The following is a 57671-nucleotide window of genomic DNA, read 5'->3' on the forward strand; positions in this document are numbered from 1 at the left end:
ACTCAGAAGTGAAACGCAACATCGCCGATGGTAGTGTGGGGCTTCCCCATGTGAGAGTAGGTCATCGTCAGGCTTCTAATCCGAAAGGGCCACCCAATGGGTGGCCCTTTTTTTATGTGTAAAAAAATATCCGTGAAGAGCCGTAAAGAAGAAAAGCAAAAACTTGGAAGTTAATGATAAAAAGAAGTTAGAAATAAAAAAAGCAAAGATGAAACAAAGAAAAATTAAAAAAGAAAAGCTAAAAATAAAAACTAAGAAAATAATGTGACAAAGAAACCCTGAAAAGTAATGAATAACCCAGTCAGGTTTTACTCTCAAAATCCTGCTGAAAAATTTACTCAGGAAAAACCCCGGTAAAAAGTCGAGCACGTTTACGCGACTGTAAATAAAGAGTTCTCCTCGCGGCTTTCTCTCCTGAAAAAAAATTGAGCGCCCAGCTATTTTTTACTGCAATCTTCCCTGGAAGGGCATTCCCAAATAATTTACCGCAGTACTACTAGTAGTCTTCCCGGAAAAAATCTTCCCAATAAAGAAATTATCTCCGCTGTAAAAAAGGGTCTGACAGGGATAAAAGTGACACAAAAATACCAACGAAAAAGCCGGTGATTTTTTGTGCGCTCGCGCAATGTCACACAACTGTAAGGCTGGCAGCGGATATACCACAGTTATACACAAGTCTATCCAGCCATTCTGTTAATAACGGCCGACCTGTGGAAATCACCCTAGAATCAGTGGTGTTTTTTTACCCATTAAAAGACCCCCTATGGAAACAGAGGCCTGAAAGTGGATATCCCGGAGTTATGCACAGGTCTATCCATGGATTCTGTTAGTAACCGTCTCTTCATCCGCTTGTCATCAGTTATAAACAACTACCTGTTTAGACAGAGATGTCAGTTTTATTAAAGGTGGCACGGAAGTCTTTGTGATCGAAAGTTTGGGTTAGGTGGAATAAGAGGGAAATAAAAAAGCCCCTCTGAGTGGGGCTTTTTAAAATAACTGGAGTATTTATAGATTACTCAGATTTAGTGGGAATACGCCCGAGGTCACCTTCCATTTCGGTGGCAAGGAAAGACATCACCACCCAGGCAGCGACATTTTGGCGCAGGTTCTCAGGGTCGATCTTGTCCAGGGTATCGTTGGGAGTATGGTGGTAGTCGAAGTAATCAGTACCATCCTGGTAAAGGCCAAAGGCTGGCACACCCTGGGCGACGAAAACACTGCTATCGGGGCCGCCATAGGATTCGTTATTACCACGCTCAATGCCTAGCGGCGCCAATAATTGCATCATCTGGTCGGCGATATCGAATTTACTCTCCGGCAGCCTAGTATCAAAGCGCCAGACTTTTCCTGCGCCAAAGTCAGATTCTGAAATGGCGATAATGTTGTCGAGTTCATGGCGGTGGGCATCGACATATTGCTTAGCACCGACCAAGCCAATTTCTTCTGCACCGAACAGGACTACACGCAGGGTGCGACGTGGACGCTCGGGTAACTCACCAATCAGGCGTGCAGTCTCCAAAACAATGGCGACACCAGCACCATCGTCAAGGGCACCTGTGGCTTCGTCCCAGGAGTCCAGATGGGCCCCAATGATCATGACTTCTTCCGGTTTTTCGCGACCAGTAATTTCCCCAATCACATTAAAAGAGGGGCCATCGGCAAGGCGCTCATTATTCACATTGAGCTTAACTTCTACAGGTGCACCGCGTTTGAGCATGGCTTCAAGCAGGTTGGCATCGGGTGCTGAGAGCGCCAGGGCGGGGACCGGATTTTTAATACCGTCGATAGACATCATACCGGTGTGAGCGAAACGGTCTGAGTCTGTGCCGACGGAGCGCAGGAGCAGGGCAGCTGCACCTTTCTCTGAAGCTGCGCGCATACCGCGACTGCGCCCCTGAACTGCAGGGCCATAGCCTTCACCGGTGCGGGCCTTTTCCATGCGTTTGTTGATAAACGCTATTTTACCCTTAACCTGTTTTGGCGATGCTTTAATTAAAGCCTCTACATCGACGAACTCGACAATCTCGGCGGTGAGACCGCCATCGGGTGTTGCAACACTGTAGCCCAGGGAGCTGACAACCAGGGGTTGCGGATAAGGAGAAACAACTTCTGCGTGGGCATGGCCACGAGCCCAGCGCGGTACGTCTATCTGTTCCGTATAGACCCGGTCAAAACCCAGGTCTTTCATCTTTTTTTGAGCCCAGGCCACTGCACGCCGGTCTCCCTCGGTACCTGCGCGGCGAGGCCCAACTTCCACTGTCAATGATTCCACGATGCTGTATGCATCTGAGGACTCCAGGGCGCGGTCGCGTAGTACCTCGGCAACTGAGAGGTCCTCCTGAGGCAGCGGTTTTGCCTGGGCGATACCAATCGCCATGGTTGCTATAAGACCCCCGGTAAGGGATAACAGTGGTTTAAACATATGTTTATCCTTGATTAACACTCGTTGGCTCAAGATTTTGACTGTTTGTCTGATGTATTAATAAGTAGTTTGCTGCGAATTTGGCGCAGCTGTTCCAGTCCCCTTTCGGTAAATAAATAGGGTGGGCTATCACTGGACTCGTACTCTTCTATTTCCAGGCACTTGAGACGCATTTTCTCCAGCTCTGGGTCATGGCGCATCGGAATCGCCACCAAAGCACGCCACTCACTCTCGCTGGCCTGACCGGTAATGGCGTCTTCCAGGCCTTTAATAAAACTGGCTCTATCCATGCGAAAACGCGGGGTACGCAGGTGCATAAAAGTCCAGATTACAATGACGAATGCACAGAAGGACAGCAGCAAGGTGAGAAACAGGGTCACTTTTCTACGGCTCCAATAGTAATTTTATCGCGATAGCCAGGGTGGCAAGAATAATCACAGGCTTAATTAGCTTGGCTCCATGTGTGATAACCAGGTTGGACCCAAGTCTTGCACCAATTATCTGGGCGGCAGCCATAGTAATACCCAGCATTAGAGAGAGGTGGCCACCTAGTATAAATATAACTAGAGAAGTGATATTTGTGGCCAAAACCAATGGTTTGGTCGACGCAGTAGCTTTACGCATGTTGTAGCCGAGTAGCGCCGCAAATGCCAAGGCATAAAAGGCTCCCATACCGGGGCCAAAAAAACCTCCGTAAAAACCTATCCCGCCACCGACAAAAAGATGAAAGAGCCTCGAGTCCATTCTGGGTTTGGAGTCGATGTCTGAAATTCTCGGTGAAAAACTGAAGTAGAGAGCAATGGCGATAATCAGTAAAGGCAGTAATGTATCCAGTGTTTCAACGCCGAGCTTTGTGACAGCCCAGGTCCCCATGGATGAACCGATCATTGCTGTGACCAGGCCGGGCCACAGGGGTCTCAGTTGCAAGTGCCCCTTTTGAAAATAGTTAAAACTGGATGAGAGAGTGCCGAAAACCGCTTGGAATTTATTGGTGCCGAGGGCATCGAGCGGGGGAAGGCCAGCCCATAAAAGTGTGGGCAGGGTGATCAGGCCTCCACCACCGGAGATGGCGTTGATAAAGCCCGCGGTGAAGGCCACCGCGGTGAGTATCAGGAGTGTGGTTAAGGTTAAATCGCTACTAAGTTCTATCACGGGAGGATTCGTTACCCTCCAAGGTGCCAGTCTGCATTTTGCGGTGGAACCCCTGGTATTTACTGAAGCGGTGCTGGATCTCTCTCATATCCTCGTCCAGGTTTCCGGTGGGATGGTAGAGGGAGTCAAGGCAGAAGCGTTTACGTGAAAAATCCCAGGCAACCAATAAGATTGGTACATTGGCTGCGTAAGCAATTCGCAGGAAACCACTTTTCCACTTGGTAACTTTCTTACGAGTTCCTTCGGGAGTAATACCGACCCACATTTTTTCGTTATTGCGGTACTGCGTGGCTACCTGTTTTGCGATACCCCCTGCGGAGCCGCGATTGGTAGGGACACCGCCGAGCCACATAAAGAGATTTTTAAAGGGGAAGAAAAAAGCTTCCCGTTTCATCAGCCAGGAAATTTTTACCCTGTAGGCCATGATAAAAGGCATGGCTACGACAAAATCCCAGTTGGATGTGTGTGGGGCCAGGGCCACCATCACTTTCTTCTCAGGGGGGAAGGTGCCCTCCAGGCGCCAGCCCATCAGCCTGATCAGCAGCCTGCCAATAGCAGCGGTGACGCTGTTGCCAAGGCGGGGTATCTCTGCCGGTAATTCTTTCTGCTGACTCATTATGGATCTCTCAGTCTACTGCTTAAACGCCCTGGAACTGGCAAATGGTCTCAGGAAAAGCCCGCATAAATTAATGCTCACGGGTAGCGTAGAAGCGAATATCCGGATAACGCTCCTCTGCCAACTGCAAATTCACTCGGGTTGGTGCCAGATAGGTTAGGTGGCCGCTACCGTCAATGGCGAGATTGGTACTTGCTTTGCGTTTGAAGTTCTCCAGTTCTTTGACGATTTCACTTTCCACCCAACGGGCTGTATTCACATTTACATTTTCGTAAATGGCTTCTACTTTGTATTCGTCCTTAAGGCGATAGGCAACCACTTCAAACTGCAGTACACCAACGGCACCGACAATAATGTCGTTGTTATCCAGCGGGAAAAATACCTGGGTAGAGCCTTCTTCAGAAAGCTGTTGTAAACCTTTTTGTAACTGTTTCAGTTTCAACGGATCTTTGAGGCGAATCCGGCGGAACAACTCTGGAGCAAAATTGGGGATACCAGTAAATTTAAGAGCCTCACCTTCGGTAAATGTATCGCCAATCTGGATAGTACCGTGGTTGTGTAAGCCGATAATGTCACCGGCAATGGCCTCTTCTACATGGGTGCGGTCGCCGGCCATAAACGTCACGGCGTCGGCAATTTTTACATCCTTGCCAATGCGCACATGCTTCATTTTCATTCCGCGGGAGTAGGTACCGGAACAAACGCGCATAAAGGCGATACGATCCCGGTGTTTGGGGTCCATGTTGGCCTGGATCTTAAACACAAAACCGGAAAACTTTTCTTCGCTCGGTTCAACCTGGCGCTCTTGGGTAGCGCGGGACTGGGGACCCGGAGCCCACTCCACAAACCCATCGAGCATTTCACGAACGCCAAAGTTACCAAGGGCAGTACCAAAAAATACTGGGGTAAGTTCACCCGCAAGGTAAGCTTCCAGATTGAACTCATGGGTGGCACCGCGCACCAGCTCGATCTCCTCGCGGATATCCTCTGCGTACTCCCCGAGCAATTCGTCAGCCTCTGCTGAATCAAGTCCCTTAATCTGGATATCATCCGGGATGGTGTGGCCTTGGCCTTGGGTAAATACGTGAATCGTATCGGTGTAGAGGTTGTAAACCCCTTTAAAGCTTTTGCCGGAACTGAGCGGCCAATTGATAGGAGCGGCCTGGATGTTGAGGACCTCCTCAATTTCATCCATCACTTCGATGGGGTCTCGAATGTCCCGATCGAGTTTGTTGATAAAAGATAGAATGGGAGTGGTACGCAGGCGGCACACATTCATTAGTTTTATTGTACGGTCTTCGACCCCCTTGGCCCCATCGATCACCATCAGTGCCGAGTCCACTGCGGTGAGTACCCGGTAAGTATCCTCGGAGAAGTCCTCGTGTCCAGGAGTATCGAGCAGGTTAACCGTGCGCTCTTTGTAGGGAAACTGCATGACCGATGAGGTGACAGAGATGCCCCTTTCTTGTTCCATGGTCATCCAGTCAGAGCGCGCATGGGGCCCCTTCTTACCTTTGACAGAGCCTGCCATCTGGATTGCGTTTCCGAACAAAAGTAACTTTTCGGTCACGGTTGTTTTACCGGCATCTGGGTGGGAAATGATGGCGAAAGTTCTACGTCTTTGAAATCGTTGAGAAAAATCTTGGTTCACTTAGATTTAACCTTATCTGTGTACGCCCTGTGTACACATATAGAAATATACTCCAAGGCCGAATCCGAAAGGACGCATTATATCAAATTGGCCTTTGGTTTTGCTCTTGGCTGGTGACCAATGAATACTATCCGGTCAGGCTGGTCGATGCTAATAGGGTGGCAGGGTAGGCTCTTGGCTGTATACATTTACTGTTGCTGGAGTTGACTCTTTCCAACGTTCCTGGGTTAGCTTCACTGATTAGTTTTTGCGGCCCATGTTTTGTATTGATGTGACAATATTGACATTTGATGACAGGCTGGGTTGAAATGACTATGGACTTGCTGAAAGTCTTCACACGTCATTTTCAAGGAGCACTGAAATGGAAGTTAAACGAAAATTTTTTCTAACAGCAGCATTACTTGTATCAGTAGCGCACTCTGTACCGGCACTGGCATCTACATTATCAACAAGCATAGAACTCAAAAATAACACTTCTTCTGATAATGTGCTCATTAATGGAACAAATTCAACCGGGATTATTTCTCCATTATTTCCAAGCCCAGCAGTTGCAAACAATTCGACTTTCCACACCTCTATCACTAATGGTGTGGCGGATGCTGGGGTATTAACCTATCAATCATGTAGGTTCAATTGGTCAGTTATCCAGATGAATGGCTACTATCAATTTTCAATAGGAGCAACCCCTTCATCTAAGTGCAGTTCAGATGTATTGGTTCAAAATGTGTTTACTGGGGAATACAAAATAAGATTCAACATCGACGCCTAAATAAGTAAGTAATCCTTAGCGAAGGCGATGAGGTGCCTGCCATCGCTAAGGATGGACTGGAAAACAACTGTGTATTTTTTAGGCGTAAAATTTGAACCTCCCACTGCTCATCACCTTTGATCGACTAATATCCATTTAAAATCTTTTTGCCTTCGATATCGAAAATCCTTTAGAGATACACAAAATGTAATACCCGCTCAATTTTAACGCAGAAGAAATAATTATTTTCTATTAATTGATTATGGGTAATGGAGATAGATTTATTGAGAAATGCAATAAAAGACGCCGTGTAATTGTGTGTGATAAATAATGAACTTCGAAGCGTAACAACTTACCCCTTAGTGCCGACAAATAATCTCAAGTCAGATTTTTTACTTGAACTTAGTGGATAAATTTATTTGCGACGGTTATGTAAGGAGAATGATGATGTGTAATAGTTGTTATAGTTCTGGGGCAACTTATACCTTAATAAATAAAATTGAACTGTGGGCCAATAATGGTCTTACCTATACCGATTTAGAGTGTTTGGTTCGTTCATCTGCTGTGACTTATCCAAATACTTATGTTTTTGTTTTTAAAAATGCAATTATATTTAACGGTACTGCTCGAAAGGTATACGTCGACGTACATTATGTTGGCAACAAAATAATTCCGGGTTCGCCGCGACAAGCATTTGGAGGGCTTTGGGTGAGCGGAGTTGGAAATCAAGCGATGAAACCAGAACAGCACGGTGGTGTGCTACTAAGACAATTAAAATTGGAGCTTCCCAGTCATGCGCCAAAAGGTGGAGTAAAAGCTGTATTTGGTGACCGACATGGCAATCGGCCATTACCAAATGGGATAATTCAATCGAATAAGTTAATATAAGGTGCCCTTTTCGGGTTGATATCCTTCCCGCCCGATAAAATACAAGCTTTCCTCTTCGGGTGGGGAAGTATTGGTCTCAAGCTGCTTCTGGATGTGAAACTTGAGGCTCCCACTTTTCAATATCATCGATAGCCCAATGTTTGTGACTGTCAGATGCTTTGATGTGTGGCTATGGAAAAGGGTTTGTGTCTCGTTTTATCCATCTAAAAAATGTACGGCTTGAGCAGCGGTAGTGTTGGTATAAATCCTTGGTTGACCAATATCCTTTAATCATATTTTTTCTGTTTCTTAATATCTAGACATTTTGCTCTACACAAAGGCAAATCCCTGGCCGTTGTGTGTGAGTTCACCTGCTTGCTACACGGAGTCGTAAACGGGATTAACCGTTGCGTGTCCGAAGAAAATATCTTTGATAATATTGCGTATCATTAGGTGATGTGATCGCCGAAGTTACCATTACCGCTATACAGACTCCATACATCACCGGTGATTCGTAGGTAGATTTTCGGCAGGTCAGAAAGTCCATTATTGGGTCGTAATTGCCAGGTGAGGGGAAACTATACAAACGATCGAAAGACTCAATTTAAAGCCTGGCTAGGGAACCCTTTATCTGGGGGCTGTAGGTCCCCAAAAGAAATGGAAGATACAGGAGGCTTATATATCTCCTGCCTATACCATTAGGTGGGGACTTGCCAAGGGTGATGACTTGAGTAGTTAGTGGAAGCTGTACCTTAGGAGTGGGATTTGCTGAGGGTGGCAACTTGAGTGGCTTGCAGAAATTTTACCCTTAGAAAATTAACATTTAAATCAGGTAGTGTTCCACTTCATATTCTTTGTGCCATCTCAGCCACTGTATTCTGCCAAGTGTCCGACAGTGCTCTGTACGAATACATTTTCACGGTTAACAACAAGTCGATTTGTGAACATGCCTATATACAGATTTTCTTGTGGCTGAGGTTGGTTTTGTATACGCCGGTACTGTTTAGAGGGTGGGGTATACTGCGAATTAGGCAATATGTGAGCTTGATCAGCGAAGACCAAGCTCCAATGGGCTGAGTTGCTGTCAGGGCTGGCGCTTCTGGACATCTTTCGAATAAAGTTGGCCTTTCAGCCAAATCAATGTTGGGCGGATTGCACAGTGGGACCAGTCAAGGCTGGTGAACGGGTTTGCAGTTCTCGTAAGCTAAGGGGGATCTATGAGTCAGGACAGGTTGCAGGCGTTGCGTGGTGAGCTCAAGCGGCAGGGGGTGGAGGCCTTCCTGGTTCCCCGCGCTGATGAATATCAGAATGAGTATGTACCCGCGGCCGATGAACGACTGTCCTGGATAACTGGGTTTACCGGGTCCGCCGGCATGGCAGTAATCAGTCAGAGGGAAGCAGCGCTGTTTGTCGATGGGCGTTATACATTGCAGGGAGAGCAGCAGATAGGGGATCAACCCATTGAGTTGGAAAACCTTGATGGTCTGGCTATTGCTGCTTGGGTTTGCGATCAATTACGTGAAGGACAGTCGCTTGGCTTTGACCCACGTCTACATACCGAACCTGGACTGGCACTGCTGAAAAAGCGTCTCGCCGAGAGGGATATCTCTCTCCGGCCACTGGAACAAAATCCAATAGATGCGGTTTGGCGGGATCGGCCCCACCCTCCCTGTGGAGCCGCGCGTCCACATCCATTGGTATTTACCGGGGAGCACTCTAGAGAAAAGCGCCAGCGTATTGCTGGATTACTGGCGGAAAAACGTGTAGATGCCCTTTGGCTGCCCAACCCCGAAAGCTGCGCTTGGCTTTTTAATATCCGCGGTGATGATATTCCCCACCTCCCCGTTGCCCTGGCTAATGCGGTGTTGTACCGGGATGGCAGTGCCACACTGTACCTGGCCGAGCAGGCTATTGGTGAAGGGGTGCTGGAGCATCTGGATCACGAAGTGACACTGGTGTCAGAAAAAGGGCAGTTATTCGAAGACTTGCGCCGTCGCCATGCCAATAAGATCTGGGTAGATGCCTCAATAAGCAATTGCTGGACCCTGCAGCAGCTGCGCGAACTGGATTTACAGTTGCTACTTGAGCGCGATCCCGTGATTGAGGCGAAGGCTTGTAAAAATTCTGTGGAGCTGGCCGGCTCCAGGGCCGCCCATGAGCGCGATGGCGCGGCACTGTGTGAGTTTCTGTGCGAGTTACCCAGCGCGGTTCAAAATGGCCTCGACGAACTGTCGGCGGTGCAACTGCTGTATAGCAAGCGCGAGGAGCGCGAGGGTTTTCGCGGAAATAGTTTTGAAACTATCTCGGGCTACGGACCTAACGGTGCCATTGTGCACTACCGGGTGAGTGATCAATCCAGCTTGGCGATGAAAGCGGAAAGCATTTACCTGTGTGATTCCGGGGCTCAATACCCGGATGGCACCACCGATGTCACTCGCACAGTGGCCCTGGGGAAATTTCCGGCACCTGCAAAGGAGCACTTTACCAGAGTACTGAAGGGCCACATTGCAATAGCCACCCTGCGCTTCCCACTAGGCACCTGCGGAGAGCAGATAGATGCTATCGCAAGGCGCTCACTGTGGGAGGCGGGTCTGGATTATGCTCATGGTACAGGCCATGGGGTTGGCAGTTTCTTAAGTGTGCATGAAGGACCACAGAGAATTGGCAAGGTAGCCACTGGTGTGGCATTGCAGCCAGGCATGATTCTTTCCAATGAGCCCGGCTTTTACCTTACCGGCCAATATGGAATTCGAATAGAAAATCTGGTTTTCGTTAAAGAGAGTGCGGATTACATCGGTTTTCTGGAGTTTGAGGAGCTGACATTGGCGCCGATCGATCACCGTTTAATTGATGTGGAGCTGCTGACAAAAAAGGAGTTGGACTGGCTCAATCGCTATCACCAGCGCGTACGCGATACTATTACGCCGCTGGTCAATGAGAAGACTGCCGAGTGGCTGCAAAAGGCGACCGAAGCCCTGTAATTTTTTAGCTGGGGCTTGCCCCCAGCAGTTGTTATAAGCACCAAAATTTGCCTATGAAAAACAAGGCTATTATTGCATCTCGAATTTATATCCCGCCCCATACACCGATTGAATAAGCTCTGTGTCTGGTAGTACAGCGGTTATTTTCTTGCGTACTTTTTTGATATGGCTGTCGATAGTGCGGTCGCTGATTACCCGGTAATCTGAATAGATGCGATCCATGATTTGCTCTCGGGAAAAAATGCGGCCGGGTTCACTGTAGAGCAGCTCAAACAAGTGAAACTCCAGGGAGGTCAAACCAACATCGCGGCCGCCAATACGCAGCTGCCTGGTTTTGGGTTCCAGTTGTATCGTGCCCAGGTCTGGTTGCCCGGTGGCAGTGGTACGACGTAATACTGCCTTTACCCTTGCTACCAGCTCCCTGGGACTGTACGGCTTGCACACATAGTCGTCCGCACCAATTTCCAGCCCTCGCAGGCGGTCTGCTTCCTCTATTCTGGCGGTCATCATAATAATCGGTACATTACTGGTGCGACGGATTTCCTCGCAGATTTCCAGTCCGCCTTTTCCGGGGAGCATCAGGTCCAGCAAAATTAAATCTGGCGATTGGGACTTCACATAGGGCACAACCTGATTGCCATCAGAAAGGATATCGGCTTGATATTCAGCTGCGCGTAAATAGTCCAGCAGCAGGTTGGCCAGCTCGGTTTCATCTTCAACTATAAGGATTTTTGCGGTCATTATTCCTACCATTTGATCCGCTGAATAAGGGGGAGAAAAATACTGATTTCCAGGCCTCCTAAGCGCGAAGAGGTGGCTGAGATACTGCCCTCATGGGCTTTGACAATATTTTGACAGATTGACAAACCCAGGCCAGCCCCACCGGTCTCGCGGCTACGTGAACTTTCAGTACGGTATAGGCGGTCGAAAAGGTGGGGTATATCCCCATTGGTGACTCCAGGGGCTGAATCCTCGAAAGTGAGGATAACGGTTTGTGCTTTGGCACGGGCTGAAACTCGTAATTGGCCGCCACTATCGGTATAGCGCAAACTGTTAGTGAGCAGGTTGCCGAATAGCTGCTGTAGGCGCGCCGCATCGGCATAGATGAGCCTGTCTGCACTTAGTTTATTGGTCAATTTCAAGGCTATATTTTTCTGCGCAAAGGCACTGCGAAAATCATCGACGATATCATTTAGTAATGGAGCTAGGGGAATATCGGTTTTGCAATAACTAAGAGCTCCCACGTCAGATAGGGAGAGTTCGTAGAGGTCGTTGATCAGGCGATTTAACTGGTGAATTTTATCATGGAGTATATCGAGGTTTTTTGGGGAAGCGGTGCGTACACCATCCTGTAACGCCTCAATTTGTCCCTTCAACACTGCCAGTGGAGTGCGCAATTCATGGGATATATCTGCCATCCAGCGATTGCGTGCGTGCTCATTGGCCTCAAGGGTTGCAGCCAGCCGGTTGAAATCCGCACTTAGCTGGCCCAGCTCATCGCTGCGTTCAATATCGATACGGGTTTTGTAATTGCCGGAGGTAAGGCGATGGGTAGCTTCAGCTAGGCGGCGGATGGGGCGAACCAGCTGCCAGGCCAGGGGCAGGGCGATACCAAGGGTCAGGATGAAGGTGACAATAGAGATCAGTGCAAAAGTACGTGACTGTTCCCGTATAAAGCCCTGCTCATAATTATTGGACAGGGATGCCGGTGGGTTGATAGTGAGAAACCCCACTGTCTTGCCTTCAATGGTCAAGGGTTGGTAGAGCAATTTCTCTGCTGGTGCGGGGCGTCCAATCACCAGGCGCTTTTCGCTATCGAGCAGGCTTAGGCGTGGGCCGAGACGGTCACCAGCGGGTGGAGGCATTCCTGGTCTGCCACCTTCTGGACCCATGCCCCTTGGAGGCCTGCCGGGGCCGCCAGGGGGCGGTGGTGGTAATTGTCCCAGTTGGCGAAAGATGGTTTGATGGTGTAGGTCCAGCCATTCATGGCCGTTGCCTTCCAGGGACTGCCAGCTCCCTTTATGTGCATAATAGTCTTCCAGCGCTTGAACAAGGTCTTCAACATCGCGTAGTTCCTGTGCACGCATGTAGGCGAGAAAACCGTGGCTAAAACTCCACTGGAAAAATACAAACATACCACCGACGGTAATTGCGGTGGTCAGTAAAAATGCCAAGCTGAGTTTGTAGCGAATATTTAACGACATATCGTATCCGGTTCGTCCTTCAGGCTGTAAACGCGGCGAATCCTCCCGTTCCGTTGATCCTGGGTCGTGCCTGTGCTGGTAGGTTGTAACACAAGCGTACACGTACAGTAATTATGCAGTAAATACGCAGGTGATTTTCTTTCCCATGGCGGGTGAGTAGCTTTTGCTGTGCAGAACAAAAGCTCAATTATTTGCAAGGGCGGCTCCCAGTGTTGGAGCCTGATTTTTAACGGAAGCTCCGAGAGAAATTGGCGAAGTGGAAAACCGGTGTAAGACGAAGTTTTCCCGGTCGCACTGTATAAAGAGGGTTGCCAGTATCCGTTTACCTCCACGGCTCCAGGTGCTGTGATCGTGTGCATTTAGGGTTACAGTGATTTGGTTAAATCCGGGCCGTAATAGCTTTTCTGGCAGGTGCACATCGGCGGCATAGAGGCGCTGTACTTTTTTGCCATTAATATAAAGATGTGCGTGGCCCTCAAGAAATCTTTGTGGGGTATCACTGGCATCGCGAGGTGATTCGAGTTCGAAGCGGTCAAAGTCGATGTGTAAATTGAATCCGGACATCGTATCCCGGCTGATGTTCAGCTCAATTCTCGGTGTGGCAATATGCATTGGTATTTCCACAATGGGGTGCTGATCACCACCGTGTCCTGTATGCGGATTGGCTTGGGCTATCACTGTGAGGGTGCCGATCACTGCATATACCAGGAACCCGGCAATTAAATACTTGTGTAATTTCATAAGCTGCTCGCTTCCAAGTATGATTAAACTTTAACGACCAACAGTAGTGGAGCATCGATTCACGATAGTTTGGTCGTCCAGTTTTCCGTAAAAGCGCGGCCCAAAAGTAAATGGGAATGCCGGTATCAGCTGGGCATCATCACTGAGCGTAACCGTTAGGTGGTAGTGATAGCCGCGCTCGCTATCGCTGTGCCCGTTGTACTGATCAAGGTAGGCTCCGCCCAGAGCGGTTAATTCGGAATCCCAGTAGTAATCTTCGTAAAAGAAACCAGAGGTTGTATCGAATTCATTACCCGATAGTGAGGTATAGCTGCCGCTGGTAGTGGGACCGGTATTATTGGTGGTTTGGGTCCCCTGGTTGATGTTGTATTCATCTACCAAGAGACAGCTCCGCTCTCCGGCATCGCCACAGCCGGTTTTCGAGTTGGGATCGTTATAGTTGCGCACCGCCCAACTACTCAGTGCCAGTTGGTCGTCGTCTTCCCAGGGGCCGTGAATGGCATAGCCATCGGCAGTGTAGCCGTAGATTGGTGAGTGGCTATCACCCACATCACCCACCAGGTCAGCGAGGCAGTTGCTGTAGAAGTGATGGTGGTAGTCGCCATTGGCGGCATGGCCTCCACAGACATCCACATCGTAGACCTCTGCGAAAGGTGCGAGAGTGTGCCAGGTGTTGTTAACTGACTGGCCATCACTCCATTGGTAAATTGAGGTGCCGTTCACCCAGTAGCCCTGGACGCCGAGGCCGGTCTCGCAATCCTCGGTAGCAACTTCTGGCGTTTTGGGAATATAGCCTTCATGGGAAACGTTTTCTGGGCAAACGGGCCCCGGTGGCCAAAAACCATATCCAGCTTCAGCGCCGCAAGAGGAATTACTGCGGTAACCAATATCCTGACCAAAACTGATAATATCCCCTGGCTGCACTGTAGGGCTGCCACTGAGGAAGTCTGTGCTGACTTTGGGGCGGCTGAGAAGCGCGTTGAGGATATTGTCAGTGATAAGAATTTCGTAGTCGGGGATGCCTGTAGCAGTTACCCGTGTATAGTCTCTGCCATTCACCGTTACTGACTCGACACTTTGTACGTTTACCAGAATCTGTTCATTACTGTTATTCTCATAGATGTAAGGAGCGCGCTCATCGGTGGTGTTGATGATCCAAACACCGGCATCCCCCGAGCCGCCATCATTGCTGCTGTTATCCCCAGAGTCACTATCGCCATCACTGCCACTGCTGCTCACATCACTGCTTGTTTCTGTTTCAGAGGAAAAGTTTCCACCACCTCCACAGCCATGCAGTACACCAGCGAGTAATGTGAGGGTGAGGACATAGGACAGTAGCGAGTACCCGTCGTGATTTAAGAGTGCTTTTATTTTCATAATCCACCGAGGCATCAAAGGATAAGTACTTTGAAACTACCCGAGAAAAGTGGACAAAATATGGATGTTTGCTGTGCATTTTGATACTGGATGCAGTACAAGAATTATACTGAGAAGCGGTTTCTAAACTGGAAATTCCCCCCGACAACCTAAACTGAAAAGCTGTCCTATGTCTTTGCCGCTAAGTAATTCAGTCATTTTTTAGAGAGAGCAAATCCCTCCTGTACCTATGATTATTTATCGCCGGGCATTGTGTACAGTGCACCTGGGGTAATGGTGTTAATTTTTGCAAAGCCCAATATTTTTATGGACAGAGTTCCAGCGCACAGGCTGTGCGCTGGAGTCCCGTCCAGTCACGGAGGGAATCAGGGGCGTGGAGGTGGTCTGGGTGGCAGTCCGCCGCCGACTTCACCGGAGCAGACATTTACCAGGGTTTGATCGTCCAGCTTGCCGAAGAAGCGTGGGCCAAAGGTATAGGGGAAGGCTGGAATTAACTGCGTATTGTCACTCAGGGTCACGGTCAGGTGGTAATGGTAGCCACGCTCGCCCCATTCTATTGGTCCAGATAAGCGCCGCCTTGTGCGGTTAGATGCGGGTCCCAGTAGTAATCCCTATAAAAGAAGCCGGCAGAAGTTTTGAAGATATTGCCGGACAGAGCGGTAAAAGTATCGCTGGTACTGGGACCAGGTTTATTCAGCACTTCATAACCCTGTGCCAGGCTTTATTCGTCGACCAGCCGGCGGTTCCTCTCTCCGGGAGAACCACACCCGCTGATTGAGTTGGATCGTCGTAATTTTCGGATAGCTCAGCTACTTTTGGCCAGCACACCATCTTCTTCCGAGGACCCATAAACTGCATAGCCGTCGGCAGTAAAGCCGTAAATGGGTGGGTGGTTGTTACCTATGTCGGCTACAAGCTCTGCAAGGCAGTCGCTATAGGAATGGTGGTGGTAATCGCCACGTGCGGCGTGCCCACCGCAAATATCCACATCCTACATTTCTGCCACTGGCGCCAGAGTGTGCAAGGTTCCATCCAAAACCTGGCCGTCGCTCCACTGATAGATAGAGGTACCGTTAACCCAGTACTCTTGGACACCCAGGCCAGTTTCACACGCCTCCCCAGACTCTTCCGGCACCAGCGGAAAATACCCCTCGTGGGAGATATTTTCCGGGCAGACCGGGCCTGATGGCCAGTAATCATAGCCAGCATTCACGCCACAGGAAGAGTTACTGCGATAGCCGATGTCCTGGCCAAATCTGATGAGATCGCCAACCTGTAGGAGTGGATTGCCGCTGACGAAACCGGTATCCATCCTGGGTCGACTTAGGAGCCATTCGTACAGGTCTTTAGTAATTTTGGTTTCATAGTCGGGGATACCGGTGGCCGTTACACTCGAATAATCTTTTCCACTCACCGTTACCGAATCGACACTCTGTACATTCACCAGAACCTGTTCATGACTGTTGGCTTCGTAAATATAGGGCGCGCGTTTATTGTCGATATTTATTATCCAGGGGGAATTATCCAAGTTTTCAGTGAAGTTATTTAAATTCTCACTCGAGTCAGAGCTTTCTTGGGTTGGGTTATCCCGATCGCATCCGCCTAACAAGCCAATGAATATGATTAACAGGATTTTCTCAGGCAGCAGGCGCTGCATTGAGCGGGGGTATTCCATTGCTTCCATGGGTCACCGACCATGTTGGGAATTGGTCGATTTCTAAGTGATCCTTCACCGGAAATGCCGGATTTGAGGTGAGGCTTGCCGGTGGTGTCTGAAGCGATTGAGGAAAAGTGGAAGTAATGTGCATGAAGAGAAAAGTGGCGGTCGCTTCCTTGACTGGTACTGACGTTTGAGTGAGTGGAGTGCCTGAGGTGGGGAGTAAGCCCCGGTGTGCCCGGGGCTGCTGTTTAGCTGGCTGGCAGCTGCTCCGGGGTGGCTACTTCGGCCGTACGCTGTCGGGTATCGTGGCGTAGCCACCACCATGAAAGGATACCCAGGAGGATATTGGATGTGGCTGTCGCAACAAACAAACCGGTCATTCCCCATAGCTGATTTCCCAGCCAAGCCAGGGGCAGGTAGATACCGAGCACCCTCAAGAAGGAAATCATGGTAGCGGGCAGGGGGCGTCCAAGGCCGTTAAAGGCGGCATTGGCTGACATTACAAAGCCGTAACCGGCATAACTGATGGGCACCAGGGTGAGGTAGGCGACTGCCACGGCGATAACTTCTGGGGACTCACTAAACAGGCGCGCGATAGGTTCGCCAATAAAATATAAAAGTACTGCCAGGCTACTGCCCAGTATGAGGCAGAAACGTGCCAGTACGCTGACAGTTTCCCGCAGCCGATCGATTTTTCCAGCTCCAGCATTCTGTCCCATAAAAGGACCAACTACCGCTGAAAGCGCATAGAAGATAATCAGAGCCATCGGCTCAATACGCATCGCTACCCCCAGGCCGGCAACGGCATCATCACCATGCACAGCAACCAGTGCTACAACGACACCGCCAGACATGGGGATGATCACATTGGTCAGTATCGCCGGCAGTCCTACGGCCAGTATCTTGCGCCAGGATTCAATCAGGGTGCCCAGGTGCCATTGGGGTGGGGCCATCAAGTGTTCGCGGCGAATCAGGAAATAAAGAGCTGCAAAGAAACTCAGTGCGCGCACGATGACCGTCGCGATTGCCGCACCCTGTAATTCCAGGCGGGGGAAGCCAAACAGCCCAAAGATCAGGATGGGATCGAGAATAAGGTTAAACAGGGCCACACCCACCATAATACGCCCGGTCAAGGCGCTGTTGCCGATGGCGCGTAAGGCGGACATGGCGATCGTGGGGACAATCACGAAGATAGTGCCGAGGTACCAGGGCACCATATAGTCGGCAATGAGTGGCAGTAGCTCAGGGCTCGCACCAAGCAGTGAGAATAGTGGTCGGATCGTGAGCAGGCCGGCAACTGAGATTACCAGGGAGATCAGTAACGCCAAAATCGAAGTATCGGTAACCAGTCTGCGTACATCCTGTACTTCTCCGGCACCAAAGGCACGGGCGACTGCCGATGAGGTGCCGGCGCCCAGGCCGATAGCAAAGCTGTTGATTACCATCACTACGGGAAAGGTAAAACTCATGGCCGCCAGTGGCGCACTGCCCAATTGGGAGACAAAGAAAGTGTCCACAATATTGAAGGACATTACGGCGAGAATGCCCCATACCATAGGAAGGGCCAGCCTCTGCAGGTGAGCGGGCACCGAGCCTTCGAGGAGTGATGGGCTGCTGTTCGATAGCGTCATTCAATAACTCTTTTTACGCGGTCGGATCAGTGGGAACCTCGGTGATGCTGCCGCAAAAACTGATGGGTGGTGACGCTGTTTGGCAGGGCGCCCCCCTTGAAAGTCGCCCTCTAGGCGCAGTGAGAAAACGGTCCTTTCTGTCGTCAGTGGGTATTTTACGACCCGCTATCGTCCAGGGCGAGGCTCATGAGTACAGCATTCTCTCTGCTACCGTTTTCTGCGGGATAGTAATTCTTACGCAAGCCGTCTTCAGAAAAACCTAGTTTGCGGTAGAGCGAGAGTGCGGCGAGATTTGAACTGCGCACCTCAAGCAGTAGCCGCCGGATGTCATCGGGTAGCTCTGTGATTAACCCCTTGAGCAATCTCTCGGCGATGCCGTGCCGGCGCCAATTAGGAGCGACGGCTACATCGAGGATTTCCACCTCGTCGAATAGATGGCTGATGACACAGCAGGCGATCATTTCCCCTTCATTCTCAAGTAGCCAGCCTTGGTGTCCAGACTCAAGACTTTGTCGGTATTGGGTTTCATTCCACGGGTGGCTGTGAGCACTGCGTGCAAGCGCAGCGAGAGCTGCACAATCAGTTACTCCTGCCAGGCGTTTTCGTAACCCAACAGCTACCGGCAAACTCATTTTGCCTCTGTCTCTGCCGGGTAAGTTACACGCAGTAATTGCCAGAGGTCGCGTTTGCGCTCAGGTTCCTGTAACAACAGGGACAGGCTTGGCATGCCGATGACACGGATCCCTTGCCAATTATTGACAGTTTCATCGAGTGGAATGGGAGTACAAAACTTCTGTGCTTCATCGCCCATCAGCCAAATAGACTTTACCGGGTGGCGGGCACAGGAAGCTTCTAGCCAGCTGGAAAAAGTATCTCGAGCTTCAGAGGCATCGGCTATCGGGCCAAAGCGGTTTTGTGCCAGAGGCCAGTGCAAGCGCTCCTGCTGACGCGATAACTGATGCCAGTTCATCGCTTGTACAATATTGCCAAACAGGGCATCCAGCGGTAGGGCGGCTCCGGGTTCATGGCTGTCCACAGCGAGAAGCTCTTCCCCGAGTCGCCAGCAATTGAGGACAAATGGCCGAACCTCCTGTCGGGGCGGCGCAACCTGCGTAATGACCGCAGGTTGCACTTGGGGTACGCCACCGGTAAGCGTTGCAATATCCGGCGGGCTAACAGCTGTGTCAGCCTGCTCTGGGGTAGAGACAATGTGCGCTACCGATTGAGGCAGAGGGTTGGCAGCGGGCTCTGCCTGTCGCAGTGGGGGTGGGGCAGCCTCTACAGCCGGTGGCAGCAGGGCTTGGCGAGGCTCCGGTGCGAGCGGCAATACGAAGCGCGGCGCATAGCTGGCGACACCAAGTACTGACAAATATTCCGCTCGCTGCAGTTCGTTCACTTACACGCCCTGTTTTTTACTCTCACTACTGGCGAGCAAGTTTAACGCATCCATATAGGCTTGTGCGGAGGCAATTAGAATATCGGTATCTGCCCCTACCCCGTTAACCAAACGGCCATCTTTTTCCAGGCGTACAGTCACTGATCCCTGGGAATCGGTTCCCTGGGTAACAGCATTCACGGAATAGAGTTTCAGGTCTGCACCGCTATCGACGATATACTCAATGGCTTTAAACGTGGCATCTACGGGGCCGTCACCCTTAGCTTCTGTCTCGTGAGCTTTGCCATCAATTGACAGGCTGATAAAAGCCTGGGGGGCGCTGCCAATTTTACTGCGTACATCCAGGTCGTTGAGCTGAAAGCGCTCCACAGGAGCTTCACTTTCAGCAACCAGGGAGTGTAAGTCTTCGTCGAAAATTTCGTGTTTCTTGTCAGCCAGTTCTTTAAAGCGCAGGAATACCTGATGGAATTCTTCGCTGTCTGAGAAATTGATGCCCAGTTCTTCGTAGCGGGCGCGCACGGCAGCACGACCGGAGTGTTTACCTAAAACTAGGCGGTTCTGGCCCCAGCCCACATCCTCAGCACGCATGATTTCATAGGTTTCACGATGCTTGAGTACACCGTCCTGGTGAATGCCGGATTCGTGCGCGAAGGCATTGGCGCCGACGATAGCTTTGTTTGGCTGCACCGGGAAGCCGGTTACTGAGGAAACCATGCGTGAAGTGGGTACAATATGGCTGGTATCGATACCGGTTTCTACTGGGTAGAGATCCTGGCGGGTCTGCACAGCCATAACAATTTCTTCCAGGGAAGCATTGCCTGCGCGCTCTCCCAGACCGTTGATAGTGCACTCTACTTGACGTACCCCATTCATCACGGCGGATAGGGAGTTGGCTACTGCCAGGCCCAAGTCGTTGTGGCAATGGGTGGAGAAGATGGCTTTATCGGAATTGGGGACACTCTCGATAACCCGGCGGAACATGGCACCGTATTCTTCTGGTTCGCCGTAGCCGACAGTATCGGGAATATTGATGGTGCCAGCCCCGGCAGTGATTACCGCTTCAATAATGCGGTACATAAAATCGGGCTCGGAACGGCTACCGTCCTCCAGGGAGAATTCCACATCATCGGTAAACTGGCGTGCGGTTTTAACTGCGTTTACCGCTTGCTGCAACACGTCTTCCGGATCCATCTGTAGCTTGTACTTCATATGGATCGGAGAGGTGGCGATAAATGTGTGGATGCGGGAGGCGTTGGCTTTCTTTAAGGCTTCACCGGCACGCAGAATATCGGCGTTAACCGCGCGGGCCAAGCTACAAATCCGGGATTCGGTCACTGCTTCAGCGACTGCCTGCACGGCTTCGAAGTCCCCGGGGCTAGCGATTGCAAAACCGGCTTCTATAACGTCCACCCGCATGCGCTCCAGCATACGGGCAATACGTACCTTTTCCTCTTTGGTCATAGAGGCGCCGGGGCTCTGCTCACCATCGCGCAGAGTCGTATCAAAAATGACTAACTTATCTTTCTTTGTGCTCATTTTCGCTTGTTCTCCTTATTTGTTCCGAGGCTAAACAAGCGGCTCTGCTGCTGTCTATGCGCCGTCCAAATAAAGTTGGGAATTCTGTTGGGGGTGGGGGAGAGAAAAATTATATGCCGCGTAGCGGCACTCGTAGCGAGGAAGCTAGGGCGAGATGATGCTGGCTAAATGTACAGATGTCAGTCTTCATGTCTGGCGATATCCGCGTCGGACTGGATTTCACACATTATGTATATTTTTCAACCTTGCAGTCAATGGTTATCCTAAATTTGCACTTTATTCTTTTTTTTGTAGTTTTTTCATCCTATTTTATATCGGTTTTCAATGAATTTTATTTAATAAATACATGTCCCCTCAAACTGTGAGGCCAATGAGGGGGCATAAATGGAGCAGTAGAGTCTATTTAGTAGGTGAACTGGCAGTCTCACTTCCCAGCTTATTCAGGAATTGCCAAAGGTCTCCGTGCAATTGCTCCACTTCAGACCTAGTGATTGAAGACTGGTCAATGCGTTGTTGTACCCAGGCGCGGGCCCGGGGCTTAAGATCCAGAGCTACTTCGGTAGCCGACAGTAGGGTGACACGTTCATCCCAGGAGGCGCGGTATCTTTGGACCAGACCGCGCTGCTCCATGCGCTTTAATAGGGGGGTGAGTGTGCCCGAATCGAGCATGAGGCGCTGGCCAAGAGCTCCAAGGCTCCGATCTTTGTGGCTTTGATCCCCCTCCGCGGCCCACTCCCACAGAACCATCAATACCAGGTACTGGGGGTAGGTGATATCCAGGTCCTTCAGCATGGGCTGATATGCCCGGGTCATAGCTCGGGAGGCGGCGTAAAGGGCAAAGCAGAGCTGGCGATTGAGAGCCAGCTCTATGGAATCATCATCACAGACCACAGTCACAGCATCCGCTCAATTTCCGCCTGGAGGGATTCGGGAGTGTCCTTGGGAGCGTAGCGCTTTACCTGTTCGCCGTCCTTACTAATCAGAAACTTGGTGAAATTCCACTTGATTCCTTCGGTGCCAAGCAGCCCCGGTGCACGCTTTTTCAATTCTACAAACAGTGGATGTGCAGAGGGGCCATTTACGTCCAGCTTGGCGTAAACAGGGAAACTGACTCCAAAATTCAGCTCACAAAACTCCTGAATCTCTTCATCACTGCCTGGTTCCTGCTTGCCGAATTGGTTGCAAGGAAAACCGAGAACAGTCAGGCCGCGATCCTTGTACTCTTTGTAGAGGTTTTCCAGCCCACTGTACTGTTTGGTAAAGCCGCATTTACTAGCGGTATTGACTATCAGGATCACCTTGCCCTTAAAGTCTTCGAGAGTTGCAGTCTCACCAGCGGCAGTCTTGACGGGAATCGAGTAGAGGTCAGTCATGATCATCTCCTGTAATTTATATTGTACGCAATGTAATTGTGTGCAATATAAATTACAAGCTTATCTCTGAAGCAGTTAGTGTTCATGCGGACTTTGTTGTGAGAATGGTTATCAATTATATTATGCGCCATATTCTCAACATTGTTTGCAGCAACAGAAAAGGACTCTCCATGCGCCTTTCCCAATACCTGGCCCGCCTGTTTGTGGCGTTGTTGGCGATTACGATAATCCCCACCCAGGCCCAGCAGGCAGGCCTTTCCGAGCAGCAGCTGCGCCAGCTTATGCAGATGGCGGAATATATAGGTGTGGATTACCCGGAGGCGGTGGCCGACGGTGAGATCATTAACACGGATGAATATGCTGAGATGGAGGAGTTTGCCCAGTTGTTGATCGACCGTGGGCAACAGCTCGCGGATTCCGCAGAGGCTGTGACAATCCGCGCCGAAGCCAGGGCTTTACAGGAGGCGATTCAGCGCAAAGCAGCTATTGCCGAGGTCCAGGTGCACACGGCTAAATTGCGACAGGGATTACTGTCTATTGCGCCGGCGCTTTCTCTGCCTACCACGCTGCTCGATCTTAATGAAAGTCGTGCCCTCTATCAGGCTCAGTGTATCGCTTGCCACGGTGTGGAAGGTAAAGGGGATGGCCCTCTGGCGGCCCAGCTGGAACCTGCACCGACCGATTTCCACGAGCGCGAGCGGGCTGAGAATCGCTCGCTGCTTGGGCTCTATGATGCCATTAGCAATGGTATCGACGGTACTGCCATGACAGCATTCAAGAACCTCAACGAACAGCAGCGCTGGTCACTGGCTTTTTTCGTGGGGAGCCTGGCTTTTACAGGAGAAAGCGCTGACGCTGCAGAACCGAAGCTGAGCTTGCAGGATCTAGTGATGTACAGCCCACAGGTACTGCGAAGCGACCGTCCGGATTTTTCCCCCCAGTCAGTAGCGGCTCTGCGTGGAAATCCCAGCGCGCTGTTTAGCACTGCAATGGAAGAGGGGGACACCCCAATTGATGTCGCGCGTGTACAGTTGCAAAAATCCCTGCAAGCCTACCAGCAGGGCGACTTTGTCAGTGCCCGTACTCTGGCTATCAGCGCTTACCTGGATGGCTTTGAGATGGCTGAGAACTCGCTGGATTCACTGGATGTGCATCTGCGCCAGGCCACTGAGCGTGAACTGCTGGGTTTGCGTGCACAACTGAACGCAGACAGCGACCCACAACAGGTTGAAGATCAGGTTGAGGCGATTCTGCAGCAACTGGCTCAGGCGGAAGCACTGATGGAGGATAGCAATCTGTCCGGCGCCGCCTTGTTTATTGCCAGCTTGGTAATCCTACTGCGTGAAGGGCTGGAGGCCCTGCTGGTGGTAATTGCGCTGACAACAATTCTGGTGAAGACTGGACGCCGCGATGCCCTCAAATTTGTGCACTTGGGTTGGATTGGTGCATTTGCAGCTGGCTTTGCCACCTGGGTTGCGGCCCAAAGCGTTATCACCATCAGCGGTGCCAGCCGTGAGGTCATGGAAGGTGTCGCTGCGCTGTTGGCCGCAATGGTGCTCTTCTATGTAGGTTTCTGGATGCATAGTAAGACACAGGCGTCAGAGTGGCAGAAATATATTCAAGATAGTATCAATCGCAGCTTGAGTACTGGCGCCCTGTGGGGGATTGCCGGCCTAGCCTTCATTGCGGTTTATCGTGAAATTTTTGAAACTATTCTGTTCTATCAGTCGCTGTTGGCGCAGACTTCAGAAAGTCAGTACAACACACTCTGGGGAGGTATTGTCGCTGGTGTGGCCCTGCTCGCAGTAGTTGGCTTTGCCCTGATGCGTTACTCAGTGAGCCTGCCGATTGGCAAGTTCTTCTCTGCGACCACTTATGTACTGCTGGCCCTGTCATTCGTGCTCGCAGGAAAAGCGGTGGCGGCGCTACAGGAAGCGGCCTGGATTGCTATTTCACCCCTTCCAGTACAATTCAGTATTGACTGGTTGGGAATTTACTCCACTTGGCAGGGGCTAGGTCTGCAGGCCACTATTCTTGTGGCCGCGTTATGGCTGATGAGAAAAGGCGGTGCTACTGCTGAAGCTGCGGGCAAAGCGGCTTAGATGTCAACGAGATACCCGTTCTTGTGGACGGGTATCACCTCCCCCTACTCCTCCTTCAAGTTTGCATTTGCTCTTGCAGAGTTTCCGCGTCAATTTTAAAAGCGGTCAAAGTCTTACCTGTCACGGCCAGAGTTCTGGGAAAGCTGGTTTTTTTCTTGTCTCTGGTTGTCGGGCCAGTGAGTTTGCAATATGGCTTTTGGGGAGCTAGGGGCATTACTGGCGCCGACGAACAATTGCTCAAGTACCCTTTGGAGATCATTGGTGAAAGGTTTTCGTATCTTCAGGAGTAATTGCTGCTCCAGCGGTGATATGAACTTTGGACAGAAGTTTCTGCCGCTTTTTACTCTTATTATTTCTGTGCGTATTGAGCCCCTGTAAAAAGATAGGAAAAAGGGGAGTAGTTATGCCGGACAGAACTCTGTCGATAGAGACCCGGTTATCTTGGGTATGATCTTTATTCGTTCCAGTACTGGGGAATAAGCAAACCAGATCACCATTACCTAGCGCATTTTGGATGTCTCCAGATACTTTCTCTTCACCTTCGGTTATGTCATGGATGATGGGATTGGTGCCGTAATTCTTGAATATAAAGTGCAATACCGGTGCTTCATAGATAGACCTGGGCAACACAAAACGAATAGGGCGTGAAAACGTGTCCATTAATAGTAGAGGGGCAAGTTTCCCGTCAGGAGAGCAAGCCAATAGAGCCGCGCCCTTTTTGGGTATTTGATTGAGGTTTCCGTGTGTTGTGCGGACCAAAAGGCGAGATGAAAACCAGATTATCAGGTGCACAATAAATTCGGGTAATTTGCAAAAGAGGAAGGTTATGACTGCAATATTTAAAAGAGCGATGAGAATAAACAACTGTGGAATGGTGATTTTCAACACGTCCAAAAATACGATATTCAGCAGTGAGATAGCTACAATAAAGAAAGCGTTAAGTACGTTATTGAGAGATAAAACCTGAGCGCGAACCGTTTTTTCTGTTCGGTCCTGAATAATGGTATAGAGTGGAACGATAAAAATACCTCCAAAAATTCCCAGTAAAGCGGTGTATATCAGGATTGCATAGGCGCCATCGCTGCGGAGGTACTCTGCTACCGATGCCCCGGATAGTGTTTCAAACTGGGCGGCACTCCAACCCAACCCAAGACCGGCCAGTGTTATACCTAACGCACCGACAGGCACGATACCGAAGGTAATTCGTCCCCTGGAGAGACTCTCACACATCAGTGAGCCTACCGCGACCCCAATAGATAAACAGCATAAGATGAGGGTGATAACAGGTTCACTGGCGCCCAGTATATTTCTAGTGAAGCTGGGAATCTGGGCCAAATAGGCTGAGCTCACCAGCCAAAACCAGGAACAGGCAATAATTGCATAAAAAACAGATGGTGTTTTTATGGTTAGCCGTAAGATGCGCCAAGCCTGTGACAGGGGGTTCCAGCCGATATGTAGCTTGGGAGCCGATGATGGTGCTGTCGGGATCCAGCGACTAGTTAAGTAGCCAAATATTGCGACGATGACCATGATCCAGCCTATATCGAATAGACCAGGCTGTCCCGGTTTGGTATAGCCAGCCAGTAGAGAGCCGGCAATGGTACCGATAAGTACCCCGGCAAAGGAGCCCATTTGTGCAAGCCCGTTACCGCCCATTAACTCCTGGCGCTGCAAGTGCTGGGGTAAAATGGCATATTGCACTGGGCTGAAGATCGCTGTGTGTGCTGCCAGCAGGAAGAGCACAAGAAAGTCCAAGGTACGGCTGTTGTAAATCAGGGCATAGGCCCCGAGTATCACAATAAAAATCTCAGCCAGCTTCAATATTCTGATGATTACGCTTTTGTCATACTTGTCGGCCAACTGCCCGGCGGTAATGGAAAATAAGAAGTAGGGCAATATATAGAAGCCGGTAGCCAGGTTGATCAGTGCGTTGGCCTGACCTTCTGATAGGCGGAATGCCAACATTACCAGGAGCGCATTTTTGAATATATTGTCATTGAATGCCGCGGTAGTCAGCGACAGAAATAATGGCAGGAATCGGCGTCTACATAGCAGTTTGAATTGATTGTGCTGAGCCATTGATGCTCGCTTCATAGAATTATTAGCGCTGGATATTGCCGAGAGGCTCTAAGTATCTAGGGCATCAGTAAACGCAGCCTCGCCGCCCAATAGTGTGGAAATATCAAGATGCTAGTTATAAGAATGCTAGCAGGTTGTGGCAGTCATATTTGCCTGGCTTGTTTCAAGCTAGAAATACTTTTTCCATAGATAAGAAAACTGTCGCTCAATACTCGCTTTATTTACACTGGCGCCATTAATAGGCTTATCAGCGAGGAGATAAAGCCGTCTAAATAGATGATGATGTTCATTATTGCCCTGTGTATCTTGAATTGAACCCGATTGCGTCTTTCCTGTTAAAAGTAGCGGAATGACTGGAAGTTCACTGTGCGCAAGGATTTTCCCTATCCGTCTATCCCAAGTACGTTCACCAACTTCTAACTCAGGAAAAATACACAGTAGCTCGCCCTGACCGATGGCCCGCTCCAGTTCGGCACGAGTGGTCTTTGTGAAGTCCCCTGTGGGTAAGTCATACCAAATAGGAGAGGGGCCGCCATGTTTCAGTGTGAATCGCAGAAGTGCCGATACTTCTTGGCAGTATAAAGCGGACTTGTCGAGGCACCGTGTCATAAATAATCAGTGGAGCCAGTTAATCAAATGGGCTGCAGAATTTTACTGCCAATAAAGAGGGCGGCCGCACCCAGTAGAACTATAGGAATCTCTATCAGTTTGATGATTCGCAGCATACGGCTTTTATCTACCCTATCTGCCAATTGCCCTGCGGTAACTAAAAATAGGAAGAACGGGAGTAAGTAAAAACCGGTGGCGAAGTTGATCAGGGCATTGGCTTCTGACTTTGCCAGCTGGAATGCCAGTATGACCAGTAGAGCATTCCGGAATAAATCATCGTTGAAAAAGGTGGTGACGAGAGATAAAAAGAGTGGCAGAAAGCGACGTTTGCCCAGCAGTTTAAATTGATTTTCTCTGGCCATCGCCGCTTATTCTGGGAATAGGATTGTGCAGAGTCGTATAAATAACTGACAGCCATACTCTAGGCACATTCTGTACAATAAGTGGAGCGTCAGAGCGGAGCTAGGTGGGGAAAGGTTAGCGTTTGGGAGACTGTGGCTCAGTATCGTAACAATGAACTGGGGCTGAGCATGCAGGTCAGCCCCGGGAATAAGGGCTTTTAGCGCTGTTCGCCGCGCAATTCTAAAACTTCATCGTGGAGTATTTCTGCCTTGGCCTCGGGGGGCTCAATTGGACTACCGGCAACTACGCTCACTTTGGACCAGAAGCGCCGAGGCCAGGTAGAAAAAGCGTGCCCATCCTTGTGGCTGAAAAAACTGCCCCACAAGCCCCTTAGCGCCATAGGAATTACCGGCACCGGGGTTCGCGCCAATATTTTTTCAATACCGGCTTTAAACGGTTGTATTTCTCCATCCTTTGTCAGTTGTCCCTCGGGGAAAATACATAGTAGATCGCCATTCTTCAGCCCCTGTTCAATTTCCTGGAAAGCTTTTTCGTAACCCTCTGGGTCCTTCGCCTTGGAGCAGATGGGAATGGCGCGCCCGGTTCGGAAAATAAAATGCAAGACCGGAATTTGGTAAATGGGCTTGTACATGATGAAGCGAATCGGGCGTCGCACGGCGCCGGCCAATAGTAAAGCATCGACATAACTGACATGGTTGCACACAATTAGTGCCGGACCATTTGCGGGTATCTGTTCCAGCCCTTCGTGCTTTACCCGGTACATCGTATGGGAAAGCATCCAGATCAGTAAGCGCATGGCAAACTCGGGCACCTTGGTAAATACGAAGGTGGCCACAGCCGCATTCATCAAGGCAATTACCAGAAAGAACTGTGGAATGGTGACTTCCAGGATATTCAGGAAGAACAGGCCGAGCAAGGCGGAGACCACCATAAACAGCGCGTTGAGGATATTGTTGACGGAGATAATTTGTGCGCGAATTTTTGCGGCTGAACGATCTTGCATCATCGCGTAAAGAGGTACTATGTAGAGTCCCCCGCAGATACCGATCAGAACCAGACAGGTGAGGATTGGGTAAGCTCCGTCACTGCTGAGGAAAGCGCCCAGGCTTGCCTGCTGTAATTCGACAAAATTGCTGCCGAAAACAGATAGGGCAATACCGGTAACAGTAAGGCCGGCGGCCCCAAGGGGAACCAGGCCCAGTTCAATATTTCCATCCGACAAGCGCTCACATAGCAGTGAACCCAGGGCTATGCCAATGGTAAAGGTACATAGCAGCAGGGTGACGAGGGATTCGTCACCGCCGAGAACATTTTTGGTAAAGCTGGGAATCTGTGTCAAGTAGGCTGCACCCATTAACCAGAACCAGGAAATACCAATAATTGCGTAGAAAATGGATGGGGTTTTGGAAGTCTGAACCAGGATGTTTTCTGTTTGGGTAAAAGGGTTTGGGTTGACGCGTAGGTTTGGCGCTGGTGCTGGAGCCAGTGGAATACTGCGACTAGTCAGGTATCCCAGGACTGCCGCCCCCATAATCACCAGGCTTAGGTAGAAGAGGCCGTTTTCTCCCTGGCCGGTTATCCCTGCCAGCAGGCCGCCGACGATGGTCCCGGTAAGGATGCCGACAAAGGTTCCCATCTCTACCAATGCATTGCCGCCAACCAGCTCAGAGCGCTTCAGGTGTTGCGGCAGGATGGCATATTTAACTGGGCCGAAGAAAGCGGACTGTATACCAAGCAAGAAGAGCACGGCGAGACAGAATACATTATTTCCACTGTAAAGTGCGGTGACGCCAAGTGCCCCAATACAGATTTCCCCGAGCTTGATAAGCCTGATCAGACGGCTTTTATCGTACTTGTCGGCCAGTTGCCCGGCGGAGGCGGAAAAGAGAAAGAAAGGCAGGATGAACAGGCCCGCAGCCACATTAATCAGGGCATTGGCCTCGCTCTCTACCAAGCGGAAAGCAATCATCACGATCAGTGCATTTTTATAAACATTATCGTTAAAGGCACCGAGAAACTGGGTGAGGAAGAAAGGCAGAAAACGGCGGCTGCTTAGCAGCTGGAATTGGGTGCGATGGGCCATAAATAATCTCTTTCCAGTAAGCACCTTACCTATGTTACGCCATAGCGGCTACAAGTTGTCTAGGCTGTAGTGGCAATGAAATATGCGAAATTGGCGCGGGGCAGTGAATAGTGCAGAGAGGGGCGGGAGGAGAGATATCGCAGGGATAAGGATGACCGGCCGCTGGCGGCGGCCGGTCTTGAGAGGAAAGTCCGTTACCAGATTTTCACCCGCTCTTCCTCAGGCAGATACATGCCGTCACCCTCTTTTACATCGAACGCCTCGTAGAAAGCTTCAATGTTGGGCAATACGCCTTGGACCCGGTATTCGGCGGGAGAATGGGTATCTGTTTTCATACGACCGCTAAGCGCTTTATCGCGCATTTTACTGCGCCAAACCTGGGCCCAGCCCATAAATACACGCTGATCGCCAGTGAAGCCATCAATCACCGCAGCCTCTTTGCCATTGAGGGACATTTTGTAGGCTTTGTAAGCGATGCCCAGACCGGAAAGATCACCGATATTCTCACCCAGGGTCAGCTCGCCATTGATATGTTCGCCTTCCAGCGGTTCGAAAGCGTTGTATTGGGAGACCAGCTTGCTGGTGAGGCTTTCAAAGTTGCTTCGGTCTGAGTCTGTCCACCAGTTGTTCAGATAGCCCTTGCCATCGAACTTGCTGCCTTTGTCGTCGAAGCCGTGACCAATTTCATGGCCGATCACTCCACCAATACCACCATAATTCACCGCGTCGTCCGCATTTACATTGAAGAAAGGTGGTTGCAGGATAGCGGCCGGGAAAACAATCTCGTTCATCGCCGGGTTGTAGTAGGCATTAACGGTCTGTGGGCTCATGCCCCATTCGCTGCGATCGATAGGTTTACCCAGCTTGTCACGCTCGAAGCTGGCTTCAAACAAGTTGGCGGCCAGCACGTTACCTACCAGGTTATTGGCATCCACCTGAAGGGCGGAGTAGTCGCGCCACTTATCGGGATAGCCGATTTTTGTGGTGAAGTTATCCAGCTTAAACAGCGCCTGCTTGCGGGTATCCTCCCCCATCCACTCCAGAGACTGGATGGATTCACGGTAGGCCGCTTTCAGGTTATCCACCAGAACGACCATGCGCTCCTTGGCCTCTGGCGGGAAGTGCTTTTCTACGTAGCGCTTGCCGACAAGCTCACCCACCGCGCCGTTGACGAACTGTACTCCGCGCTTCCAGCGGGGTTCCATTTGCTCTACACCGTGAATAGTGGTGCTATAAAAGTCAAAATGGGCCTGTGCCAGTTCACTGTGCATATAGGGCGCCATAGCGGATAGGACTTTGACCTTTAGATAGCGCTTCCAGGTGGCCATATCGGTATCGGTGATAATCTGGTTGGCCGCTTCCAGGTATTCGGGCTGGCCGACGATGAAGCTGTCAGCCTTACCCAGCTTGGCCTTGGCCAGATAGCTGTCCCAGTCTACCGCCGGCATCAGCTTCTTTAGCTCCGCAACAGATTTTTTGTTGTAGTACTTCTCGGGGTCTCGGTTATCCAGACGGCTGCGCTGGTGCTTAGCTAAGCTCTCTTCCAGTTTGAAGATCTTGTCAGAGAAAGCTTTGGCATTGTCGAGCCCAGCCAACTCCTGGATTTGTGCCAAGTACTCTTTATATGCTTTGCGCAGTTTCTTGCTCTTCTCGGTATCCTCGAAATAGTAATCTCGATCCGGCAGTCCCAGACCCGCCTGCCAGAGGAAAGTTATGTAATTTTCAACCTGCTTCAGGTCCTGATAGATAGTACCGCCGAAAGGAACGTTGTAGCCGGCGATATCTGCATAAGCGAAGAAGTCAGTTAGGTCTTTACGGGACTTGATAGCGTCTACCTTGGTGAGTTCACCGGAAACGGCAGACAAGCCCTTTTTCTCAATCAGCTTCTCATTCATAAAGCTGTTGTAGAGGTCACCAATTTGTTTAGCGCCATCGCTTTTGGCGCCCTTGCCCGCTTCCATAATGAGGGCTTTTACCTGCTCGGTGCTCTGGTCCCGCAGGATTGAGAAGCCACCCCAGCGGGATTTGTCAGCGGGGATTTCGGTGTTTTCCAGCCAGGTACCGTTTACATAGGCAAAGAAGTCATCCTGTGGACGTACGTTAGTATCCATGGCGCTGAGATCAATGCCTGAGGAGAGCTGCTCCTGCTGGCTAGCGGCTTTATGATGGCCAGAATTGCCGTGATCGTGTGCCTGGGCTGTTATTGATAGTTGGGTGCCGGTAAGGATGCCCGCGATAGCGACTGGTAGTAATAATTTTTTCATTTTTGCTCTATTGGCTAAATTTTCATCGGTCAAAACAGCCGCATATGGTAAGAGGTGACCTCAGGCCAGGACAAGGGGAACTGCGTTCAGAGGGAGATTGGTCGCGATAGACTGCGGAGGGAGCAAGTAAAAAGAATGGGATGAGGGCGGTAAAAGTATCAGTTTGAGCCAGTAATAAGGCCCCATAAGCTGGGACCTTATTGGGATGGGACTTAGTCTGGTAAGTTAAAGGTAATTGGCAGTGAGAAGCTAAAGCCCTCGCTCCCGAGCTGTGCGGGCACAGAGGGGTAGGGGGCTGCCCGCTCAACAGCAGCACGGGCTTCGCGATTGAGAATACTGTAGCGAGAATCCTGTACAGTCTGAATTTCCTGGATATCACCAGCAGAATCAATTACCACATGCAAGCGTACACTGCCTTCCTGGCCGCGTTCCTGGGCGCGTTTGGGGTAACGAATATGGCTGAAAGTATGGCGCAATAGGGTGGAATGGAATATCTGACGGGCGAGAATCATATCTGCGGTGAGAGGGGCTTCTTCTTCCTCCTCAAGCATTTCCGCAGTGTCGGCGGAGGACTCCATGGCGTCAGTGGCAGCCAGTTGGTTGGCCTCTGCGCTGTCTACACCTGCGAGTTGGCGCGGTTCACCTGCTGACTGCAGGAGTTGGTCTGTTGTCTCAGCTCCGGCCGCGCTCTCTACCAAGTCTATGACCTCAATAGTCTCGGCAGCCGCGGGTGTTAGGGTCATTGTTGGGGGGGCGAGTTCGACTGCGGCCAGAGTCGGTTTGGGTAATACCTCCTCTTTTTCCGGCTCCTGGGCAGCCGCTAGGGCTTCTTCCTGGCTGATTTGCTTCAGCTGCAATTCGGCGATGCGTTCACTGCTGGGCTCGAGTGCTTCAAAGGAAGTGAGTAGGCCACTGGGAATATTTCCCGCAGCGAGCAGACCATCGCGGAAATCTGTGGATGGCGGTACAGGACCAACCCAGGCACGCATCAGGGTATCAAAGAAATCGGGATCATTGATCTCGCCCAGAGTAATGCCGTTTAAGGCTACGGTGGTGATGCCGGTATCTGCGGCAAAATCAATGGTCAACTGGTCCCCGCGTAAAAAGCGCCCCTTAAACAGATTGGCAAATGTCACCATGGTTTCAGCCTGGCTGCTCAAGGTATCGCCGCGGTTGTTAATGGCGATGCCTTCCATCCACTGGTTGCGGAATCGGCGTGCGGGCAGGCTACTGGCTAGTACACGCACCTCGAGCCGTCGTGGCAATTCACTATTAAGTAGCCCGGCGGAGTCACCGCTGAGGTTTTCAGAATAGATGGCGGCGATGTAGAGCTCTTTGTTGAATTGCTTTTCGAGCGCGAGGCCGTTTAGGAGTGGTGCAGCTTTTGCAGATACAGCAAGTGTAAACACCAAAAGTGAGAAGACAATTTTTATCGATTTCATTGTTCTACGGTGTCTGATTACCCGGATTAAGAGGTTCCGGTAATTAAGAAGTTGGGGCCCCTCCCCAGTGCACACAAGTCAGATGAAAAAGTGCGCATTCAAAGTGTGAGCGAGCACACTGTACTCACCACTTCGTCTAACTCTACTGCAACTGCAATGGAGTTCAAGCCTAGAGCGGTTAGAATGTCCTCCTACAGGTGATTGGGCGATCACAGCGGGAAACGATTGTCACAAGTCAGGATGGGTGTTGCAGACTGTTATCGTTTAGAATCGCGCTTTATAAAGTCGCTTTGGCCACAGTTTCCAAAAAAATGGAATAGTTTTCACTAATTTGTCGTACGCATGGAAATTAAACCTCTTATCGATTACCCGCGGGATGCCGTGGATCGGCTGCTCAATGTCATTCATCTCTTTCGTGATATTCGCGCAGCCAGTGAATGGCAGTACGATGTACTGTTGAAGCGATCCAGGCTGGTAAGCCTGGAGCCGGGAGAGCAACTGTTGCGCGCCGGTGATGTGGATCAATGGGTCTATTTCCTGTTGCGTGGTGAGTTGCAGGTACAGATGGAAAATACCGGTAATGGTTTGGGGGTGTCCCCGGAGCGTACCTTGGCAGTTATTCGGCCGGGAGAATTATTTGGCGATTTGTCGATGTTGCTGGCGGAGCCGCGCAGTGCCAATGTATTTGCCGCGCGTCATAGCCGTGAGACTCAGGTACTAGGCCTCGATTGTACTTTGTTTGGTGATCTGGAAGACCTCTCCCTATTGCAGTTACCGGCTAAGCTGATTTTTTATCGCAACATGGTGCATTCACTGCGTTGGAAACTAGAGGTTTACCGCTCCAAGTATCCGGGCCACCAGTTGGCGGATAGCCACCGCAGGCTGAAACTTTATACTGGTCCCAAGAATAGTCGCGAGGAACTCCTTGCCCTTGCGGAGCAGGCTCGTGCATTGGCGCAAATACTGCTCGATTGGAATGCGGAGTTTGGTTCTGGCGAGTTGGTCGATGATGAATCTGATATGCTCGGCTTCCTCGAATCCATGCTCTCATGAGTATCAAACCAATTTAATCTTTAAGAGGGTTGAGCTGCTGTCGTGGCCCTAGGTAGTTAGTCAGAATTTGGCAGTGGCCAGCCTTCCCTCCTCTTTAGGTTAAATTCCCGGTTAAAACCAACGCTGTGATTAGGCTCCCCATATACTCAGAGTCTCTCAGACCTCTGTGGATGTAATCGGCCCTGTCGTCACGTCAGTTGGTCTATTTCCAGCAAAATTCAATTTTGGAATATGGCCGTGCTGTGTAAAATTTGGCCTGCTTAAGCCCCTGCTCCATTGAAGCGGGGCCTGTTTACCTTTGTTCAACAGGTTTTTATAGCTATGAGTTTATTGGCATCCATCTGGTCTAACCGCAATTACCGCATGGCAATGTTCATCAGCCTGTTGGCATTTGCCTGGCTGTTCAGCGGCGAATTGCGTTCGGGTGATCCTGTTGAGGAAGAGGAGAAAGCGGCGGCAGGTATAAAGCCCGAGGCGACTATGCGCGTCCAGGCCCAGCGTATCGAGGCACAGTCCTATGCAACCCAGGCACTGGTAAATGGGCACACAGAAGCTAACCGCAGTGTACGCCTGCGTGCGGAACTGGATGGGATCATTACCAATCTGCCTGTGCCCGAGGGCAGTTCTGTGCAACGCGGAGAGGTGATCTGCGAAATTGAAGCGGAGGATCGTCTGGATAAATTGGTGCTAGCGGAGGCAGCCCAGCGCAAGGCTGAGTTGGATTATGCCGGTGCCTTGCGCTTGAAAAAGAAGGGGTTGCAATCGGATACCGCCATGGCTGCTCAGCAGGTGGCATTGGCCCAGGCGCAAGCGGACTACATCCAAGCCAAGGTTATGGTTGATAACTTAAAAATCCGTGCCCCTTTTGACGGCGTTGTTAACAGCCGGGCTGTAGAGTTGGGAGACTTTATTCGCCGCGGTGAAGAGTGTGCCACTCTGTTGGATCTGGACCCGCTCCTGATAGTCGGAGAAGTATCGGAAAACCAAGTAGGCCACCTAATTCCAGGGGGACCAGCCAGCGCGCAATTACAGCGTGGAATACCGGTGCAAGGTAAGGTCCGTTATATCAGCCAACAGGCCCAGGAGATTACCCGTGCCTACCGGGTCGAGGTTGCAGTTAATAATCCTGATAATGCTCTACGGGGTGGCTTGAGTGGTCGCCTGGCCCTGCCTACCGGTGAAATCCTGGCACATCATATCAATTCCTCGCTATTGACCCTGGATGATCGGGGTGAACTGGGGGTGCGTATCCTCGATGAAAATAATCAGGTCAACTTTATTAATGTCACCCTGGTGGGCGATGGGGATGGTGGTGTCTGGGTTAGTGGTCTACCGGACAAGGTCACATTAATTACTGTAGGCCAGGAATATGTCAGTACTGGGGATATTGTCCGTGTGGAAATGATTGCACCCGAGCGGACTTTTGAAAGTCTTTCCCAGCCTGTAAATACTAACTCCGAGCCTATTTTAATACCTGCCTCGGACCAGCGCCCAATAGTAGAAGGTGACCAGCAATGAAGTTGTTGGAAGGCGCGATTGAGAGAAACCGCAGTACGCTTTGCTTGATGCTGCTGATTGTCCTGGTGGGGCTGGTGGCACGCGGAGCAATGACGATCGAATCCAGCCCCGAAGTAAATCCACCCTTTGTTATGGTGCAGGTAACCCATGAGGGAATCTCGCCGGAGGATGGAGTTCGACTGTTAGTGCGCCCAATGGAGCAGGAAATCCGTGCAGTCGAGGGCGTTGTCGAAGTGATTGCCGTCGCGCGGGAATCGCTCGCCTATATAGTGGTGGAATTTGATTCCGCAATCGACGTCGATGATGCCGTGGACGATATCCGCAATGCTGTTGAGAGAGCCAGGGCCGAATTACCCAGGGATGCGGAGGAGCCGACAGTTGAAGAGGCTTCAGCACAGCCATTCCCCACAATAGTAGTTACTCTTTCTGGAGAAAAGGTCAGTGAGCGGGTTTTACTCGACAGTGCACAACGGCTAAAACGCAAAATTGAAAATCTCAGTGATGTGCTGAGTGCAGACCTGCATGGAAACCGTGAAGAAGTTGTTGAAGCAATTATCGACCCGGTGCGCCTGGAGCATTACCAGGTAACCAGTAACCAGCTGATTAATGCGGTACTGGGTAATAATCTGCTGATTCCCGCCGGCGAACTGGATACCAAGCGCGGTCGTTTTTCAGTAAAAGTTCCAGGTTTGATAGAAACTGCCCAGGATGTTTATGAGATCCCCTTAAAAAACTCCCCCGATGGGGTCATTACCCTGGGAGACGTTACCGATATCCGCCGTACCTTCAAAGATGCCGTTAGTTATACAAGCATTAATGGCCGCCCCGGTCTCGCAATTAATGTCGAGAAACGTAACGATGCCAGCTCCGTAAATGTGGCTGACAGTGTCAGGCAGGTTGTACAGGAAGAGCTGGATATGCTGCCCAGGGGGGTGGAAGTGGAATTTGTCTTCGACCAGTCCAACTTTGCGCGGGATATGGTCAGTGAAATGCAGGGCAATATTCTCACAGCCATGCTGCTGGTGATGATTATTGTGGTCGCCGCACTTGGTTTCCGCTCGGGTATCCTCGTGGGTCTGGGCGTACCTTTTTCATTGCTATTTGGTTCCATTGTTACCTGGTATTTGGGTTACTCCTTCAACTTTATGGTGATGTTCGGCATGTTGCTGGCGCTCGGGATGTTGATTGATGGTTCCATTGTGATCACCGAGTTTGCCGATCGCAAAATGGCTGAGGGGTTGAGCGCACGCAATGCCTATATCGCCTCAGTCAGCCGCATGTTTTGGCCGGTGGTCGCCTCTACCGCGACAACGCTCGCCGCTTTTTTGCCGATTATGCTTTGGCCTGGAGTTGTCGGGGAGTTTATGCGTTATTTGCCGGTGACTGTATTTGCAGTTCTGGCGGGTTCGCTGTTGTACGCGCTCTTTTTTGCCCCGGTGCTGGGCTCCCTGTTTGGCAAGAGTAATCTGACTGCATCCACTCGAAATCACCTCAAGCAACTGGAAGAGGGAGAGCCGACCCTGCTGCCGGGCATTACCGGATATTACACACGCCTGCTGGCGTTTGTACTGCGTCGCCCCGCCGCAGCATTTGCAACCACGATAGTGATACTTGTGGCGATCTTTATGGCCTTTGGCCGTTACGGTGCTGGGGTGGAGTTTTTTACGGAAACTGAAGAGCAATATGGCAATGTAGAAATTCGGGCTCAGGGCAACTTATCTATGGCGGAAAAGAAAGTACTTGTAGCCCAGGTAGAAAAGGCTGTGTTAGGCGTACCGGAAGTTCGCGTTGCTCACAGTACTATTGGCTCTGGAGGAATATCCGGTAATTCCGATAGGGCACCGGATCAAATAGCCAATATGCTGGTAGAGCTATTACCGGCAGAAGAGCGGGCAAGGCGCAGCCGGGAAGTATTTGAAGATATTCGTGCACGCACTGCCAACTTTGCCGGAATTAAGGTGACGGCCAATGTTATGGAGGGAGGGCCGCCGGTTGGTAAGGATATTGTCTTGGAGTTACGAGGGCAGGATTATGAAAAACTCCTGGCGGAGACTTGGCGATTGCACCGGGCGATGGAGGATGAATTCACAGGCCTGCGGGATGTTGTGAATACAGCCCCACTTCCCGGTATTCAGTGGGAGGTGCAAGTGGACCGAGCCAAAGCTGCCCTGTATGGAGCGGATCTCACTGAAGTAGGGCGCGCAGTACAATTGGTGACAAATGGTGTGCGCGTGGCCGAATACCGTCCCGATGACACTGATGAAGAGGTGGATATTCGTATTCGCTACCCAAGGAGCGCCCGTGGAATTACCGCATTGGAGCAGCTGAAGGTAAATACGGCCCGAGGTACAGTGCCGATCAGTAGCTTTGTACACACAGAGGCCATGCCCAAGGTTGATAAAATAGAGAGGATTGATGGAATAACCCGTATGCAGATTAAGGCGGACGCCCAGGAGGGAGTATTACCGGATGATAAGGTAAAAGAAATCCGGGCCTGGCTGGAAAAAAATCCGGTGGATCCGAGTATTGAATTACTGTTTCGTGGTGCAGATGAAGAGCAGAGTGAGTCTTTCCAGTTTTTAGGCGTTGCTTTCCTACTTTCACTATTCCTCATGTTTATCTTATTGGTGACCCAGTTCAACAGCTTTTATCAGTCATTGCTGATTCTATCCTCGGTAATTATGTCTACCATTGGCGTCATGCTCGGCCTGCTGGTAACCCAAAGTACTTTTAGCGTCATTATGACTGGAGTTGGCATCGTTGCTCTGGCGGGAATTGTGGTCAACAACAATATCGTACTTATTGATACTTACAATTTTGTGCGTAAGAGTGAACCGGGACTCACACCAGCCCAGGCTGCGCTAAAGGCCTCTACCCAGAGGCTGCGCCCGGTGTTTCTTACTACGGCCACAACTATTCTTGGGTTATTACCACTGGCTTTGGGGGTGAGTGTGGATATGGTTGGCAGGAATGTGGTGGTTGATGGAGTGATAGCCTCCTTCTGGGTCAAACTTGCCAGTGCTATTGTGTATGGTCTTTCTTTTTCCACATTACTAACGCTTCTGGTCACTCCGGTGATGCTGGTGCTACCGGGACATCTACGTGGAAAGCGATTTGGGACCGGGTTGGGCAAAATTCGCTGGAGTTAGCTTTATATAGTCTTATGATCACTAATTGCGGGGGCCATGGCCCCCGTTTTCTTTGTAGGAAATAAAAATGCTAAAAACCTGGCCCGAAAGTATTGTGGAGCGCAGCCGCTATCTTGTCGGGACAAACTTGCGCTCCAATATCGTGGACTTTATTTCGCAGCATCAGTTGCCAGCGGAGTTTCACTCAGAGGTACTTCAATATTATTTGCCGCTGGCATTGTGGTTGCAGGAGCGTCATGCACCAGGAAAAACGCTGGTAGTGGGTATTAGCGGTGGCCAGGGCACTGGTAAGTCCACACTGACAGACTTTATTCGTTGCGTTTTGTCAGAGTTTGGACTCGATTGTTGTGCACTCTCCCTGGATGATATTTACCTGACCCGCGCAGAGCGACGACAACTTGCACAGGATGTTCACCCCCTTTTGCAAACTAGGGGAGTACCGGGCACTCATGACGTTCAAATGGGGGTTGATACCCTTGAGGCTCTGTGTCATGCCAGCAGTCAAACGACTATAGCTCTCCCCCGGTTTGACAAAGCTGTTGATGAGAGGGCGCCTCATGATCGGTGGCCGATACACAATGGGAAGGTGGATATAGTTCTGTTTGAGGGCTGGTGCCTTGGAGCTCGGCCAATGGTTAGAGCAAATTACCCATTAAACCTTCTGGAAAAGACAGAGGATCAAGCTGGTATCTGGAGGAATTACGTCAACCAACAGCTCAAAGATCATTACCAACAGCTTTTCGATAAAGTAGAAGTTATGGTATTGCTAAAGGCGCCAGATATGAGTTCTATTCTTGAGTGGCGAAAACTGCAGGAGCAAAAGCTACGTGAGCGGACTGGTATGGGGATGCGAGAAGAAGAGTTGGAGCGATTTGTTCAGCATTATGAAAGAGTAACTCGAAACATCCTGATGGATATGCCTAACTGGGCGAACTGTGTTTTGCAATTAGGTAGGGACCATCGAATTAAGAAAGTCAGACTCAGGCCAGAATGAGAGAATTACGCGGCTTGGAATAGGAGGAGTGGCAAACGAAAAGCTGAACCCCGGGCCAGCCGGGGTTCGTACAGCGGGAGTTCAAGTTCCCGTTGCTAGGGCACTTACTTGGCCTTGGGCGGGCGGCCACGACCGCGCTTTACAGGAGCAGTTTTAGTTGCAGCTGGGGCTGCGGCGTCTGCTTTTTTGGGGCGCCCTGGCTTTTTCTTTGCTTCTTCGCTTTTAGCTGGGCGTCCAGGCTTCTTTTGTGCAGTTTCTGCCTTCGGTGGACGGCCGCGGCCGCGCTTCACAGGAGCAGCTTCAGTTGCAGCTGGGGCTGCAGTGTCTGCTTTTTTGGGGCGCCCTGGCTTTTTCTTTGCCGCTTCACTTTTGGCGGGACGACCGGGCTTTTTCTTGGTTTCTTCAGTTTTCTTGGGGCGACCGGGCTTCTTCTTAGTCTCTTCAGCGGCTGCTGCTTTTGGCGGACGGCCAGGCTTCTTCTTGGCTTCTTCAGTTTTAGCCGGGCGTCCAGGCTTTTTCTTTACAGCAGTTGCCTTCTTTTTCTCTGCAGCGGCGGCCTTTTTGGCAGCAGCAGCAGCTTTTTTGGCTTCAGCAGCGGCTTTCTTCTTGTCAGCAGTAGCCAGCTTTTTGGCAATAGCAGTTTCTTCTTTAGCGACAACTTTAGCTACCTTAGCGGCAAGTTTGTTGGCAGCTTTGATCGCAGCCAGTTCTTCTTTGGCTTCAGCCGCGGCATTCTTGAGTTCAGTTGCTGCGGTTTTGGCAGCTGCTGCGGCATCGCGGGCTTTCTGCAGTTGCTTTTGCTGTGCAGGAGTCTTCTTCTTGGCGCGAACAGTGGCCAGTTTTTCCTGGGTGGTTTTAGCTTTTTCTGCAGCTTTCTTGGCGTTGATGGCCAATTTTTCTGCTTTAGTGGAAAGGTCTTTCTCTTGTTTGACTCGAGCGCTTTCCAGTTTTGCGGTCAAAGAGCGAAGCTCTGCTTCTAGTTGAGCGATATCGCTAGTAGCGACCTTAGGGGCTTTCTTTGTAGCCATTAAATTATCCCTGCAAAAGATTTGTTTTAGTAAATTGGAGGCATTCCTATCAATTATTCTCAGCCATCTTTGCGTTGCATTGCGTCACTAAAGACGTTTGTTTTCGGCAGAAAACAATTGATAGTGAGTCCCTCCAAGTAAGCGGCGCTAATTGCAGCTTATTTGTATACCTAAATGCAAGTGTTTTATAGGGTTTTTTGCAATTTAAGTTAAAAAAAATGGTTTTTTTTAACTTATTTCCATTTTGTGGACCTGTCAAAGAGGATTTCGAAGGGCGTTTTGTGTTTCTTGATAAGTTATGGACACGTTTTGTTTATCGTAGTGCACGTTTATCAAATGTGTTTAAAACGTGAATAGTTGAGTAATTTCGTATGGATTAATGGTCCTACATTTTTTGTGGCCAACTCTCTTTGTTGGCAAGCTTCTCACTACGGTTAAGATGAGTTAAGTAAGCAATTTAACTTTCTTGTCTACTCAACATGCTAACAAAACCTAACTGATGGCTGTCCATGCCACTTTGTATCTCCGGAAATTTCGCTGTGCAAAGGCATCTATTATCGGGGTGTATAAGTGTGGTGAAGCAAATCATGTAGTTTGAGTGGTTCTTGAGTGTAACTAGTGCGGTGTAAATTAAGTATTTGCAGTGGAAGTGAGTGGCAGACGATATAGCCTTCTTATTTATACGGTTTTATGAGAGCAGTTCTTTGGGAGCAGATTATTAGATGATGCTTTTTGTAACCCATGGTTCTACGGCAACATGGCCGATCTCCGACACCAATGTATAGATTAGTTTTGATGCTCCAGGTTAAGGGGTGCCAACTGATTGAGGGGTTTACACAATGTTTGTGACAGGATTACCAAATAAAAAGCAGGTCAGTTCTTTCAGCCAAAGGAGGGGAAGTTCTAGAGGGGTAGATTAACTAGTTGTTTGTTGATTCATACATTCTGTATTGTCCCTACTTCAGACCGAATCAATTCATTTTGTTATATAGTGACACAAGAACGTATTTCTCTCATTTGTGAATCCCAGTTGATGTTTCGAAGCTTGAAGTAGTCTCACTAGGCAGCATTCGGCCCACGAATTATCACTTTTGTTCATTTTCTATTGAAAGTTGTAAGGGCTTAGTTTGTTAATAGTGTTCATGGGCAGATGTCAGGCTGGGTTGGCGGCAACAAAGTTATTGCGATTGATATTTGCAATTGGGTGGGAGGAGGTTGGACTTTAGTGGATTCTTTTATGGGGCTCCGGTGAAAGGAAAAGACCAGGCTGTTTCTTTCACCGAACAACTAGCTATCTTCATTAGTAATGATTAGATCATAGTGGCCCGTATGGCAGATAGCGGTTATCAGAGTGTTGGCGAATCCACAGCAGCTGTTCTCGTGATAGCGCGGCTTTACGTTGTCGAAGAACCTTTGCTAAAGGTATTACGGCTGACTCCGCTCCCGCATCCCAGCCGGCCAATTGCATTTCTGCGAGTGTGAAAAAACGTATCAGTTGCCATAGCTGATCGTTATTCCAATGCTGGCTTTGCTCCAGCCACTGTTGAGCTGGAAGTCGGATAAGTTGTGAGGCTTGTTGGTCCTCCTCATTTATGGTTTCTGCTAGAGGGCTATCTATCACTGTGGCCGCAATAAATCTCTGCAGTTGATCCCGGTTGAATTCCCAATGGCTTTCTTCTTGCTGGCCATTCACCTGTGGCTCCCAGGCACCGACACTCATACTCACTCCTTTATATAGATAGGATTTTTTTCCTATTATAACGGGCTGGAAATATTCCTGCGGGAGAGAATTTTCTTAATTGGATTGGCAAAGGGTTTTCAAGGGGAGGATGCCAGAGCTAAAAGCCAGAATTAAGATAATATAGAAGAAAATCACCCTGCCGAGGTTCCAATGGAATTTATCTCTAAAGCCCTGCCTGCTACCAAACGCGTCGCTCTAGTGGCACATGATAACCGCAAGGGAACAATGATCGACTGGTGTTTGCGCCACCGCGCGCTTCTGGAAAAGCACAACCTCCTGGCTACTGGAACTACCGGTGGCAAGATTGAGGAGGCCACGGGCCTGAGGGTGGAAAGGTTGCTAAGTGGCCCCCTTGGTGGGGATCAGCAATTGGGGGCCAGAATCAGTGAGGGAGAGGTCGACCTATTGGTTTTCTTTTGGGACCCTTTTGAGCCGATGCCACATGACCCGGATGTTAAAGCGCTATTGCGTATCGCGGCAGCCTGGAATATCCCTGTGGCTTGTAATTCGAGCAGTGCTGATATGATTGTGCAGTCGGCCTTGATGGATCAGGCTTTCAATCGTGAAGTACCGGATTATCAGAACTATTTAGAACAGCGCTAGTCGGATTTTTTCGCTCAAAAAATGATCTGCGGGGCTGGGATTATTTTGTAAGCTATTGATTTTTATGGACTATTTGTCTGAGTTATAGGTTGTGCTTGCAATGCTTGCCGATTCGCGGCAATCTTGCCCACCAGATTAGACCGGTTAATCCGGCACCTTTGGTATTTGATAATTGCACGGTGTTTTATGAGTAGACGACGCGGAAAGGCCGTAGAAGAAGAAAAGGCGGATATCGACCTGACGCCCATGCTGGACGTTGTGTTTATCATGCTGATCTTCTTTATTGTGACGGCGTCCTTTGTGAAAGAGAAAGCGTTGGACGTAAATGTGCCTGATCCGAATCAGACCAACCAGAACCCACCTGATGAAAGTAATCAGAATATTCTACTGGTTGTGAATGCCAATGATGAGATCACTCTGGCGGGTAGCAGAATTGATAGCCGTGCGGTTCGTGCCCGTATCGCCCAGCTGTACGCTGAGAATCCCCAGGCAATCGTGATTGTACGTGCGCACAACAAGTCCAGTGCCGATACTTATGTACAGATTGCTGATGCGGCTAAGGAAGTAAGCCCGGTTATCCAGGTGTCACTGGTACCCTTCGAGAAGTAAGCTCACTCAACTATTTAGTTGAGGGTTAGAGTTAAAAAGCCAGCATTGTGCTGGCTTTTTTTATGCCTGCGCAGTTTTACGGGCAGGAAGAGCTACTTGACTATTCACCGACTTATAGTCATAGCTACTTTCTTAGGTCCCGAGTTGTATCTAGAATTCTGAGCGGATAGCCCACAGATCAGGAAAAACGGCCTTGAACAGGGTAGTTTGCAAGTAGCCCACACCACTAGAGCCGCCGGTGCCAATCTTACTGCCAATGGTACGCTCCACCATCTTCACGTGCCGATACCGCCATTGTTGTAGTGAGGTATCAATATCCACCAAAGCCTCGCAAATCTCGCTAACCAGGGGATCATTGCGATAGATATCAATTAGAATTTGCTGTACCGCAGGGGATGGTTCGGCAACCAGGTTAAAATCACGCTCCAATAGACTATTGGGTATATGGTGGCCCTCCTTAGCCAGGAAATTTAGAAAAGCGTCCCACAGTGTTGGGGATTTCAGTCGCTTTTGCAGGCGAGCGTAGTGTTCAGAACCCGGTAAATAGTTATCGAGCTTTCTTGGATCCTTGGCTCCATATAAGAATTCCAGCTCGCGGAATTGAAAAGATTGAAAACCACTGGCGGTTGAAAGACGATCACGGAAAGAGAGGAACTCCAGAGGGGTGAGGGTTTCGAGGATATCTACCTGCTGGATTAGGGTACGATAAATGGCATCCACTCTTTTCAGCGTATGCAGAGCGCGGTTGCGTTCGCCAGCATTGAAAAGGCTCACGAGGAAGTCCAGCTCGTGCAGCATTTGCTTAAACCACAATTCATAACTCTGATGAATCACAATAAATAAAAGCTCATCGTGCTCTGGGCCATCAGAAAGGGGCTTCTGGCATTGCAGAAGCTCGTCTACTTTAAGGTACGAGCTGTAGGTGAGTGGCATAGTGGGCAGCTTCCTGGTCGAGTTTTGATCAGCTACAGAATATTGCTCTCTTTAGCCAGTCAGGATCAAAACAAAAATTTCAGCAAAGTGATTAGTATGTTGCTCAATATTAGGCCCGGAGTTCTTTGAATGGAAAACCCCGTACAACAACTGCGTGTCGACGGTGCACGCCTATGGCGTAGCTTGATAGAGATGGCTGAAATTGGAGCCACTCCTGCTGGTGGCTGCAATCGACAGGCGCTGACGGATGAAGATCGCAATGGGCGCGATTTGTTTGTGCGCTGGTGCCGTGAAGTTGGCTGCGAGATTCGTGTGGACCGGATGGGAAATATCTTTGCCAGGCGAGCGGGTTTAGATAATAGCTTGCCTGCGGTTATCACCGGGTCTCATCTGGATACCCAGCCTACTGGCGGAAAATTCGATGGTGTGTATGGAGTACTGGCGGGGTTGGAGGTACTGCGTACTCTGGAGGAGAAGGGGATAAGGACCAAAGCGCCACTGGAAGTAGTCGTGTGGACTAATGAAGAGGGCGCACGTTTTTCCCCAGCGATGGTGGGTTCTGGTGTTTGGGCTGGGGAGTTCAGTCTCGAGTACGGCCATAGCCGTGTTGATAAGGCGGGATTCAGTATTGGTCAGGAGTTGGAGCGCATTGGATACCTGGGAGCTGAGCCAGCCAAGCCCTTCCCGGTAAAAGCGGCTTTCGAAGCTCATATTGAGCAGGGGCCGATTCTTGAAAAGCAGGATCAGGTGATTGGTGTGGTTACCGGGGTACAGGGTATCCGCTGGTACGATGTCACTTTTTTCGGTACTCCCTGTCATGCCGGTCCTACGCCTATGGAGGACCGCCGTGATCCGGTGCAGGCTTTGGCATGGCTTTGTGAAAGGCTTTACGGCGAAGTAAAGGCTTACTCTGAAGATGCCAGAATGACCTGTGGCGATCTGCGCGCAGCTCCGGGCAGCCGCAATACAGTGCCGGAAAAGGTTGTACTGGCCCTGGACTTGCGTCATCCCAAGCCAGAGGGGTTAGAGCACCTGCATCGCAGCCTTTACCGAGTGGCAGAGCAGGTGCAGGAAGCCAGTGGTGTTGCCATTGATGTGCGGGAGGAATGGTATTCGCCGCCGGTAGCTTTCGATGAGGCGTGTATCGAGGCTGTTGACAGCGCTGTGCAAAGCCTGGGTTACAGCCATCGCAAGATGGTCTCCGGTGCTGGGCATGACTCTGTTTATGTCTCCAGGGTTGCCCCGGTCTCAATGATTTTTGTCCCCTGTGCAGGTGGCCTTTCCCATAATGAGGCTGAATCCGCTGAGCCTGGACATCTTGAGGCAGGTTGTAATGTCTTGTTGCAGGCAATGCTTTCCAGTACTGAGCTGGCCTGAGGCTATAGAGAAATAAATTAAAGACTGAATGGGCTTTTGGGGAACATAGCCAGTGGCCCGGCAATAGTAATTTGGATGGATTAGATGAGTGAATTTACCCTGAAGTACCGCAATGAGGATGGCGGCACAGTTCCCCTTGCCAATTGGGGGATGGATTCCGAATACGGCGTATTGCGCGATGTACTTATCGGGCCTGTGGATAACTTCAGCTGGCGGACTGGTAATGCCAGTGCCCGTCGCGCCGAGCGCCTCGGAATGCAGTTTGATCACAAGGTAGCTGAAGCCCAGCACGCGGAGATGCTTGATGCTTATCGACATGCGGGAGTAAATACACACCTGATTCCAGCCGATCGTAGCTTGCCTTACCAGATTTATGGGCGTGACTCCTCAGTAATGACTCCTTGGGGCCCGATAGTGACGCAGATGTACAGTCCCTGGCGTCGTGGTGAATGGGTGCCCATCGTCAAAAAATATGCCCAACTGGAAATTCCCATTTACGATGTGATTACTGCAGGTTCTCTTGAAGGCGGTGATTTCATGGTGTTAGAACCTGGGGTAATACTTTGTGGATACTCTGGAGAGCGCACTAGCCGCCAAGGCTTCGAGCAAATGCAACGCTGGGTGGAAAAAGAGGGCTGGGAAGTGAAGGGTTACCAGTTTGACCCCTTCTTCCTGCATATTGATGTCATGGTGGCGATGCTGGCAGAGAAGTTGGCAGCTATTTGTGTTGATGCTGTAGAGCCTGAGTTGGTGCAGTGGTTTAAGAGCCGTAATATCGAGATTATCGATATCCCTTTCCCTCAAGTTTTGGAACTCGGGGTTAATGTGGTGGCTCTGGGCAACGACCGGGTGATGTTGCCTAAGGCTAACACCGGCCTGGCGGAGAAATGCCGCGCTCATGGGCTGGAAGTGATTGATCCAGACATCTCCATGATCACCCCGGGGGGTGGCGGCGTTCACTGTATGTGTCAACCTCTACGAAGGGATCCTGCGGTAAAAGGCTAGCGGTGCAGTCCTCCCGGTGACTCTCAGCTGCCGGGTTAATCCCGTCAACGAAAGTGGTTGGTTATGAACTCGCCTAAGCGAGTGCAGCCGGTAATATGAATCGCCTGAATAGGTGCTCTCTGTTATTGATCCGCTCATTGAGTGGATAGCTGGAGTCGTTTTAATGCAAAACGGCTCTATGACAGGCCAATATAAAAGACTGTTTGGCAGTCTCAAATGATTCTATACCCGGAGAATAATATGCAAAGTGCATGTACGGAAATTCTGGCCCAGGTCAACGACCGTATACTGGAAATCACCATTAATCGCCCGGAACGCAAAAATGCTCTGACCATGGCCATGTATACTGCTATGGCTGAGCTGCTCAATAGTGCAGCGAATAACTCCGATATTCGAGTGGTCATCATAACTGGTGCAGAGGGCATTTTTACAAGTGGTAATGATTTAACAGACTTCCTCGGCGGTTCCGCTGAGGGTGAAGAGTCACCGGTATTCCAGTTCATGAGTGCGCTTTACAGCTTCCCCAAGCCTGTTGTAGCAGCGATAAATGGTCCGGCGGTAGGTATCGGCACCACTATGCTGTTGCACTGTGACCTGTCCTTTGCCGGTCATGATGCTATGTTCCAAATGCCTTTTGTAAACTTGGGGCTTTGTCCCGAGTACGGTTCCAGTTACTTGCTCCCCCGTATTGCTGGCCATGCCAAAGCTTCAGAACTTCTATTACTCGGCAAGAAGTTTTCTGCACAGGAGGCTGTGGATATTGGTATTTGTAATGCGGCGGTGGAACCTGAGCAGGCGATTGCTCGTGCTCGAGAGGCCGCTTTGGAACTTGGGGCAAAGGCACCGGCAGCTGTGCGCTTGACCAAACAATTATTACGTCAGGCGACACTGGAAAAAGGACTGGAGTTTATCCAGGATGAGGGGCGCCACTTCAAGGATCGACTAGCCTCGGAGGAATTCAAAGAAGCTGCGACTGCTTTTATGGAAAAACGTCCCGCAGACTTCTCAAAGTTCGACTAAAAGTAAAAGGCCGCTAAAAAGTGGCCTTTTTTTTCGCTTGATTTACTTACTGTTGATGTTGCTTACGGTTGCCGCGGGATAGGTAATTGACTGCCTGATCGGGGTGATCTGTAAATAAACCATCCACGTGTAACTGGTAAGCGGCAAAATGTAAAAAGTGATTAAAACTTTCGAACTCTTCTGGGAGCTTTTCTGGGTCGGCGCGGAAAGTGTAAGGATGTACCTGTAAATGTCTGCGGTGAGCGCGGCGTACGACATTATTGGCACGTGGTTTTCCATCCTGAATTTCAATCAGCATGGGGTACCAGGGGCCGATGCCATCTGCGTAGTTGGCAATCTTACGCAAACCGCCCTGTTCCAACATCCAATCATAATCGTAATTTTGAATATTGCCGTTAACTTGAATTAATTTCTCTCCCCAGCTGGTTGCTGCAATAAGTTGAACCAGAGGGATGTCCATATCGAGAGCAGGCATTAATTCATATTTAATTCGTTGTAATTCTTCAGCATCAAAACACTGGAAGAAGATTTTTTGATCCCTGTTAATGTAACCGTATTGCTTAAGTTTCTCCAGTGCAATTGCGGCAATGTCCTTACCTTCCCAGTGATGAAAGTAGGGTTTTTTGATTTCCGGATAGATACCAATGTCATAGCCGAGTGAGCGGTTCAATCCCTGGATCAGTTCAATTTCCTCTTCAAATGTAGAGAGTTGGAAACTGGATTTCCACAGGGGGAAACGATGTGGATATTTCGCCTGGGGTCCATCTTCACCCATGATGAATGCTTCACTGACACGTAGTTTTTTCAGTTCTTCCAAAGTGAAGTCAATAGTGTAAAAGTGGCCGTCCTCACGGGCCCGATCGGGAAAAACATCAGCAACGTCGGTTGTGCTATCAAGATAAATATCGTGCATTACAATCAGGTGGTTATCTTTACTAAGAACCAGGTCCTGCTCGATATAATCAGGGTGCATACCGTAGGCCAGTGCTTTAGCCTCCAGGGTGTGCTCCGGTAAATAGGCAGATGCTCCACGATGGGCGATGACCAGAGTGCGCTTATTCTTGTCAAAAGAACTATCTGTTTCGGCACAGGTAAGACTTGCGACGACGGAAGAAAGTATTATTAAAAAAGATAAAAATTTTTTGAACATTTGAAATGCATCCCATATAAAGATACGAGACTTTCTAGCAAATAAATATGACAGGGATGTATCAGTATACAGGATATAATCTGAGGTTGTGATCTGCCCAGCATTTTGCTGGGCTCCGCCAGTCAAGTCGTTGCATTCAGACAGATTCTTCATGTCTGTCTGAATGCAAAATTTACTAAACATTTTACTGCTGGATTTTATACGGTTATCTCTTGAGGCCATAGGTGTTCTGAAAATTTCTGACGCAGATCCTTTTTACTAATTTTTCCAGTAGCTGTGTGTGGTAATTCATCGATAATTATACAGTCATCGGGAATCCACCATTTGGCAAACTGCCCCTGGAAAGTACTGAGAATTTTATCGGGTTTTAGTTCAACACCTGTTTCGAGAACCACGAGCAATAGGGGACGCTCTGCCCATTTTTCATGAGTCACGCCGATAACTGCCGCCTCTGCTACACCCTCTAGTGTCATAGCGAAGTTTTCCAGCTCTATTGAGGAGATCCATTCACCACCAGATTTAATAACATCCTTAGTGCGGTCGGTAATTGTCAGGTATCCAAGAGAGTCGATAGTGGCAACATCGCCTGTGTCAAACCAACCATCGGTGGTTAGAGCAGACTCTTCGGACTTAAAGTAGCGCTCACAAATCCAGGGACCGCGCACTTGTAAGGCGCCAAAGGCAGTCCCATTGTGAGGGAGGGGGTTTTCTTGAGGGCCGACAATACGCATTTCTACTCCAAACCCTGCTCGTCCCTGCTTGAGTCGTAGTTTTTTGGCTTCTTTAGGTGCAATAGAGGGAGCGATTCGGGCGTTATAGGTACCGAGTGGGCTCATCTCGGTCATGCCCCAGGCATGGTGGGTATAGACACCATGCTGCTGTTCAAATTCTTCCATAATGCTCCAGGGACAGGCGGAGCCACCCACTACTACGCGGTTGAGGCTCGGAAGGGTCTCTTTGCTATTGCGTAGGTACTTCAGCAGTGCCAGCCAAACAGTTGGGACGCCGGCGGCAATCGTTACTGATTCCTGTCTTATCAGTTTACTAAGTGTCTCTCCACAACCCATACTGGGCCCAGGTAAAACGAGTTTGGCGCCGACTGCTGGTGCTGCGTAGGGAATAGACCAGGCATTGACATGGAACATGGGGACAACCGGGAGAATGGCTTCGTCGCGGCGAATAGCAAATGCATCTGGCATTAACACACCATAGGTGTGCAGTGCCATTGCGCGGTGGGAATAGAGTACGCCTTTTGGATTACCGGTGGTTCCAGATGTGTAGCAAAGAGCTGCCGCACTCTCCTCACGTAAATCTGGCCATTGGAAGCAGCTGGGCTGGTTGACTAGTAGGTCTTCATAGCAATAGTAATTGGCTAATTTACTATCGGGCATATGTGCCCTGTCTGTTAAGACAATTACACCCTCCACGGTGCTGAGCTTATCCTCCATTGATTCGATGAGTGGCACAAATAAAGGATCAATAAATAGCCAGCGATCTTCGGCGTGCTCAATAATATAGTGAATCTGCTCAGGGAAAAGCCGGGGGTTAATCGTGTGGCAGACCAAGCCGCTGCAGGATGTTGCGTAATAGAGTTCAAAGTGCCGGTGGTCATTCCAAGCGAGTGTGCCGATGCGGTCACCTCTATTTGCTCCGAGCGTACATAATACTTGGGCGAGCTGCGCAGCACGAGCAAAAGCCTGCTTATAGCTGTAGCGGTGGAGTGGGTTATCCAGAGTAACCGAAATGACTTCACTATCCGGTGAATTACACAGGGCGCGGCGCATAACAGCGGTAAGTGTGAGCTGAGATTCCATCATCATGCCGTTCATAGTCGACTCCTATTATTATGTTTATTGTCATCTATCGGTAACTAGCCTGAATGGCCACACCGGACTTTAGGGGGTTCTTTCAAAATGATTCAGGTAAGCTTTGAAATCAGGGCCCAATGTTGAAGCTTATGAAAAAACATATCACCCTTCATAAAGTAGGCAAATAAAAGCTTTACAGAAAAGAGATACTGTTGCCAAGAAATTAATGTGGATGAAGCAGTCACAATGCGTTACCGCACTATCTTAATCCATTCACCAGGTTGAGGTTCACCGCGAGGGTAGTAACCATTTAAAAGTCGTAATTGCTCTTCGGCATATTCACCAATTTCCATATGTTTAGCCAGAGAGGAAAAAGTAGTTTTTTCATTTGCTTTTACGTAGCGCAACCGGCGAATATCTTTCTCCACAATATCTGTTTTACGTAGGGGCCGGAAACTACGGATACTAGTTAGGAACATAGTGTCATATTTTTCCAGGGCCTCTTTATCCTGAGAGCCAGAGTTGGTTACCTTGCCCTCCAACATAAATTGCCGGCTTCCATAGTAGATAACTGCAACTCTGTCGGGATCGGGCGCCTCTTTCTCAAGGTTGGGAAATTTTCCTGTGTGACCCACAAGCTGATATTGTTGTAATTTTTCCCCTTGCTCCAGTTTTCGTAAGTCATATTCCTCACGCAAGGCCATATCTGCAGGTTGGTTACCATCGCGTTTTGCTACCTTGATAGTAATTGTGGCGGAGCTATCTGGGGCGGATCCTACAATTGAAGACCGCTGGTTTGCCACCGTCCAGCCATCTGGGAAGAGGAGAGAGAAGCCCAGGCGTTTATGATTAAATCGATTTTTATTGGATTGCCGGGAGTTATCCCCGTACACCAGACCATCAGTCTTCTCCCGATAATAGGCCACTTTGGTTTCTTTATTATCTTCAGGTAGGGTACCCGCTGCTTTTACTACTTCCTGCAGGCGAAGATCATTACGAGGATGAGTAGAAAAAACACCATGATAGGTTTGGGGTTTTTTACCCTCAATACGGGCACGTCTTCTGGCAAAGGTCTCCTGGTCTTTTAATAGCCCGATAACATTTATCATTGCCTGTGGATCATAGCCCGCATTAAACATATATTGCGCACCGAATCGGTCTGCTTCCAACTCCATTTCCCGGCCATAACCCTTTACCGCTGCTGTACTGTATAAATTGGCTACATCGCCAACCACGCCGCTACCGGTTACTAGAACCGATAAAACCGATGCGACGCTGGCACCAGTGGCTGCAGTTTTTTGCCGAACAGCGTGTCGCGCAGTAATGTGCCCGATTTCATGGGCTAGTACGGCGGCCATTTCTGCCTCTGAATGTAAATAGGTGAGTAGGCCGCGATTGATATAGACATAACCGCCAGGAAGGGCGAAGGCATTGATGTCCTGGCTGTCGATGATGGTGAAATGGTACTTGAGATCAGGCCGATCACTGGCAGCAGCCACTTTTTGCCCGACATGACTGACGTAGGCTGTGAGAATCGGATCCTGGTAAATAGGAGTACTTTCTATCAGCTTCTCATGCATCTCTTTGCCAATAGAGATTTCCTTGCCTTCAGACATTAACACCAAGTCTGGGCTTTTTGTGGCAGGGTTGAATGCACACCCTGCCCCCACTGCTACCAGCGCACTGGCGAGCCACCGATTAATGGTTTTCATTACCCCCTGCCTCCTTGTCTATTTATTGTCTAAGAGCTTGTACCACTAGCTGGAACCAGGAACTGTTGTAGCTGGGCCGCCATACCTTTACAGGCATTATTCTGTACCCTGGCAATCAAGGGGATTGGGATGACAATCGCAGGCATATAAGAGGTGCCTTTGGCATCAGCACTCAGTTTGCCTGATAATTCCCGATCGCGGAAATCCCAAACAGAGGCCTCATAGTCGGATTCCTTATCCCAGGTACCAAACCCGAAACAGCCGGCGCCGCCGGTACTGATGGTGCAGCTAATAGACCCAGCACTTGCCGTCGTTTCAGTGGATCCATCAATCCATACTATGTACTTAACCCCGTAGTTTTCCATGCGCTCACGCACGCCTTCATTTTCCATTAGACGGTCCAGAGAACGCACATGCATGGGAGCTGTGCGGGGTTCAAACCAGGGGTACATAATGTCGACAAATTCTTTCTCTGGAATGATGTTTACACCCATCTCCGGGTTGTGGAGCTCTCTGCCGACACAGGCAATAAGATCTGGTTCTGTCTCATAATCGCTGGAGTGACGGCGCCCGAGAATAACTACGGAGTCGCCTGCTCTTAGCTCTCCATCGCTACGCCGGTATTCGTCAATAACAACAGTGGTACAACCGGTCAGGAAAATCAGTGCGAAAATAATGAATGGCTTGAACACAACAAAAATCCTCTATTCAGCCTTGCTGGATTTCACTTTGAACTCCTGCAATGAAGCAGACCTTAATTTCCCAGAGAGAAATGCCTGTAACTCAGGTACTTTTTCGAAGCCGGTGTAGAGCGTTGCCCCTGCGTCACGCAGGGCAATGTTGATTGCCTGGGTTAGAGCCTGCTCCTGGGACTTCAGGAAGGCTGTAGGTGTTTTTCCGTAGGCAGTAATTACCCAGCTGGCTACCTGTTGCCCACGGGGATCATAAGCATTCATGTCATATTTGATCCACACTTCAAAAATATTAACTCTGGTTTCCCGTGGCATGGTGAATTGCAGCTCCCTGACTTCGGGAACTATTACCAACTCGACATTATCGGGTACTTTTTGTGGGTACTCGGAAAGGGAAACTGTATTGGTAAACATGGAACCGAGTACTGTCTCGAACAGGTTTTTTTGTGCCCGGCCAGTATTAATCTTCCATTCCTCACGATCTTCGCTATCTTCCTCGTAAATGTAATTTCTAAAATCGTCACTGAGGTAAATGCCTACAGAGAGGGGGAGCTGTTCACCCACAGGTGATGGATACTTCCCCTCCACCCGCACAGTATGAGAGCAGGCCGCAACCAGTAGTGAAAACAACACCACCGCGGTAAAGTGGAGTGGCAAAGCCGCCTTTATCCTGTACTTCATGAATTGCTCCTGGAATCAATCAGCTAGCGAAAATCGTTTAGTCCTACAAAAGTGCCACCATTGCGATAGGTGAGTTCACGCATAAGGGCTGCAAATCGCAGGCCAGTGGTTTGCAAATGGGGAGGGCGGGAAAACTGGATGGGAAATCCCACAGCATGAATGCGGATATTGCGCTTTCCTTCTCCATGCTTTGCGTTCACCCGATCGACCGCTAGCATCACATTACGGATAGATTTACCAGTAAATTCATCGCCCAGGACATAGATACTGATTTTCTTGTCGGGATCGTAAAAGCTACGAACTGCTTTTTGTATACCTTCCACCGGACTGGAATTGCTAAAGGGGTTCCAGGTTTTTAAACGATTAAGAATAGCCTGGCGACGCCCGGGTGTATCGGGAATCCACTTGTTGCGGTAATTGAAAAACATGTAATCGCCCATGTCATTCATCACCTGAATGCCCTTAACATTGGGATAGAGATCCAAAGTATTAACCATTTCTGCCATCATGCGGTCCCAGCCGTAATTGAACATACTTCCGGAGGTATCGATGATGAAGAGAATGTATTCGCTGTCTACAGGAATACCGCCAATAACATTGTTTTTACGTTGATAGTTTTCACCCAGTAAGCGACGCATTTCTTCAGTCAGTGTCTGTAATGCGACGGTAAGTTCCCCTTTTAATTTCCCCTCTTCACTTTGCCCTTCGGTTTTACTGGCATAGACGGCCTGCAGAGCTACTAACTCTCCACGAAGATTGGCAATTCGCTTGTGTTCAATATCAATTTGTTCTCGTTTAGCATTGAGGTCTCGATTGAGGACTGTGGTCTCCCCACGGATTTCTGCCAACTGCTGTTGCAGTTCCATTACCTGGGCTTCCAGGTCGACTTCTGCCTCCTCTAGAACTATGGGTTCGGCAGTTTTAGCGATCATCAAGAGCAAGACAATGGCTCCGAAACCACAGCAGATTACGTCGAGAAAGGAAATACTGAACTCTTCTTGGCGTCTTTTCTTTCGTGAAACTGTCATGGCCAGTCCCTCGATGGTGCGAGAAAAGAGCCTTGGGTTTCCATTGCCAACTTCCAAAACTCGCTGGCAGCAAATGGGTCGCCTTCCATAGGAGTCAGGATAATATTCACGGGAACATTTTTAGGAAGTACCTTGACGGCGCGCTTGAACAGGTTGCGCCTTTCTCTACCAGAAATTGTGGAGCCCCTGGGCGATTTAATTCCCTGGGTAGGTAGCCCATCTGTGATGAGAATAATGTTATCCGGTAGTGGAGTCATAGCATGAATGGCGTTGAACACCCTTTCCAGGCTGGTACCGTTTTCAGGTACTATTTCATTCAGTCCTTTAATTGCCTGGTCCAACTGGTCGCGATCATCCACATTGAGCCAGCGATCTTCCGTACCGGCAATGGCGGCGCGAAAAGAGGTATTAAAAGTATAGATCTGGTACTGGCTGTCTGGAGGCAGCTGTGCGGTTAACCAAGAGACTGTGTTGATAGCCCTACGCCACTTTTCAGTTTGTCGTTTCACTCGTGACGACATATTTCGAGCGCGTATGATTTTGATCAGTTCATCGCCGAGCATAGAAGCGGAAGAGTCCAGCAGGACCAGGATTCTGTTGCCTCCCAGGCGTAGCCCGGTCAGGTATTGGCGATCACCATCACCGGTATATTTGCGCACATTGTTGCCTAACTTCTTATTTTCCTCCTCGAGATTTTTCTTGGCCTGTTCCAGCTTTTTAAGCTTATCCTGAAGCCTTTTAATATCCTCTTGTTCGTCAATGCTGTCGATTTCAGCGATATTACCTTTTACCTCTTCAATTTGATCCAGTATACGGCGGGCGAGCCCTTGGGCCTCAGCCAACTCATCGCTGACGATATCTAAGGTATTACGTGCCTGGACCAAGTGCTCTTGACCGAATTCAACCTCTTCTTGGAGCAGGTTTACTTCGGCGCTCAAGTCTTCTGTTTCCACCTCTATTTCGTGGTCTGAGCCGTGTTTGATGATTAAAAAAATCAGTGCCACGGCGCCGAAGCCACAAGACATGATGTCTAGGAAGGATAAACTGAAGGTGGAAAAACGACGCTGCTTACGTCTCATGGCGTTCCACGCTAATTGCCGTTATCACATCCGGTTGATTGGCAATACCAATTTGGTCTCCTGCATTTAGATTGACCGGAGCAGACACCTCCTCGCCATTCAGCATTAGACGGGTTCCCGCATCCACACGTAGAGCCAGGCGACCTGCGTGATTAGTGACTGTTGCTGCAGGGTGTTTTGGGGGAGTGGGAGTTATTTGAAACTTATCTTCATGCCAAAAAACAAAGAGTGGCTGATGCGCAGCTAGGGCACGATGGCCGAACAGGAGATGCGTTGCCGCTGCTTCAGATGGCGCTTCGAGGCGTATGGTAATTTCGCTCTCCGGTGTTGCGCTGATACTGTTTATCAAGCGCAGAGCCGAGTCCTGGCTTCGCAGTTCCTGCCAACGATTATTGATGGATTGCGCGATACTGTCTCTGGAGAGAAGGTACATGTGCTGTGCCAGCTGAACACCTCCGGGAATCTCCGCCCAGCGGTGAGATATAAAGCTGACACTGTTATTCTCTGAGAGGTTTTCAATCATCGCCCGTACGCGGGAGAGTATAGGCGCAGTGGCATCCTGTAGCTGACGCAGAGTGATTTTTGCGGTGCGATCATCCAGCTCTGCCAGAACTTCTCCCTGGCGCATGGCGCGACTTACCCACTGTGGCATCAGGTCGTATAGCTGCTGTTCAGACTCTGCGGAGTGGAGTGGGTCAAAGCGACACTGCATGACAAAAGCGTCGGTAAAAACCCGTGCCCAAGCCTCCTGGAAATGATACTGTCCAGCATCGGCTACTGTTTCAGCGGACTTGACGACAGCCTCTTGATCAACATTGATACGGGAGACCAGGGTTTGGTGTAGTTGTAGTTCTACATGCAATTGCAATCCGGAAGGAGCAATATGGCCAATATTTGCAGTGGCAGAGTCAATAAGGCCCACAACATTTATACTGCTTTCTTTGATAATACCCAGCAACAAGGCCAGCTGCTCTCGAGTGAAGTTTCCTGGCACTGCGAGTACAAGTTCCTCTGGAAGATCGCAATGCTCAGAAATTTCTTGTAAATGGCAGTAGGCCAAATCGGCATGATGACGACAGCTCTGGTTTTCAGATTTCAGTGATTCCAGGCTGAGCCTGCGCCAGAACTGATTATTAACTTGGGTTGGGTGGTTGCGTGCACGCATTTGTGCTGCAGTACCTATATGGATCTGTC

The 57671-nt window shown here is 49.8% G+C and carries 50 protein-coding genes and 1 rRNA gene (1 of these 51 running past the window's edge); 15 read left to right on the top strand and 36 right to left on the bottom strand.

The window, feature by feature from the left end:
* A 5S ribosomal RNA gene (rrf, locus tag ABWV76_RS22070) occupies nt 1-73 on the top strand; the annotation flags it as partial.
* A 939-nt stretch (nt 74-1012) separates the two neighbouring features.
* Here the strand turns inward: rrf and ABWV76_RS18705 are convergent.
* The 5 genes from ABWV76_RS18705 to ABWV76_RS18725 all read right to left on the bottom strand — a co-directional run bounded on the left by ABWV76_RS18705 (nt 1013) and on the right by ABWV76_RS18725 (nt 5841).
* Nucleotides 1013-2422, bottom strand: coding sequence for a M20/M25/M40 family metallo-hydrolase (locus tag ABWV76_RS18705; RefSeq protein WP_353376947.1), 1410 nt, complete (start codon nt 2420-2422; stop codon nt 1013-1015).
* A 29-nt stretch (nt 2423-2451) separates the two neighbouring features.
* On the bottom strand, nt 2452-2802 hold the full coding sequence (locus ABWV76_RS18710) for a hypothetical protein (protein ID WP_282951704.1): 351 nt from the start codon (nt 2800-2802) through the stop codon (nt 2452-2454).
* Nucleotides 2803-2806: 4 nt separating this feature from the next.
* A complete protein-coding gene (locus ABWV76_RS18715) occupies nt 2807-3574 on the bottom strand; it encodes a TSUP family transporter (protein ID WP_353376948.1) in 768 nt (255 codons plus the stop codon).
* A complete protein-coding gene (locus ABWV76_RS18720) occupies nt 3561-4190 on the bottom strand; it encodes a lysophospholipid acyltransferase family protein (RefSeq protein WP_020411846.1) in 630 nt (209 codons plus the stop codon). The genes ABWV76_RS18715 and ABWV76_RS18720 overlap by 14 nt, the downstream gene beginning before the upstream one ends.
* A gap of 70 nt (nt 4191-4260) precedes the next feature.
* The gene (locus tag ABWV76_RS18725; protein ID WP_282951701.1) at nt 4261-5841 is read right to left on the bottom strand and encodes a peptide chain release factor 3; all 1581 of its coding nucleotides are present in this window, start codon (nt 5839-5841) and stop codon (nt 4261-4263) included.
* 361 nt (nt 5842-6202) lie between these two features.
* On the opposite strand from ABWV76_RS18725, the gene ABWV76_RS18730 reads away from it, so the two are divergent.
* The 4 genes from ABWV76_RS18730 (at nt 6203) to ABWV76_RS18745 (ending at nt 10437) form a co-directional block, all read left to right on the top strand.
* Nucleotides 6203-6610, top strand: a complete 408-nt coding sequence (locus ABWV76_RS18730) for a hypothetical protein (protein ID WP_157533335.1) — start codon at nt 6203-6205, stop codon at nt 6608-6610.
* A gap of 384 nt (nt 6611-6994) precedes the next feature.
* The gene (locus ABWV76_RS18735) at nt 6995-7477 is read left to right on the top strand and encodes a hypothetical protein (protein WP_353376949.1); all 483 of its coding nucleotides are present in this window, start codon (nt 6995-6997) and stop codon (nt 7475-7477) included.
* Between the two features lie 610 nt (nt 7478-8087).
* Nucleotides 8088-8195, top strand: coding sequence for a hypothetical protein (locus ABWV76_RS18740; RefSeq protein ID WP_157533350.1), 108 nt, complete (start codon nt 8088-8090; stop codon nt 8193-8195).
* Nucleotides 8196-8673: 478 nt separating this feature from the next.
* Nucleotides 8674-10437, top strand: coding sequence for an aminopeptidase P family protein (locus ABWV76_RS18745; protein ID WP_353376951.1), 1764 nt, complete (start codon nt 8674-8676; stop codon nt 10435-10437).
* 69 nt (nt 10438-10506) lie between these two features.
* Here the strand turns inward: ABWV76_RS18745 and ABWV76_RS18750 are convergent, their stop codons facing one another.
* The 14 genes from ABWV76_RS18750 to ABWV76_RS18815 all read right to left on the bottom strand — a co-directional run bounded on the left by ABWV76_RS18750 (nt 10507) and on the right by ABWV76_RS18815 (nt 22355).
* Entirely contained in the window at nt 10507-11178 is a 672-nt protein-coding gene (locus tag ABWV76_RS18750; RefSeq protein WP_282951697.1) for a response regulator, read from the bottom strand.
* 5 nt (nt 11179-11183) lie between these two features.
* Nucleotides 11184-12641, bottom strand: coding sequence for an ATP-binding protein (locus tag ABWV76_RS18755; RefSeq protein WP_353376953.1), 1458 nt, complete (start codon nt 12639-12641; stop codon nt 11184-11186).
* Nucleotides 12642-12824: 183 nt separating this feature from the next.
* Nucleotides 12825-13382 (bottom strand): hypothetical protein, encoded by a 558-nt coding sequence (locus ABWV76_RS18760; protein ID WP_353376954.1) that lies wholly within the window; start codon nt 13380-13382, stop codon nt 12825-12827.
* Nucleotides 13383-13412: 30 nt separating this feature from the next.
* The gene (locus ABWV76_RS18765; RefSeq protein WP_353376956.1) at nt 13413-14759 is read right to left on the bottom strand and encodes a YHYH protein; all 1347 of its coding nucleotides are present in this window, start codon (nt 14757-14759) and stop codon (nt 13413-13415) included.
* 365 nt (nt 14760-15124) lie between these two features.
* Nucleotides 15125-15277 (bottom strand): hypothetical protein, encoded by a 153-nt coding sequence (locus ABWV76_RS18770; protein WP_020411856.1) that lies wholly within the window; start codon nt 15275-15277, stop codon nt 15125-15127.
* A gap of 35 nt (nt 15278-15312) precedes the next feature.
* On the bottom strand, nt 15313-15459 hold the full coding sequence (locus tag ABWV76_RS18775; RefSeq protein WP_020411857.1) for a hypothetical protein: 147 nt from the start codon (nt 15457-15459) through the stop codon (nt 15313-15315).
* A gap of 105 nt (nt 15460-15564) precedes the next feature.
* Nucleotides 15565-15747 carry a YHYH protein gene (locus ABWV76_RS18780; RefSeq protein WP_353376957.1) on the bottom strand — a complete coding sequence of 61 codons (183 nt, stop codon included), beginning with the start codon at nt 15745-15747 and terminating at the stop codon, nt 15565-15567.
* A gap of 3 nt (nt 15748-15750) precedes the next feature.
* Entirely contained in the window at nt 15751-16434 is a 684-nt protein-coding gene (locus ABWV76_RS18785) for a hypothetical protein (protein WP_353376958.1), read from the bottom strand.
* A 233-nt stretch (nt 16435-16667) separates the two neighbouring features.
* Nucleotides 16668-18050 carry an MATE family efflux transporter gene (locus ABWV76_RS18790; protein WP_020411860.1) on the bottom strand — a complete coding sequence of 461 codons (1383 nt, stop codon included), beginning with the start codon at nt 18048-18050 and terminating at the stop codon, nt 16668-16670.
* 155 nt (nt 18051-18205) lie between these two features.
* Nucleotides 18206-18682, bottom strand: a complete 477-nt coding sequence (gene rimI, locus ABWV76_RS18795; protein WP_353376959.1) for a ribosomal protein S18-alanine N-acetyltransferase — start codon at nt 18680-18682, stop codon at nt 18206-18208.
* Nucleotides 18679-19446 (bottom strand): hypothetical protein, encoded by a 768-nt coding sequence (locus tag ABWV76_RS18800; RefSeq protein WP_353376960.1) that lies wholly within the window; start codon nt 19444-19446, stop codon nt 18679-18681. Before ABWV76_RS18800 ends, rimI begins: the two co-directional genes overlap by 4 nt.
* Nucleotides 19447-20982 (bottom strand): 2-isopropylmalate synthase, encoded by a 1536-nt coding sequence (locus tag ABWV76_RS18805; protein ID WP_020411863.1) that lies wholly within the window; start codon nt 20980-20982, stop codon nt 19447-19449.
* Between the two features lie 399 nt (nt 20983-21381).
* A complete protein-coding gene (locus tag ABWV76_RS18810; RefSeq protein WP_020411864.1) occupies nt 21382-21879 on the bottom strand; it encodes a MarR family winged helix-turn-helix transcriptional regulator in 498 nt (165 codons plus the stop codon).
* Nucleotides 21876-22355, bottom strand: coding sequence for a glutathione peroxidase (locus tag ABWV76_RS18815; RefSeq protein ID WP_020411865.1), 480 nt, complete (start codon nt 22353-22355; stop codon nt 21876-21878). Before ABWV76_RS18815 ends, ABWV76_RS18810 begins: the two co-directional genes overlap by 4 nt.
* Nucleotides 22356-22525: 170 nt before the next feature.
* Here ABWV76_RS18815 and ABWV76_RS18820 point away from each other — a divergent pair, with 170 nt between their 5' ends.
* A complete protein-coding gene (locus tag ABWV76_RS18820; RefSeq protein ID WP_211214882.1) occupies nt 22526-24457 on the top strand; it encodes a cytochrome c/FTR1 family iron permease in 1932 nt (643 codons plus the stop codon).
* Between the two features lie 255 nt (nt 24458-24712).
* On the opposite strand, the gene ABWV76_RS18825 is transcribed toward ABWV76_RS18820, so the two are convergent.
* From ABWV76_RS18825 to ABWV76_RS18850, 6 genes are all read right to left on the bottom strand, one after another.
* Entirely contained in the window at nt 24713-26536 is a 1824-nt protein-coding gene (locus ABWV76_RS18825) for an MFS transporter (RefSeq protein ID WP_353376961.1), read from the bottom strand.
* Between the two features lie 168 nt (nt 26537-26704).
* Nucleotides 26705-27145, bottom strand: a complete 441-nt coding sequence (locus ABWV76_RS18830) for a lysophospholipid acyltransferase family protein (protein ID WP_020411869.1) — start codon at nt 27143-27145, stop codon at nt 26705-26707.
* Between the two features lie 23 nt (nt 27146-27168).
* On the bottom strand, nt 27169-27507 hold the full coding sequence (locus ABWV76_RS18835) for a hypothetical protein (protein ID WP_020411870.1): 339 nt from the start codon (nt 27505-27507) through the stop codon (nt 27169-27171).
* A gap of 197 nt (nt 27508-27704) precedes the next feature.
* Nucleotides 27705-29591 carry an MFS transporter gene (locus ABWV76_RS18840; protein ID WP_020411871.1) on the bottom strand — a complete coding sequence of 629 codons (1887 nt, stop codon included), beginning with the start codon at nt 29589-29591 and terminating at the stop codon, nt 27705-27707.
* A 194-nt stretch (nt 29592-29785) separates the two neighbouring features.
* Nucleotides 29786-31855: a M13 family metallopeptidase gene (locus ABWV76_RS18845; RefSeq protein WP_020411872.1), complete on the bottom strand. Its 2070-nt coding sequence runs from the start codon at nt 31853-31855 to the stop codon at nt 29786-29788.
* 212 nt (nt 31856-32067) lie between these two features.
* Nucleotides 32068-33297 carry a TonB family protein gene (locus ABWV76_RS18850; protein WP_353376962.1) on the bottom strand — a complete coding sequence of 410 codons (1230 nt, stop codon included), beginning with the start codon at nt 33295-33297 and terminating at the stop codon, nt 32068-32070.
* A gap of 342 nt (nt 33298-33639) precedes the next feature.
* Between ABWV76_RS18850 and ABWV76_RS18855 the strand changes: the two genes are divergently transcribed.
* The 4 genes from ABWV76_RS18855 (at nt 33640) to ABWV76_RS18870 (ending at nt 40011) form a co-directional block, all read left to right on the top strand.
* Complete coding sequence (locus tag ABWV76_RS18855) at nt 33640-34350, top strand: cyclic nucleotide-binding domain-containing protein (RefSeq protein ID WP_020411874.1); 711 nt, start codon at nt 33640-33642, stop codon at nt 34348-34350.
* 321 nt (nt 34351-34671) lie between these two features.
* Complete coding sequence (locus tag ABWV76_RS18860) at nt 34672-35868, top strand: efflux RND transporter periplasmic adaptor subunit (protein WP_353376963.1); 1197 nt, start codon at nt 34672-34674, stop codon at nt 35866-35868.
* Nucleotides 35865-39017, top strand: a complete 3153-nt coding sequence (locus tag ABWV76_RS18865) for an efflux RND transporter permease subunit (RefSeq protein ID WP_353376964.1) — start codon at nt 35865-35867, stop codon at nt 39015-39017. The genes ABWV76_RS18860 and ABWV76_RS18865 overlap by 4 nt, the downstream gene beginning before the upstream one ends.
* 67 nt (nt 39018-39084) lie before the next feature.
* Entirely contained in the window at nt 39085-40011 is a 927-nt protein-coding gene (locus ABWV76_RS18870) for a phosphoribulokinase (RefSeq protein WP_353376965.1), read from the top strand.
* Between the two features lie 104 nt (nt 40012-40115).
* Here ABWV76_RS18870 and ABWV76_RS18875 read toward each other — a convergent pair whose 3' ends face one another.
* Both ABWV76_RS18875 and ABWV76_RS18880 read right to left on the bottom strand, forming a co-directional pair.
* Entirely contained in the window at nt 40116-41039 is a 924-nt protein-coding gene (locus ABWV76_RS18875; protein WP_020411878.1) for a hypothetical protein, read from the bottom strand.
* Nucleotides 41040-42354: 1315 nt separating this feature from the next.
* The gene (locus ABWV76_RS18880) at nt 42355-42759 is read right to left on the bottom strand and encodes a hypothetical protein (RefSeq protein ID WP_020411879.1); all 405 of its coding nucleotides are present in this window, start codon (nt 42757-42759) and stop codon (nt 42355-42357) included.
* Between the two features lie 171 nt (nt 42760-42930).
* Between ABWV76_RS18880 and ABWV76_RS18885 the strand changes: the two genes are divergently transcribed.
* Together ABWV76_RS18885 and ABWV76_RS18890 are read left to right on the top strand one after the other, a co-directional pair.
* The gene (locus ABWV76_RS18885; RefSeq protein ID WP_020411880.1) at nt 42931-43383 is read left to right on the top strand and encodes a methylglyoxal synthase; all 453 of its coding nucleotides are present in this window, start codon (nt 42931-42933) and stop codon (nt 43381-43383) included.
* Between the two features lie 186 nt (nt 43384-43569).
* Nucleotides 43570-43992: an ExbD/TolR family protein gene (locus ABWV76_RS18890; RefSeq protein WP_020411881.1), complete on the top strand. Its 423-nt coding sequence runs from the start codon at nt 43570-43572 to the stop codon at nt 43990-43992.
* A 150-nt stretch (nt 43993-44142) separates the two neighbouring features.
* Here the strand turns inward: ABWV76_RS18890 and ABWV76_RS18895 are convergent, their stop codons facing one another.
* Nucleotides 44143-44934, bottom strand: coding sequence for a tryptophan 2,3-dioxygenase (locus ABWV76_RS18895; RefSeq protein WP_282953626.1), 792 nt, complete (start codon nt 44932-44934; stop codon nt 44143-44145).
* Between the two features lie 120 nt (nt 44935-45054).
* Here ABWV76_RS18895 and ABWV76_RS18900 point away from each other — a divergent pair, with 120 nt between their 5' ends.
* The 3 genes from ABWV76_RS18900 to ABWV76_RS18910 all read left to right on the top strand — a co-directional run bounded on the left by ABWV76_RS18900 (nt 45055) and on the right by ABWV76_RS18910 (nt 48327).
* Nucleotides 45055-46302, top strand: coding sequence for a Zn-dependent hydrolase (locus ABWV76_RS18900; RefSeq protein ID WP_353376966.1), 1248 nt, complete (start codon nt 45055-45057; stop codon nt 46300-46302).
* An 84-nt stretch (nt 46303-46386) separates the two neighbouring features.
* Entirely contained in the window at nt 46387-47307 is a 921-nt protein-coding gene (locus ABWV76_RS18905; RefSeq protein WP_353376967.1) for a dimethylarginine dimethylaminohydrolase family protein, read from the top strand.
* A gap of 240 nt (nt 47308-47547) precedes the next feature.
* Complete coding sequence (locus tag ABWV76_RS18910) at nt 47548-48327, top strand: enoyl-CoA hydratase (protein WP_353376968.1); 780 nt, start codon at nt 47548-47550, stop codon at nt 48325-48327.
* Between the two features lie 46 nt (nt 48328-48373).
* On the opposite strand, the gene glpQ is transcribed toward ABWV76_RS18910, so the two are convergent.
* The 8 genes from glpQ to ABWV76_RS18950 all read right to left on the bottom strand — a co-directional run.
* A complete protein-coding gene (glpQ, locus tag ABWV76_RS18915; protein ID WP_353376969.1) occupies nt 48374-49477 on the bottom strand; it encodes a glycerophosphodiester phosphodiesterase in 1104 nt (367 codons plus the stop codon).
* A gap of 197 nt (nt 49478-49674) precedes the next feature.
* A complete protein-coding gene (locus ABWV76_RS18920; protein ID WP_353376970.1) occupies nt 49675-51306 on the bottom strand; it encodes a long-chain fatty acid--CoA ligase in 1632 nt (543 codons plus the stop codon).
* 230 nt (nt 51307-51536) lie between these two features.
* Entirely contained in the window at nt 51537-52997 is a 1461-nt protein-coding gene (locus ABWV76_RS18925) for a M48 family metalloprotease (RefSeq protein WP_020411888.1), read from the bottom strand.
* Between the two features lie 29 nt (nt 52998-53026).
* Nucleotides 53027-53689, bottom strand: a complete 663-nt coding sequence (locus ABWV76_RS18930) for a hypothetical protein (protein ID WP_020411889.1) — start codon at nt 53687-53689, stop codon at nt 53027-53029.
* Between the two features lie 12 nt (nt 53690-53701).
* Nucleotides 53702-54370 (bottom strand): hypothetical protein, encoded by a 669-nt coding sequence (locus ABWV76_RS18935; protein ID WP_020411890.1) that lies wholly within the window; start codon nt 54368-54370, stop codon nt 53702-53704.
* 23 nt (nt 54371-54393) lie between these two features.
* A complete protein-coding gene (locus ABWV76_RS18940) occupies nt 54394-55398 on the bottom strand; it encodes a VWA domain-containing protein (RefSeq protein WP_020411891.1) in 1005 nt (334 codons plus the stop codon).
* Nucleotides 55395-56477 (bottom strand): vWA domain-containing protein, encoded by a 1083-nt coding sequence (locus ABWV76_RS18945; RefSeq protein ID WP_020411892.1) that lies wholly within the window; start codon nt 56475-56477, stop codon nt 55395-55397. Before ABWV76_RS18945 ends, ABWV76_RS18940 begins: the two co-directional genes overlap by 4 nt.
* A protein-coding gene (locus ABWV76_RS18950) for a hypothetical protein (RefSeq protein WP_353376971.1) crosses the window boundary here: on the bottom strand, nt 56467-57671 show its 3' portion. 100 nt of this gene lie beyond the right edge of the window; only the last 1205 of its 1305 coding nucleotides appear in the window; the start codon falls outside the window, past its right edge; it ends in the stop codon at nt 56467-56469. Before ABWV76_RS18950 ends, ABWV76_RS18945 begins: the two co-directional genes overlap by 11 nt.

This window comes from Microbulbifer sp. NBRC 101763, from assembly GCF_040371615.1.
GTDB lineage: Bacteria > Pseudomonadota > Gammaproteobacteria > Pseudomonadales > Cellvibrionaceae > Microbulbifer > Microbulbifer variabilis.

Bases quoted from the DNA above. Each gene is read 5' to 3' on its own strand.
- ABWV76_RS18705 (WP_353376947.1), bottom strand. From the start codon at position 2,422: ATGTTTAAACCACTGTTATCCCTTACCGGGGGTCTTATAGCAACCATG.
- ABWV76_RS18720 (WP_020411846.1), bottom strand. From the start codon at position 4,190: ATGAGTCAGCAGAAAGAATTACCGGCAGAGATACCCCGCCTTGGCAAC.
- ABWV76_RS18730 (WP_157533335.1), top strand. From the start codon at position 6,203: ATGGAAGTTAAACGAAAATTTTTTCTAACAGCAGCATTACTTGTATCA.
- ABWV76_RS18745 (WP_353376951.1), top strand. From the start codon at position 8,674: ATGAGTCAGGACAGGTTGCAGGCGTTGCGTGGTGAGCTCAAGCGGCAG.
- ABWV76_RS18750 (WP_282951697.1), bottom strand. From the start codon at position 11,178: ATGACCGCAAAAATCCTTATAGTTGAAGATGAAACCGAGCTGGCCAAC.
- ABWV76_RS18755 (WP_353376953.1), bottom strand. From the start codon at position 12,641: ATGTCGTTAAATATTCGCTACAAACTCAGCTTGGCATTTTTACTGACC.
- ABWV76_RS18760 (WP_353376954.1), bottom strand. From the start codon at position 13,382: ATGAAATTACACAAGTATTTAATTGCCGGGTTCCTGGTATATGCAGTG.
- ABWV76_RS18765 (WP_353376956.1), bottom strand. From the start codon at position 14,759: ATGAAAATAAAAGCACTCTTAAATCACGACGGGTACTCGCTACTGTCC.
- ABWV76_RS18785 (WP_353376958.1), bottom strand. From the start codon at position 16,434: ATGGAATACCCCCGCTCAATGCAGCGCCTGCTGCCTGAGAAAATCCTG.
- ABWV76_RS18790 (WP_020411860.1), bottom strand. From the start codon at position 18,050: ATGACGCTATCGAACAGCAGCCCATCACTCCTCGAAGGCTCGGTGCCC.
- rimI (WP_353376959.1), bottom strand. From the start codon at position 18,682: ATGAGTTTGCCGGTAGCTGTTGGGTTACGAAAACGCCTGGCAGGAGTA.
- ABWV76_RS18805 (WP_020411863.1), bottom strand. From the start codon at position 20,982: ATGAGCACAAAGAAAGATAAGTTAGTCATTTTTGATACGACTCTGCGC.
- ABWV76_RS18815 (WP_020411865.1), bottom strand. From the start codon at position 22,355: ATGACTGACCTCTACTCGATTCCCGTCAAGACTGCCGCTGGTGAGACT.
- ABWV76_RS18820 (WP_211214882.1), top strand. From the start codon at position 22,526: ATGCGCCTTTCCCAATACCTGGCCCGCCTGTTTGTGGCGTTGTTGGCG.
- ABWV76_RS18825 (WP_353376961.1), bottom strand. From the start codon at position 26,536: ATGGCTCAGCACAATCAATTCAAACTGCTATGTAGACGCCGATTCCTG.
- ABWV76_RS18830 (WP_020411869.1), bottom strand. From the start codon at position 27,145: ATGACACGGTGCCTCGACAAGTCCGCTTTATACTGCCAAGAAGTATCG.
- ABWV76_RS18835 (WP_020411870.1), bottom strand. From the start codon at position 27,507: ATGGCCAGAGAAAATCAATTTAAACTGCTGGGCAAACGTCGCTTTCTG.
- ABWV76_RS18840 (WP_020411871.1), bottom strand. From the start codon at position 29,591: ATGGCCCATCGCACCCAATTCCAGCTGCTAAGCAGCCGCCGTTTTCTG.
- ABWV76_RS18845 (WP_020411872.1), bottom strand. From the start codon at position 31,855: ATGAAAAAATTATTACTACCAGTCGCTATCGCGGGCATCCTTACCGGC.
- ABWV76_RS18850 (WP_353376962.1), bottom strand. From the start codon at position 33,297: ATGAAATCGATAAAAATTGTCTTCTCACTTTTGGTGTTTACACTTGCT.
- ABWV76_RS18855 (WP_020411874.1), top strand. From the start codon at position 33,640: ATGGAAATTAAACCTCTTATCGATTACCCGCGGGATGCCGTGGATCGG.
- ABWV76_RS18860 (WP_353376963.1), top strand. From the start codon at position 34,672: ATGAGTTTATTGGCATCCATCTGGTCTAACCGCAATTACCGCATGGCA.
- ABWV76_RS18865 (WP_353376964.1), top strand. From the start codon at position 35,865: ATGAAGTTGTTGGAAGGCGCGATTGAGAGAAACCGCAGTACGCTTTGC.
- ABWV76_RS18870 (WP_353376965.1), top strand. From the start codon at position 39,085: ATGCTAAAAACCTGGCCCGAAAGTATTGTGGAGCGCAGCCGCTATCTT.
- ABWV76_RS18875 (WP_020411878.1), bottom strand. From the start codon at position 41,039: ATGGCTACAAAGAAAGCCCCTAAGGTCGCTACTAGCGATATCGCTCAA.
- ABWV76_RS18880 (WP_020411879.1), bottom strand. From the start codon at position 42,759: ATGAGTGTCGGTGCCTGGGAGCCACAGGTGAATGGCCAGCAAGAAGAA.
- ABWV76_RS18885 (WP_020411880.1), top strand. From the start codon at position 42,931: ATGGAATTTATCTCTAAAGCCCTGCCTGCTACCAAACGCGTCGCTCTA.
- ABWV76_RS18890 (WP_020411881.1), top strand. From the start codon at position 43,570: ATGAGTAGACGACGCGGAAAGGCCGTAGAAGAAGAAAAGGCGGATATC.
- ABWV76_RS18900 (WP_353376966.1), top strand. From the start codon at position 45,055: ATGGAAAACCCCGTACAACAACTGCGTGTCGACGGTGCACGCCTATGG.
- ABWV76_RS18905 (WP_353376967.1), top strand. From the start codon at position 46,387: ATGAGTGAATTTACCCTGAAGTACCGCAATGAGGATGGCGGCACAGTT.
- ABWV76_RS18910 (WP_353376968.1), top strand. From the start codon at position 47,548: ATGCAAAGTGCATGTACGGAAATTCTGGCCCAGGTCAACGACCGTATA.
- glpQ (WP_353376969.1), bottom strand. From the start codon at position 49,477: ATGTTCAAAAAATTTTTATCTTTTTTAATAATACTTTCTTCCGTCGTC.
- ABWV76_RS18920 (WP_353376970.1), bottom strand. From the start codon at position 51,306: ATGAACGGCATGATGATGGAATCTCAGCTCACACTTACCGCTGTTATG.
- ABWV76_RS18925 (WP_020411888.1), bottom strand. From the start codon at position 52,997: ATGAAAACCATTAATCGGTGGCTCGCCAGTGCGCTGGTAGCAGTGGGG.
- ABWV76_RS18935 (WP_020411890.1), bottom strand. From the start codon at position 54,370: ATGAAGTACAGGATAAAGGCGGCTTTGCCACTCCACTTTACCGCGGTG.
- ABWV76_RS18940 (WP_020411891.1), bottom strand. From the start codon at position 55,398: ATGACAGTTTCACGAAAGAAAAGACGCCAAGAAGAGTTCAGTATTTCC.
- ABWV76_RS18945 (WP_020411892.1), bottom strand. From the start codon at position 56,477: ATGAGACGTAAGCAGCGTCGTTTTTCCACCTTCAGTTTATCCTTCCTA.